The sequence below is a fragment of the Myroides sp. C6-3 genome (assembly GCF_050522425.1).
Classification (GTDB): domain Bacteria; phylum Bacteroidota; class Bacteroidia; order Flavobacteriales; family Flavobacteriaceae; genus Flavobacterium.
Genome location: NZ_JBMVQP010000021.1, coordinates 1 through 57,671, shown reverse-complemented (window position 1 = coordinate 57,671; position 57,671 = coordinate 1). Strand labels below are relative to the sequence as shown.

Below are 57,671 nucleotides of genomic sequence, written 5' to 3'. Positions count from 1 at the left end.
TTATTTTCACAATGCTTATGCGTTCATTTACAGTATAGTAGATGATGGTAGAGGGAGGATATACAAAAATGACTAGTGGCTGTAGTTTGTACTTGGTCAAGGAATAAGTACGGCTACTTGGAGTTTGAAAAGTATGTTTATCGATGTTTTACACATCCCGCTTACAAATTTAGAAAGAAGGATGTGTCATTATAAAGTTATTTTTTACAGTAATGTAGGATTAAATAAAAACTAACACTAATCAATAGTGCTGATAGTATGAAGGCAATACCTGGTAAGTATAGGGGAGCATTGTCTTGTGTGAACAAATAAAAACAATAGGTGAAAATAGGAGGGCCTATTATCGTTGTTAATCCGTTTAAGCTTCCTAATATTCCTTGTAGTTCTCCTTGATATTGTTGATCTAGTGATTTAGACAACATAGATTGAAATCCTGTCTGATGAATACTTCCTACTAAATACAGTGTAATTCCGATCCACAGTTGTTGTTCTGTTGTACAAAATCCCAATACGAGTAAGCCTGTAAAACTTAAAATTAATCCCATGTAAATCAGCTTCTGATCAGCTAGTTTTTTTGAAAGGTACTGTAGTAAATAGGCTTGTACTACAAAACCGATAATACCTATTATGGTTAGCGAAAATCCAACCTGTTGTTTGCTCCAATCAAATTGCATTATGGTAAAAAATGACCAAGTACTCTCCATACTGTGTGAAGCCGTTGATAATAAAAAGAAGGCGACAAATAAGATTGTAAGTCCTTTAAATTGTTTGCTCCTTTTCAAGGTTTGTAAAGGAGATAGGCTAGCAAAGCTAAGTTGCTTATTAATGCGGAAGGTATTTGTTTCGGGAAAGTAAAAGTATCCATAAGTAACGTTGAACAAGCCTACTATTCCTGCAAAGTAAAAAGGGTAAGTTAGGTGGTACGCTCCCAATAAACCTCCTACTAAGGGGCCTATAATAAAGCCAATATTAAAGGCAGCGTTTAAATAACCAAAGTATTTGGTTCTGTTGGCACTAGTTGTGATATCCGTAATTGCAGCTGAAGCTACAGCGAATGTAGCACCTGTAATACCGGCTATTAACCGGCTACTAAATAAGATCCAATATTCAGTAGCTATAGCCATTATCAAGCAATCTATCGAAAATCCGAGTAAAGAGAGCAGTAAGACATTTCTACGACCGTAATAGTCACTCAGAATACCCAGTATAGGGGCAAATATAAATTGCATCAAAGCATAGGCAAGGGTGAGTATTCCACCATACTTAGCAGCTGTACTTAAATCGGCATTTAGTACTTTTTCTAATAATTCGGGTAATACAGGAAAGATAATACCAAATCCGGCACTATCTAATATGATTGTGATTGTAATGAATAGTACAATACTATTTACGTTGTTTGATTTCATGATTAGGTATAATAAAATAACGGCACCCTAAAGTTGAGGTACGAGGTAAATCTACTAAGCCTCCTTTTAAAAGAGAGCTATACTTCTCTATGTTATTTTATTATTGCTGCATAATCGTGCAAAGATAAGAGGTAAAATAGTTAGAATCAACTAGAAAACAAAAAAAAGCGTCATAAGACGCCTTCATCTGCAAAAGAGCAATAACGCTGAGAGGTTAGTATTAAATGATCTAAAAGAGCAATAGCAACTACTACTTGAGTCGCTTCTTTTCTCTTTGCTGTGATTTGTCTAACCGTTGGCCTGGGGTCAGTCCAATGATCCATTTAAAAAGTGAAAGACGATCTGAAAAAGAAGGACTTTGAAGAACTTTTTTAGATCTTGTGGTACGCTTTTATTTTAGCGCTTCCATTTTTCACTGTGGTACCAATTGACTAGGTCAATAGAAGCATGGGTTTCCAAATAGTGGTTGTCATCTTCTAAGGCATCTTCATCTAAGAAATAGAGCCCTTGCTGTAAATCTCGATCAAAATCAGCAATCAAAGAAGCGGTGGAGGAAGCAACGAGAATCCCTCTTTCGTATTCATCATCTACAAAGATGATTTGACCATATTGACCTTCTTTCGCAGGAGAGAGATCCAAGTATAAGTGTGTATGTGAACCATCAAAGGCAAATTCAACCCAATGGGGGTTATAGCAATGACTTGGATCAATTCCCAAGTCTGCGTGCTCCAAAGGAATAATCTGCGTGGTGTAGTTTTCTTTCTTATCCAAATAGGAAGCGATCACTTGATCGATAGGATAGAAATCCATCCCATAAAATAGACTCCCACAGTTTTCGTCCTCGTTAAGTCCATTATGCCAAAAGTAGAGGTCTTTAAAGTCTTGAGGTAGTGTTTTGCCAACAGTCCTTTCCAACTGCTCTACTTCCTCTAATGTTGCTGGATGCTGTAGGGAAAAGTCGTGTATTTTTGCTGCATTTAGCTGTAACCATTGGTCAATATTTTCCATATTTTTCTTCATAGTGATTTAATTTAGTACGTTGCGTGTTAGGAGTTCATTCAGCGTTAGTTGTAAATTTTCGTTATAGGTTCTAACTCCATCTAAGGCAAAAACTTTAACTATCTCTCGTTTTATAGCGAGGTTGGCTACATATACCCTTGTTCGCTCGCGCTGATTTCTTTGTGTATCGTGTCACCCTCAAAGTAATACTAGTTGTTAAACAACGAAACACATTCCCAATGAGATTCAACTGATTCAAGTCCTAACTAGGTAGATTGATCATTTGAAAGTTCAAATTCTGGAGTATTCAATTTTTTTCGTATTTTTCGTAAAAATAAAGATAAAAAGGAAAGTAGTTCTATTTAAATGTAAAATAGTGACTTTAGATTTAGGGAAAATTAGGTGTAGTTTCTTAAAGTGTGTAAGTTTGTTAGGTAAAAAGAGGTTAAAAGAAGCCCCTTTCTTTTGGGAAGTTTACAACGTTTTAGAGAAGCGAAAGGTAAGCCACCGTGTAGTATATCCTGCTGAAGTTTTAGAAAGAGTTAGATAATATAGGTGACTTTTTGAACATATAAGTGTTAGCTTTCCATGTGAAAATAGTCATTTTACTAGAGAAAATAAAAAATATGAAAATAGAATTAAATGAACAAGGGATTTGGTTGGATGGACACGCGCTGACTTTTCCAACATCTGTACATTATTTAAAAACTATTTTAGGAGAACCCACTCGAGAATATTGGGAAGATAATCAATGGCGTATCGCTTGGGACGATTTAGGTATTTATACAAATTATGGTGTCATAGACCATGTTATTGATCTTTATTTTTTACAGCATCCTCAAGAAGAAGTAAAGTATCGATCGCATGGACTGTACGAAGGCGATATCTACTTCAATGGTGTATCTGTTAAAGGAACTGAAGGTTTTGATGGGAAAATAGGACCTTGGGAGTTAAGAGCTTTACGTTATCTAGGGGAAGGTGAAACCCCTATCTATAGCTATCAATTTGGGCAAAATTATAACTATGTTACACCAAAGAAAAAGAAGAATAAATACGCGATTAAAAATAAAGTAAAAGAGAGTCTTGTCTTTTCAAATTTCAATTTTAAACTAGCCGTTATAGAGGAATTAATGTATGTACAAGAGGTGTTAAAACCCAAAGTAGAGGTCTATGAATTCGCTGATTTATATGAGAAGAGGAGTATAGATGTGGAGGAAGAAGGGTACGAACCAATTCCAGAACTTGTTGCTTATTTTAAAGCGTTACCCCTTGATAAAAAATGGGCGAATTTAGTTACTGAACTCTACCAAGACGGTGGAAATGAGATTTATATGACCATTTGTCCTTTTTGGGATGGTGAAGATGATAGGTTTTCGATTGAGTCATTTTCAGATGTAGATCAATTTCCCAACTTAAAGAAAATGACGTTGTTTTCAGCGGAAGAGTCTATATTGAAAGCTTTAAAAGCAAAGGGAATTGATGTTGTAACCTAATGATGTGTACCTCATAGTGTCAGAAAAAAGGCAAAAATGGATGAGATTGAGGAAATCGAATAGGATTACGAGACTACCTTAACAGCTGGCTTGACCCCCAATTAGTTGAAAAACAAGGGATAAATACTGTCGTCTTCTCAAATAAAGACAATCGAATCTAAGACGTACTTTTTATCGAGCGCAACAATTCTAATACCATCAATTTTAATACGAATGCGTGTATAGTCTTATTCAATCTTCTAAATAATAGCCAAGAGATAGATTATCAGGAGTCTAGCCTTGAGTAAAGCACGAAAAGGAGAGGATGAAATTTAGGATACAAATGTTCCATCTTCTTTTGATTGTATAGAATTTGTAACTAACAAAAGAAGAATTCCCAAAGGAAAACCAATAGGCTATGTTTAGTTAAATGAGAAAGTTGTTTTTTTAAAATCATCAACAAAAAAGGATCTAAAAGAACAAAAAGGCTTGCAAAATTAATCAATTGGCAGGCTTTTATATTCTAATGCTTTATTGAGACATGTAATTGTAGAGAAAGCGCGTTGGTTTCTTTGATTCCCGATGGGCGAATTTAATTCGATTTGGTTAAAGCCTCGAGTATAATTTGTGTCCCTATCTACGCTATAGACACAACTCAAGGTTATGGTTTAAATCTGCATAACCTTTCAACTATTTTCATAAAAGAGCAAAAGGAAACTGTCTTAAAAACAAGACAGTTTCCAACTTTATTAAATATTTAAAGCTTGTATTGACGACAAGAGATACAAGTTAAGGAACTCGAGTAAAAGACGGTATTTTCCACGACCCATCGAGCATTTCTTTTTTAGGATAGTAAACACGTAGAGTTAGGCTAAAATTTTCATTTGGTGCTGGTAGCCAGTTTTTCTCCTTATCGGGTCCTGGATTTTCATTTTGAATGTAAATTTCTAAGGAACCATCAGGATTAAAAATAAGATCACTTCGGTCTCCAAGGGTAAATCGGTCTTCATCATTAGGGAAAAAGAAGCCACTACTATTATATAAGGTTAAAGACCAAAAAGCATGAGCTGGAGGTAATTTGTCTTTTTCAAATCGAATCACGTATTTATTAGTTCCAATCAAGGCTTTGTTTTCCGAATCTAAGAATCCCGTTGGATAAATTGCGTCTTCTGGTAGGTTAGCACCCAACCCAAAGCGGGTAACGTAAGCTCTATGAAAGTAATCCGTTCCATAATCACCCGTATTTTCCAAGATTGCCCAACCATTTCTAATTGGTAGCTCATTCTGTCTGGAGTCTAATTTTAGAGTTATAGCAGTAGGAATATTTTTTATCACCTCTTGTTCTGATGAAGTGAAGTTTTCAAGCTTAAATGTTAAATCTTCTCCAATTCCAATTTTATTGATACGTTTAATAAATGAAGCATCTTGGGCAAGAGGTGGATTTTCTTTTAAGATGCGGTTCATATAGTTAAAGAACTCTTCAATTGGCATATTTTCTACAATTGTATTTGGATCTTCTTTAGACAAGTTTGTCTCTAAAGGAGGTAATTGATATCCTTCAGGAGGTGTTAAAGTATATTGTTTAATTAGAGGATAGACAAAGTCACGACCATCTTCTTCGCTTTTTACTTCTGTACGACCAATAATCCATACCGTATTTGTCGGTGATTTAATCTGCGTCATACCACCAGGGATAGTCCCTGTCCAAGATGGTCCTGTGATTAGGAAATCTCCCCCTTTATTCCCTATGGTTCGCGTACCAGGTGAGGCAATAACATTGGTATAAGCATCCAACATAGGGAGTAGATGATACCGATCATTGTTGGTTGGTAAACTTAATTTGACAGGTCCTTGAGATAGATCTAACCAAGCATTAGAATAAAAAGTATCCGCATTAGGACGGACTACTGATGTGAAGTCAGATCCAGGGAATATTGGAAGATGAGAGAATTGATTTAAAGGAGCTTCCATTTGTCCCACAATTGGCGCAAGTGTATTGGTTGCTTGGCGTTTGGTTATATCCATAGTTACCAAAGGGATTCCATAAATATAGGCCTCTTCCGCCAATAGTATAGGAGAATCAATATCGATATCTGGTGAAGACGCAGTTCCGTCATCATGACTACATGATCCTAAGCTGTTTATTAAAAATAAAGCGAGTAAAAGGCTAAAGCACTTTCTGCTAAAAAAGGGGGTTGCATTCATAGTTTTTTCAATTTAAAGTTAGTGCCTTATACAGAAAAAAGCCCTGCATAAGTTGTGATGTAAAACTATAAGATGACACCCATTTATAGGCTAACCATTTTAGCTAGTTTTGTCCAATACGCTTATTTTTTTCATCTAAAGGATTAAGTAAGACAAGAAAAACGACCAATTATCCTATACTTTTTGGCTAGTTTATTGCCATTTTTCCTGCTTATCACTTAAAAATGGCATTTTGCGATTGTTTTGAAGTTAAGTTTTTTAGTATGTTTGAAGTAGCAAGAAATAAGGCAAATTGTATCCATGGTATTTTATTGTATGATCATCGCAATTTTTACATTATTAGTAGACAAGAAAAAAAAGTATACTAGGCTGTTTGTTCTATTATTTTCTTTGTTTACAGTCGGGATTTTTGCTCAAGAGATAAAGCCTCCATTGGAATATAAAAAATTGACTTTCAAAGAGGAATTGGCGTATGCTAAAGATGTGGCTGGAAATACCTGGATTAAAGGAATTATACCAGATTCTTTGTTGCATAAACCAATCCTTTTTCAAAATCGATCCATTCATCTCACAGACTACGATTTTTATCAATATCGAGAGGGGAGATGGTTGAAGCTTGAACCTAATAAAGATGCATATGGACAACAAATTAAAAGTCGTTATCCGATTTATTACTTTGTACCTTTAGAGAACGAGTACTACCTTAATATTAAAAAAAACAATCCAAATGAACTTAATTTATTTCTATCAGAGTTTGGTCAGTTTGGTCAGTATGCATCGCTTACCGTGCTTTATTTGAGTATGTATTACGGGTTAACTTGGATGTCGATTATCTTTAATTTTATCTTTTATTTGATTTTTAGGGATGCGCGTTTTATTACCTATGCTGCACTTCAACTCTCTATTTTTTTGACCTTTTTGTATGAAGATGGTATATTCTATTATTTTTCTAATCAAACTTATATATGGCCCTATTTCCCGTTGATTAATATTTCGATTACATGTTTACTTGCCTCTTTATTTACCTATTATTTTTTGGATTTAAAAAAACAGATGCCTTCATTTTTTAAAGCTTTTGGAATTACAGCAGTTCTATTAACCTTATTGCTCTTTTTATGTGTGATTTCGAAGCATACGGTGTATTCTACTAGTATTCAAATTATTTGGTTTGCATTGCCTGTCTTGTGTTTATATCAAGCCATTAAACTGTTTAGCACTAACGTTTATGCTCGTTTTTTACTTTTTAATTTTGGTTTACTTGTTATAGTTGGTGCTGGATATAGTCTTGCTCGATTGTATGGTTGGGGACTTTCTTCTGTTTTTTCCATTCATACTTTGCGATTTATTAGTGCTATTGAGATTATGGCGATTAGTTTTGTGCTTATTTTTAAAATTAGAACGTTAAGAGAAGAGAATGAATCGTATAAGGCAGAGCTTAGACATTATTTGTCACTTTTGAGTTTAAACAAGGAACTCGAATACGAGAAAGCAAAAGTATCTAATTCATTTACCAGTAGTAAAGAAGATTTTTCACAGGATAAAGACGAGCAGTTGATAACAGAAATCCGAATTCAATATCAATTAACGGAACGAGAAGTTGAGGTTTTGAAATTGATTTGGAGAGGGGATTCAAATCAAGAGATGGCTGATAAATTGTTTTTATCTGTACATACAATTAAATACCACGTTTCTAATTTATATACAAAGTTAGATGTGAATAGTCGCAACCAAGTGCGCTTACTAAAAGCGTATGAGTCTTATGATCAGACAAATAAGAATAAAGGCACATCGGTTCTTTAAAGGAGTTATACCTTGTATTCTGGTGTAAAAAGAGAATAAAGTTTAAAAATGGAGGGTAGAGCGCTGTTTGATGTTGCGAACTATTTGCGGACTTTGTTAGTAGGGTTCTTGATCTTGAAGAATAAGGCATGAAATAAGAGTAGTAAATTTTTCTACTGCCTTGGAATGGATGGGTTGCCCCGTATTGGGATTGCCTAAATAATTGTCTTTTAGCTGCATAAGTAAAGGTTTAAAACGCTGAGGTTAACCTTAAAGTAATCTTCCTGTATATTGAGGGTACCAAAATAGGGCAATTTAGTCCTAACGTTATTTTTTATGTTATTTTACGGTGTATTTTGCGTAAAACAAGTTACTGGATTTCCGAACGGAATTGTAAGAGGAAGTTGCGTATAAAAACTTAACTTTGAAATAAAAATAAACGCCAAGAGCCAAGCAATCAAAATACAAAAAGGATGAAAACGAGAGAAGACTTAGCCTTACAGCTATTTACAACTAGATTAATGACAAGTGATGCGGAAGTTGAACTATTTGAAGAAGCTTTACATTTCTTGTTTGTACAAGAAAAAATAGAGAATATTCCATTGTTTTTGAGTGTATTAGATGATCGAACAGAAAAGGAAGAAGTTATGTATGGAATACTACATGCCATCGAATCATATGCAAGTACTTTGGGTTTTCCGAAGTATGTTGAGACTCTCTTAGATGCTATGGACTCGTGGCAAGAACAGGCTGAAGAATGGCAAGAACTTCTTTTTCTTAGGATGATAAATAACGAGGCGTGTTTTGCTGATTTAGTGCGTATTGTCAGTCTCCAAAAGAAGGAGGAGCTAAAGAAACACTTACAGCTCATTTTTTTGAGAATCATGCAAAGGAATGAGATTAAATTTGGTCAACAATGTCGCTTGTTATTAAATGCATTAGATTAGTAAAAGGAATACTTTTCTCATAGAATCGATACAATAGATAGGGAAAAGAGTATTCCTATTAGCAATTTAATGGATAGAACTAAACTGCAGAAAGCAAAAAGAAGTAAGTATCATGAAACAAAGACTGTATTTTAACTATAAATCACGCCATAAATAAGAAGAAGATGAATGAGTTTTTTCCTTGTATTTTAGTGGAACACTCCACTAGTTTCTCCATTATTTGCACCAATTTTCATTATTTTGATGAAATAGACGGTGGCGGATATTCCGTTGAGCGATTGGCAAGAAAATTAGCCAAAGAGCATCAGTTGACTCGTGACATTACTTTTGATAGTGAAGCCGGTATGTTTAGTGCTTCAGCGTCCAATAAGGCTGTACTGCTACAATTGACCTCACTATTACGCGAAATAACTGGAGGGGAAGAACAACATAAGGCTTGCGATAGTTTAACGCTTAGTATAGATTTAAAGGAAGCAGAGGAACTTTTGTTGGCTGGTTTTGTGTTGAGCTTGGATGAGGATAAACAAGCGCAATTTAATCGACAAGTTCCCTATCCAGCAGTAACACCAGTTCAACACCAACATATACAGGCAATTCAAGGCGGAACAGCTGAAGAAAAAATAATTGCTGCAAAAAAAATAAATGCAGAAGCTCGAACAAAAACTAGAGATTGGAAGCATTATTTATCCCATCCGCAAACTATTGATTACTTCTTAACAGCCTTGGATCAAGAAACGAATCCAAAGGTCGAACAAGAACTTATTTGGGCTTTGGTGTTTATTTGTGATCGTCACTTACCCGACTTGCGTACACAAGCGTATTTTATGCGCGCATTGGCAAGTAAAAATGCAACGATGCGTTGGTTGGGAATCATGGGATTAGCAAACACCTCTTGTTTTTCTCTAGCGGTTATTAGCAGTTATTTAGATGATAAATCCAAAAAAGTCAGGGATGAGGCTCAGTTCACGTTGTTGCATCATCCCGATGGAAAGCGCACGTTCCCTTCTTGGATGTTTAGCGAAGAACGTGTAAAGCGAATCGAAGCGATGATGTAGCTCTTCATGCTAGGGTGATCTAATATAGGTAATCAGCTGATAATGAATATAAATATTGTAAGTACTATCATACTCATATTATTTTGCTATACTTGAACTATATACGAAAATGAAATTATTTAAAAACGAACAGTTACTATTTATAGGTACAGAGTCAAAATTAGGAAGAACACAAATTATAGGTATTTTAAAGGGGTGTTCTACAAATACAGCTAGTTTTGTGCATTTATATCAGATTTATGATGGGGTTAAATTCCCAAGCGGAGCAATGATGTTTAGAAACAAGTTTTATACTATTCGCAAAGGTACTTGGGATAAAATAGAAGTAGAATATTTTCTTACAATAAAAAATATAATTGAAATAAAAGAAATCAGAAAAGAAACAAACTCGGATATTTTTGAGCTCAATCAATCACATATCCCTTTTGCAGATGATGGATGTGGAAATATAATTTGGATGGAGCTGTCAACAGGAATAATAAAAGTGTTTTATCATGAATATGAGTTAGATGAGGGGTTGATAACTATAGCTCCTACCTTTGATGATTTTTGTTCCTCATTAGAAAATTGGATATTATGATACTAAATTGGTCGTTGAAGTATTATATAATCGATTAGATGAGGTAGAATTGGCAAGATTAAAATTTAAATGAGTTTTATCTTGCCATTTTGCTTTTATTAGGTATATAAAGTTTAGTAGGGAACTCAAAGTAAATGATCAAGGAAAAAGTTCGCAGCTACTCTTATTTTAAAGAAGATCCTACCATCGGGTTTGTGTTTACTTAGGTCAGTACTAATTCTTTCAAACCTATTTGTAACAAATAAAGGTTTAGTCGACTCATTAGGAGTAGAACATGATTGCATACGAAAGGTAGTACGATTAACGATTTAACATAGTAGAGTAGTTGTAAAGAAAGGATGTACTGGAATCTTAAGAGATTATTTGGCAGTGTGTTGATTTTTAATTACTTTTTAAAAAAATATGCGTTTTTAAAAATGAAGAACAAACTCTTTATAACTCTGACCTTACTATCTATTCCTATACTTGCAAACGCCTCTATAAGTTGTAAGGGAGTTAGTTGTATTAACGATAAAACATCGTATGATCAGTTAGGAAACACAAAACAACAGAAAAAACAAGAAGCTATAAAATCCTTTGAAGAGCTATGTTTAATAGTTGATCAGTATTGAAGGTTCTATAGCTGCCAAAGCTGTTCTGGAAAAAAAGATAACACTCCATGATGATATCAGAACGTATCTCAACGGAGATTATCCGAATCTACAATTTAAAGGAACTCCTATTACCATTGAGAACTTGTTGACTCATACTTTAGGGCTTAAAGACAAAGCACCTAAAAAAATAGACAAGATTTACCAAGGAGTAAGAGAAGGCGTTTATGAAAATAAAGCTTTTGATTATACCATGTCTGATCTATTAAAAGAATTAAAAACAGTTAAGCTAAATAAAAAACCAGGAACGGTTTATGAATCTAATTCAGTAGGTCCAGAGTTAATGGCTTATATTTTAGAACAAGTATATGATAAACCGTATAAAGACATCTTACAAGATTTTCTAAGTGAACTTGATTTACAAGATACTCATCTGTATGAGTATGATCAATACAAAGATCAATTAGCAATCAGTTTTGATGATAAAAGGATGGTAGCTCCATTACTTAAAAATCCGTTATTAGGAGGTTCACATGGTATGATTAGTACATTACCTGATTTAATTACATTTATGCAGTTTCAATTGGAGAGTACGAATCCTTTAATTAAGGAGTCAACGCGTTTACTATTTAAAGATGAGAAAGAAGGGGATGACAAGGGATATTTATGGGATGTAGGTTATGGTAAGAAAGAAGGTGCTTATCACGGAAAAACAGGGACTTCCAATGGTGTTCAAAGTGGTATTCTGATTTGTCCAGATTCAAGCTATGGAATGATTATCATTATGAATAATACAGCTGAAGCTGCACAAGAGGATTGGGGAGGGTTGTATAATCAAATTGAAACAGAGTTGATCCGATATCCAAAGATTAACCTGGTCTCTTTATTGTCTGCAGAATTTAAAAAGGATTTCAATGCAGCGAAACAAAAGTATAAAGAACTACAACAGGACAAAGAGCACTATTTATCAGGGTCTTTTTACCTGAATAATTTTGGATATGAATTAATCCATTTAAATCAGATAGACAAGGCTATTGAGGTATTTGAGTTAGCCCTGTCTGATGATAGTACTAATGCTAATTTGTATGCTAGTTTAGCAGAGGCTTATTATTTGAACAAGGATTATGATAAGGCTTTATTGAATTATACAAAGGCTTTAGAATTAGATCCTAAAAATGAAAACGCTAAAGCTATAATTAAGAAAATTAAGCAGTTGTAATTAAGCAGTATTACTGCCAAATACAACCTCTTAAAGTCATTAAAAGTTTAGCAATATAAGTATTTCCTATTTTGATACTAATCAAGATAAGACACTATGCAACCGACCACTAAAAACAAAGGAGGAAGAAAACTAAAATCCAACCCGATGTCGCGGATTTAACTTCGTTCAATTCGGCTAAAGCCTCGAGTGCAATTCGTGAGTTTATTTATACGGCACTGTCGCTTAAAGTGTGTAAGTATTAAACCCCAGTAAGATACTAGCTTTCGATGCTAGTTAAAAAGGGATAGAGTAGAAGGAGGTGGTAGCCAAATTAAAATGACTATTGTCAACTTTATACCAAGATAATCTACCAACAAAAAATCATGACGACCTTAAAAAAAAATGTCTAAAAAAGATTTTTTTCTAGACATTTCATTTTATATTGAGGTAACGCAAAAAAAAGAGAGTATTTTTAGAATAAAAAGTTGTTTTGCTAATTATTCAAAGTATAAAAAATCTAATAGGAGTGATAAGGTGCTTAGAAACAGGCCTATAACAATCCATGTCCTATTTTGTTTTTTTCTAAATACTAAAACTAATAATAGTAGTATCAATAAAAATTGTGGGGTATATCTTAATAAAAGGGCATTCATATTTTTACGATTTTAATTAACATTTTGGTTCCATAATGCAAGAGAGTATTTAAAAATATTTAATGAATCATAAATAATTTCTTTTTCTAAATCATCAAAATTTTTATCTTCTTTAACTTCATTAATTTTCTTATTAAAATAAGATTCAACATCAAGATCTTTGGAGTATGCTGTCTCAGTCAATATTATTTTAGAATAATTAGGAATTTTATCACTTTGATAATTCTCTTGTATAATAGAAACAAGTCCATCAATTAAAGTTTCAATATCTTGTTCATTAGATAATTTGGAGAAATGATCTAAATTGTTAATCAATTTTTTTGCATCAAAAATTTTCTCAACTTCACTTTCAGCAACTGCAAATGATTTTGATAGTTTTTGGAGTAACGGTTTATGCAAGGTATGGACGAATTCAGTTGAACTTTTAAATACCTGTAAATTATCATTAACAAATTCAACAATAAATTCATTATGCACAAAGCCAACTTGTTCATTTAAAGTATCAAACTTTTGTGTAAATTTTTCATCAGGTAATTTAATCATGCTTGGTTGATTCCAATACCATTCCCACGCACTACTTCCAACACCACCGATTACAATACCTAAAGCCGTTCCCATAGGTCCAAAATAAGATCCAGTTGCTCCCCATCCCACTGCACCAGTAAAGTCTTCTTTAGCATAATACCATCCATTTTTTTTAGCCATAATTATTTGTTTTTAGTTATAGGATTCATATGCACAAAAATTTTGCCATATACTTCTTTATTTTAATAAATTTTTCTTCTTCAATATTTTTCTTCTTCAATCATTAAAAAATGTAACATATACATTATCAGATAAAAGAGAAGAGAATTATTTAAATATCAAAGTGTGTAACCTTCTGAGTACTCAAATTCTAAAACTAGATTTGAATTAAAATAATTTAAAAATAGTAGAAGTGATGGTAGTCATAAAACTCATTTTCTCTTCCTTCTACGTGTACGATAAAACTTAGCCTACTGCCACTCGAAAGTTGCAAAGATTGAACCATAGAAAAAAAGCGAACAAGTTGAAAGAAAATTATCGCTCAATCCAATAGAGAAGACTTTTTTGATTAGCAAACAAAAAAAACGCCTTTCCAGGCGTTTCATATATCAAATTCAGCTTATTTACCGATACAATATCTTATATCTGTTGATTTAGAGAGGATTGTAAGGGGGATGTGATGTGGATGCGGTGAGATTTAAATATTAGTATCATCAAAAATATCTTTTTTTAATTTACTAAATGGTCTTTTATTTAATTGATCTTCATAATATGTTTCAAATAAAAATTCTGCTCGATTTTAACCCAAGCAGAATTTTTTATTTACACAGTTTTTAGTACAGTGTCGTCTTAAAATAGGGAAGCCTACAACATAGGTTTTATAGATTCTTCTATAAATTGAACTTCTTCTTTGGATAATTTATATTTCTCATACAATTGTAAATCAATATTACTTACATCTTTTGTCCAATCAATATCTGAATTTTCTGTAAAATCTTGAATTGGTACAAATTCATATACATTTTGTAGTACATTTTGAGATGTTTTTAAAATACCAACCATATATCTTAGAAATTTAGTTTCAATATATTTTTTTAAAGCAAATGCTTCATTTTCACTCTCAAAACATCCTATTGGTATTAAAGAATCAGTACATACTGAATATGGTTTACCTACATATGGTTTACCTAATATACTTACTTGCTTATTATCTGTTAATAACCCTGCACCCCCATTACCTTTTGATATAAATATTTTCCATTTATCAGCTATATCTATATTCTTCAGGATATACTTCTTTTCGATATATCGAATTTCTTCAAATTTACATCTTAACTCATAAAGATTTGGTAATTCTACAGGTGAAGATATATCTTTTGCATTTTTACCTAAAATCCCAAATGCATTTCTACCTTTTGTTATTTTAGTAATTGATTCGAAATCTTCATTTTTAACTTTATTTAGAATATTGTATGTAGAACCACCTGCTAAAATTATATCTAATCCTTCTTCAAATAAAGGCCTTAAAATTGTATTTATAGTATTTTTATTATAATATTCTGTAAATAAAACATTACCCTCGTACGATCTATTATAAAGGAAATAATTGACACCGCCACTAATTTCAACATTATCGAAAATACTCTTTGAATGTGGAATATTTACTATTTTTTCAATATGATTATTTTTCTTAAAAAACTCTCTCAACTTAATAAATGATTTATCTTGTGCATCACCAGTAAACCATCTTGAAGGTGTAATCAACGAGAAATATTGAGGTTTGAGATTTTCACATAAATATATAAAATCAGGAAAAATTTGTCTACTAAGTGATTTGTTTTTTGAATCGTTACTAATTGATTCCTGATAAGGAGGATTACCTACAATAGCATCAAATTTCATTGCTGTATTATTTATTTTAATTTCATTATTAATTACAATATCATCTCTTTTTAACAAATCGTATGATGAGTAATTTTTTTCTATTTTATTTATATCTAGCCCTAATAATGTATATACTTTACGTGTAAATTCATAAGCAATGTTAGATGTAGGGATAGAGTAAAAATTGTTTGCTACATCTTTACCAAATTTCTCAAAAGTAGCATAAACAAATTCTCCCTGCTTACTTGCAATATCTAATATTCTAAAATCAGTATTTACACTTGTTACAGGTATCAATTCTATTAAGGATTTAGCTACATTTTTAGGTGTGACTACTTCTGAATCGGATAATCTACTAAATTTATTTAAAGCAATTGTTGCACGTTCAAATTCAGATAGACTATCATCATTGGCTAAAGAATTTATATTATGTATTTTATAATCTAATTCTTTAAGAATAAAAGGGTTTATATTATCATTCAATAAAGTAAGAATTTTAATATTTAATCCCAAATTATTTAATATTCTTGAATTCTCTTCTCCAACAGATAAATCCACTATATCTTTTAAAGATTTTATTTTTGAATCTGTTAAAAATGAAAAGAATAATATTTTTGAATAATATGTAGCGAATTTCTTACGTAAAGAATCTTCATTTAATTCTTCATTATTTTTGCTACTACTATTTGAACTTTCATTAGGTGATTCAGTTTCACCATCTGGTATATCTAAATCATCTCCATTTTCACTATCTGTATTTTCAATTTTAAGACCTTGTTTAGACCCAATTTCACCCTGTTTTTGGATTACGTCTTTGATTAAATCAATATCTAATAAACTAAAATCTATTGGGATATCTACAGCTTCATCTAATACACTTCTTTCACTTGAATATTTCCTTACTGCATCAAGTACATCAGTAGCTTCAATTTGAATAATTTTATTGTGATTAATTGTAATTATTGGAGATATTTCTAGTTCTCTTTTTAGTCTTTCTTCTAGTTTATTATTACCATTAGCATCAGTATTAACATTATATATTTGTGCTTTTTGCTCTTGCATTATAAAAACTCTGTTTGGACTGAAGTCTACCAATAATGTTTGAGGTTTCATATTGAATTTTATAACATCGCCATCTTCATTAACAAGTTCCTTAATGTATTGATTTTGTAAACGAAATATAGCTTGATCATATTCTTGAGGTGAAGAAGTATCTTTAAGATATAACATTGTATCCCATTCTTCCACCGTTGTACCTGTCAATAATCGATTAACAGTTAAAGTAATGGTTTTTATATTATTAGATTCGCAATTTTTGATTTTACGCTTAACATCTTCAACGGAACGATAAAGCGTTTCATTTTCTACACCTGATACATTGATAATTTCATATGAATTTAAATTCTTAAATTTTGTATTATTAGTTAAAATTAAGTTTTCTAATGCATCGCAAGATGCACGATAAGGTAAAACTATAACTATATGTCTACACATATTACCTTCCTTAATCTTGTCATAATCTAAGAAGCTTAAAATATTTTCTTCTGATTTTGAACCATCAATAATTTCGAAAAGTTCTAATATTTCATTTTCATAATCGAAAAATTTATGATTATTAGAAACTGTATCTTTTAGTATTGATTTTGGCTTAAACAATGCAGAAAAGGCATATGAAATACCATTACTCCTTAATGTTTCTAATCTTTTTCTTGCTGCTTTACTTGGATTAAACGCAAATCTAATCATTTGAGGAAAGCCATAATATGGATTATCCCATTCTTTTACTTCATCACGATTTAGATTTTCATGATCCCACTCTTGTTGATCATCAGCTATATCAGAAAATTGATAAAAAGCTATAATATCTTCTTTCGTAAATTCGGATCCCATCAAAATACGGTAAGGCGTACCTGATAAATGAAGTCTTATTTTTGCATCTAAAACTTTAATTGAATCCTCTAATTGATCATAGGTTTCGTCTGAATTTTTTAATTCTTTTTTTAATTCAGCTTTAGATAAACTTAAAACTTTACCATATTCTTCTGCACGAGCTCCAAAATGAGTTTCATCTATAATTAATAAATCTATTGATGAAGTGAATAACTCTTTATGCTTATTCTTAATTGAATCGCCTTGTAAATCTTGAAGAGTTAAGAATAAAACTATCTTTTGGTTTTGTTCAATTTTAGAAGATAAGTAATTTTCAGTTTCAAGTAATTTATCAGAATCAACAAACTCATATTCTTTAAAACGAACATGACTTTCTACAGTTTTTTTCCACTCTTCTTTGACATCCTTTTTAGCAGATACAACAACAACTAATTTTGCTGAAATTTCGGTAGCACAACACATAGATGTAAAAGATTTACCAAATCTCATAACTGCATACATTAATAGATTTGTTCTTCCATTACTAACAGCATTTTTGAAATTATTAATAGCTTCTTGCTGATTAGGTCTTGGAGGAAAACTTTTATTTCTTTCGTACACAAAGGTTTCTGGAATTCTACTTTCCTCAAACTTATAAAATTGATATTTGCCTGAATTATTTTCGAAATTTAGTTTAATATCAGATATAGCTAAATTAACATCATCAATAGAAGTATCTTTAAAAAACTCTTTTGAATAATAAGGAATAGAAGGTAAAACACCTGGTAATAGACGAATTTTTTGTAAATCCTTTTCTAAATAATTATGAACAGATAAATCACGATAATATATATCATTATTTATTTTTGCTACAGTCGTATACTTTCTTTCAAGATTAGGAAAAAACTTTTTCCATTCATTTAATCTTTTATCTACTGGTCGATATGTATCACCTATTTTAAGATAATTAGGAATAGTTTCAGTTGTAAATGCATATAATTGAGGTTCAACTCTTCCGTAAATTAGATTATCAAGTAAATTTAAATTTATAGTGTTAGTTTTTGGCATGTTTGTTTATTATATAATATCAATAAATCTTATAATCTCATCTTTATTTTGTTCGGAATTTATTTTCCAATTTTTTATTAGACAATATTTTCCATTATGTAATTTAATATTATTGGATTTGCATCCCTCACATTCCTTTTCTTGTACTTCAGCATCATTAAATAAATTAAATTTTTCTTCAATAATCGTATGACAACTTTCAGGTATAACGCATTTTAATCCATCCATTTGCCATATATTCCAAGAAATTACTTGTGCTATTTCTTTGATTTTATTAAAATCAGGATACTCATTAAATTTTTCTTTATAAAAATCTATAAATGTAAATAATAGTGATTCTCTAGCTAACAATAAACTATCACCTTGCCATTCATAACCATAAATATTTTTATATGCAATTAAAGAAAATTTAAACCATTCTTCTTTGCTTTTTACATTCTCAGAAACTATTCTAAGTTTTCTATCTAAAAGACCAATTCTATTATCGATTTCAATATATTCACCTGTAGTAGTATCGTATCTACTTGTGAGATAGGGTGCTTCACCACAGGAAACTTCTAATCTTTTATCACATATATAGTCAATCCAAGTTTTACCTTCGGGAAATTCAATTTTTCTCTTTATGGTTTTCCATCGAGTAGATGAACCATCCTTTAATATCTGGTTAAATACATTTTTTTTATTAAACCATTTTTCATCAATTAAATTATTTTGAGCATTACATACCCATGAAGGTGTAAATACTTCGGCTTTGTCTTTTGATCTACTATTTCTTAATTCATTACTTTTCTGAATTCTTGGTTTGATTACATCACCATTAACACCTGTAATTAAATGAACTTTAATTGAGGATTTAAAACTATAATCCTCTCCTAATTCTATATAATTATCTGTAGCCCAAAATATATTTTTATTTGTTGTATTATCATACAGTAAAATATCTAATATTTCAGGCATTTGCTCAAGAATATCATTTTCTAAAATGTCTACACCTACAAACATTAATCTTCCTTTCTTTGTTTAGTTGAATTTAATAATTCTTTAATATCTATATTTAAAAGTATTGCTATTTGGAATAAAGTTTCCGTTGATGGCTGTACTTCATTAGTACACCATCTAGAAATAGTTACTTCACTTTTCCCTAATTGCTCAGCTAACCACCGATTGGTTTTATTTTTTTCAGCAAGAACAACTTTTAATCTGTTGATTTTCATTGTATGTTATTTGATTAACATGAGATGTTAAATATAAGGGGATTTAAGAAGATAACAAATAAAGTTACTCGTTATTTTAAAGATGTGTTTTCCTCAACTTCCCAAGTCAACTTAGCCCCCAAAGCATTCAATACTTTAAATACAGTAACAATCTTTACATTCGCGGTGCTCTTTTCTATTTTAGATATTTGCGCTTTTTGAACCCCAACCAATTCACCCAGTTGAGCTTGAGTTAACCCTTTTTGTTTGCGGAGGATTTTAATTTTGGCACCTATTAATTCAAATTGAATTTTAGATTCAAACAAGTCGCGTTTAGGTGTTCCAATAGGACCTATTTGTTCATCGATGAGTTGATCTAAAGGATATGTTTTCATAGTCTTGTGATTTAGAGTACTAAGTTAGCTGTAAGTTTCTTAAAGAGGAAACTTATTGTGGTTAATAGCAATAAAATTAATTTAGCTTGTGAAAGGAAGAGTATTTTAGGTATTGTATTCTTACATTTGCACTTGTCGTTATTAGAGTAGATCTCCCGAATAAATTAGTGTGATAAAACAAACGAGTTTGGAGTTCCAATTTTCAATAAACTTTTACTTCTATATATTATGCAATAGCTAGGTTTTTTTAGCTGTGTAATGGTATTTCAGCGCTGAAAAATTTAGTTTAATTAAATCATTAATTCAAATTTATACAACTATGATCAAAAATTTATTTGATACTTTCGGACAGTTAGAGTCTTTAAAAAGAGAATCCTTGTCCAAAGAACCCGAGGTTCCATTAAATTGTTATATTCCAAAATCATTAAGAGAGAATCTAAAGATGAAAGCTGCAAAAGAAGGTGTGCCAATGAAGAATTTAATCATCAATGCTTTAAAAGGATTTTATACTGATTTATAAGTGGATTGATCCTTTGAGGATGTTGTTATAAGCTGATTTTTTTGAGATCATCGTATTCATTCTTGCTTAATTTGATGACGAATGAAGTATTAAAACCTGTTTTTTTCTCTGCTTTATCAAGCAGGTTTTTTAGCTTGATTTTTAGGATGGCTTGAGTCTCCTTTTCTTTTTTGAGCAAGAGTTCTTTTCTTTGCAATACTTCAAAGTAATCATCGTTAATATTGGGTGAATGATTATTCTCTTTTTTTTCTTCAATAGCTTTTTCTTGTGCAATTTCCTCTCGCAATTCGTTTAGAAGTTTGTCTTTAGCAATATGTAATAGAACATCTACTTCAGAAGCAATAGTCTCATTTTGCTTCATTAATCGGTCAATTTTTTTGTGATATAAATCGCCAAACCACTTTCGAAAACTATCATCTCTATTGATGAAATCTCGATTTATTTTGTCTATACTAGATTGAATGTTTAGGTTGATATTTGACTTCGGACTTAAACCGTTTTGAATAAAAAAGTCAATCATATCTACTACACATTCGTTGATCTTTTTATATTGATATTCTCGGCAAATTTTATCTAATTTGTTCTTAGTTGAGCCTTTAATCCTAATTGAAGTGTCTTTAAAATCCTGCATGCGTATAATTTGTTGAATTTAAAATATTTATCCTGTTTTTATTCATTTAAGTATTTTTACAAAATAAATTCTTGTATACAAAATACGTATGTAAACTAATTGATTAAATGATAGTTATGCCTTTTTGTATACATAAAATAGTTTTTGTATAAATTCTTTTTAGTTGTAAGTATTTAATATACAGGTTGTTGGCTAATGTACTGCGGTTTATCGCAGTACCCTCTTGCTTATATTACCCACCCGTTAGTAATTCCTATAAATATGATTATTAAACCCTATTTTTATTGATTAAATAGTCATTCACGTCTTTGTGATTTTTGAATAGATAACGAATGTCTTTGGTGTGATTTTCATACTTTTTTTGAAAGTAAATTGTGGTTTCATTTCCTGTGTTATCATTGTCAAAACACAAATAAATTCTCTCGTAATTGCTGTCTAATTCAGGTACTGTTTCCTTTTGAGAAGTGCTGTTTAAAATAATATAATTAAATCTGTTTTCTATTTTTGGATATAGCATAAGTAGACTTAGAAAATCGATCCAACCTTCAAATAAAATAACTTGATTACAGTTGTTTTCAATTAGTGTAATACTCTTGGTGCCTAAGCAACCTTTGAAATATCTATTTCTAATTTCAATACCTTCTAACACGTTTTTAAAACCTATTCCAAAGTATTTTTTATCGTTAAGGCTATAATGAAGTTCTACACAGTATTTTCTAGCTATTTTAAGACTGATACCCCTGCTTTGTATATAATTGATAAGCTGCGTATTTGTTAGAGGCTTAATTGCTCTTATTTTGTAATTCTTTTCTTTTTTAATAGCATCGTCTTGAAAAGTAGGTTGGTGAAAAGAAAAAGATTCATCATCCAAAATCTGTAGTGCTTCTTTTACTTCACACTTATAATATCTCATTACAAAGTCTAAAACGTTTCCACCTTTTCCTTCTCCGTGATCATACCAAAGATTCTTTAAAAGGTCTACTTTGAAAGATGCTGTTGCTTCGTTTCTGAACGGACTTAGGTACCAAGCTTCCCGATTATTCTGTTTGACTTTTTTAGTTCCTATTTTTTCCAAAATAGACGCTAAACTTATCTTTTTTGCTTCATTGCATGTCATAATTCTACGTGACTTAAATTTTACTGATTTTTTGATGATTGATGACAGAGGCTCGTAACTTATTGATATTTAAATTAATAAGCTGTCATCAAATTGTCATCAATCATCAAACTGCTTTTAAAACTGTCATCAAAGTAAATTTGATGACAGTTTGATGACGGTTTTGATGACGTATAACTTGTTGATTTTAAATAAAGTATACTACCTGTCATCATTGTCATCAAAAAAATGCGATATTTTGCTCAACTCAATTTCATAATAGCGTCCCTTTCTATCTAATCTTGTTATTTCTCCATAGGATTGGTAGTCATATCCCGAGTATTTATTCGAATTACTAGATGGAGTAAAACCCCAATTCTTGAAAATAGTTCTAACATCATTTGCTTCAATATTACTTCTCTTATTTAATTTTTTTATCATGGTACATGTTTCCATTGGAGTTAGACATATTTTATCATCTTCAAATCTTTCTGTAATTTCTTGTAGCAATTTTAATACCTCGTCCTGCAACTTATTTTTGTCAGAATTCATTAGTTTTACTAAAGCCTCCGTACGTATCTGCTCAGGAGTAAACCACATACGAGTTTTCTTGGTTGTTGAGTAAGGGATAGTGTGTAAATAATTAAGAAAATCAGGAATTTCTTTAAAAAGTAAGTCTAAGAAATCGGGGTTCTTTTCTATCTGTGGTATTTTACGCACCCAAAAGCGTATTTCTTCTTTGTCTATCTTCATGAACGAATCTTCAAAATTACTTGTCATGACAAATTTGTAAAAAGATTCTACTTCTTCTTTATCTCTACCTTTTCTTTCAATCTTGTTTCTATCAGCTGTACTTAAAAACTTGATGCGTTCAGTGATTTGTTGATTATCAGTAACTACTTCATCAATGAGAACTAATAATTTACCATCTAAATCTGAGTTAAAGTTGTTTACAAAAGATTCCGCATTGATGTAAGTGGCATTAAAAGAAAAGACCTTTCGAAGGTATTTAAGCATTGTTGATTTACCTGTTTCTCTTGCTTTAGAAACTAATACAAGTACGGGTAGTACCTGAGTCGGGTATTCTAATAGAATTTTAAAATAGTCAAGTCCTAAGTTGTATTGATCTCCGAAAATGTGACGTATGAAATCTAAGGTAAATTGTAGTTTACTTTCTAAGAAAGCTAACTCATCATTGGATCTTTGTACCTGGTATTCTATAGGATGATAAATGTTGTAGAAATCGGCTATCTCTCTACTGTAGTTTATATGTTGAGGGATACAACAGAAACCATAGTATTTTTTAATATTGGAAATAAAGTCTTTTCCAAAATCATTTACAATAGTTTCCTTGTTCCAAGGAAGCATGACTTTTTCAGTTGTTTTATTGAGTGTAGGTCGTTCGATTATGGCATAATAAGCTGTCCCCACACGAATAAATTCGGCAGAATCTAAGTTCATAATAAATAGTAGATTATAATCCTTATATTTGCACTATAAGGATTTGATTAAAAAAATCGGACAATAGTAATCTGAAGCGTTCAAAGGGCAATTTTGAACGCTTTATTTTTTTTTGTTTTTGAAAGAATAGTCTAATGCTTGTTGTTGTATCTGAGATATAGATTGGCTTTTATTTTGTCGTAACCAAGTATTTATTTCTTCACGATCAAAGTATAATATTTTCCCATTTGGCTTATAATTTGGAATTTTATTGTTGTAAACAAGTTTATAAATACTTGATGTCGACATACCAATATAATCAGATAACTCTTGTACATTAAGCATTTCTTTCTGCTGAATCATATTCAGTCCTATAGCTTCTTTTAGTTCTCTTTGTTGGTGAATAATTTGGTTTTTAAATGCACTAAACTCTTCAATTGTTTGAAGTAAGATTTGTTGTAATTGAACTACATTTTCCTTTCTTACGTCTTTGCTTTCCATCGTTTTCATAAGCTTTCTTTTATATGGTTATATTGTAGCAAATGAAGGTATTAGAAGGTATTACAATCAAGTTACTTTTGAAAAAGTAATGAATTTAAAGTGTTTGGTAATTATAATTTAGCGGAAATATCATTGATTAGTTGTTGATATTTAGGTGTCTGTATTGCTGAACCATTTTTAACAGTATCATAATCATATATTTCACCTTTCTCATTTATAAAAAACGTAACAAATTTTTTTAAACTAATTTTTATTACTTCAGCTTGTTTTAACGCTTTGTGTAGATGATATAAGGAAACGTTATCCATCCGTAGCTGTATAGGATTAACCAAGAATTGTCTCTTAAAACCTTCTTGATTTATTTCGTTACCAAGTATGTTTTTTTTCTTGAACCCCATATAAATTATAGCTGAGAAATCAGGACAAATATGTTTATTATCCTCTTCAGTTAAAACAATCTTGGTCTTAGTCATTTCCAAATGAGATATAGACGGATCGTCTAAGCATGGTGTTTGAAATTTATTTAGAAAGTTCTGACTCCAAGTGAAATTTAAAAATAACATACACCATAAGAAAGCGATAAAAAGTAGGCTAGTATAAAGTGGCTCATACCAATCATGTATAACTTGAACACGAGTAAATAAGAGGAAAATAACAATTGCTAGAGGACTAAAAAACGCATAAAAGAAAACACGAAATCGCTGAGTTTTATCATCTAAAAATTTAGTCTTAGTATTTACTCTTTCTAGTTTTGTGTCGTAGAAATGGTTGAAGTAAATAACCCATAGTTTGATAATAAAATAAGTCAATAGACTTGTCATTATGATTATTAAAAAAATATATCCTAAGAGATAGTTTTTTAAAAGAATTAAAAAACTAACTATAAATAATACGGCTGTCGCGATTAGTAGATTTACACGTTTATACATATTCTTAAAAACTTAGTTCAGGAATTAAATTAGAAGCTTCTTTCATTTTCTCATCTACTATCTTAGCATAGATAGCAGTAGTGCGTATTTCACGGTGTCCTAAGCGCTTAGATACGGTATAGATATCTGCACCGTTCTCCAATAAGAGAACAGCATTCGTATGTCTTGCACTATGGAAAGTAATATGCTTTGAAATACCAGCCTTATTACACCATAGAACAATAGCGTTGTTATATACAGCAGAATACTTTAAGCCTATAAATACGCGATCCATATTGCCCTTACGTTCTCCTAATAGCTCTCGGGCTTGCTTAGAGATATAAAGATACTCAACACCATCTGTTTTTTCCTGTCTAAAGTTTACACGACTTGTGTTATCTTCATCACGTACCTCTGACCAGGTCATTGTATTGATATCTGACCAACGTAACCCTGTAAGACAGGAGAATAAGAAAGCACGCTTTAGTACCTCATACTTACATTCTGTATTGGCTAATTCTTGTAATTCATTAAACGTTAAGTATTCTCGTTGACTTTCAGCCTGTTCAAAAGATTTAGCTTTAGAGGCATAGTTTAAGGCTAAGTAGCCTTCATCAAATGCGGAACGCAAGCAAGCTTTAAACTTATTGAAGTAGGAGTATTTAGAGTTTAGAGATAAAGGAAGATCACTCTTAGTTCGCGCCTCTTTATCGAAGTAAGTACGCACCCGTTTTACAAACTTCTCATCTACGTCGTCAAAGATAGTGTTCGGGGAGATGCATCGCTTTAGATGAATTAGGGTAGCAGTCCAATTGCCGTAGTTCTTAGGGCTATCAGATTTCTCTTCCGTTTTTTCTTGAAAGTAGTCTAAAAAGGGTGTTTTACCTTTAGTAGTATTTTTTAGTTCATATCTACCTTGATAAACTTCAGCTTCTCTAATAGCTAAGATTTGCTTGGCAAGTGCCATAGTTTCTTTATTCTCTTTTCTTTCACCAGCATTCTTAGGTTCGCTGTATAAAAAGAGTTTTAAGTTTTCATAATCTCTAACGGTTTTACGTTTGCCGTTTGGTTGTAGTATTGTACCCTTATAGTATTCTATAGATAGATTGATCTTACCACTTGGTAATAGACGTTCTCTTAGTAAAACTTTCATTTATCGATGAGTCATTTTAAAAACGCATAATATGCGATGATTTAATAATGACAAATATAACAATAAAAGAACCTAAGAGCAAAGACTATCAGTGTTAATTTACTGATAGTCAAATAAAAGAAAGTATATCTTACTAAGGGAAAAGTAATTTATTTACCGATACAAAAATTAGCAAAAATATTCCCTAGCAGTTCATCATTTGTCACTTGCCCTGTAATTTCACCGAAGAAGTAGAGTGCTTGGCGGATATCGATTGCCATGAGATCCGCGGAGAGATTCGTTTGCAGTCCCCATTTCACCTTTTCGATTTCCTCCAACGCTTTAAGAAGGGAGTCGTAGTGGCGTGTATTCGTTACGATGGTTTCATTATTGCGAAGAGCCCCCGTATTCACGAAGCTGAGGAGTGTTTGTTTCAGCTCCTCGATCCCTAGGTTAGCCTTGGCAGACATCAGCATTAAGTTTTCGATTTTCATTTGGAACAAGTCGATTTGCTCTTGCGACAAAAGATCCTGTTTATTGCAGACCACGAGCAGTGGTTTCAGCGGATATTTGTTCTTTAATTTTTCCAGTTCCACGTTAATTTGGTCGATGGATTGCGTATTTAGTTTCTCCCCATCAATCAGGTAGATCACTACCTGAGCCGCTTCGATTTTCTCAAAAGTCTTTTGAATACCGATACGCTCTACCAGATCCTTAGTATCGCGAATACCAGCCGTATCAATGAAGCGGAAACCAATTCCGTCGATGACCAATTCATCCTCGATCGTATCACGAGTCGTACCCGCAATATCCGAAACGATGGCGCGTTCCTCATTGAGGAGAGCATTCAGCAACGTAGATTTTCCCACATTAGGTTCCCCAACAATAGCAACTGGAATCCCATTTTTGATTACATTACCCACAGCAAACGAGTCAATTAAGCGTTTCAGTACAAACTCAATGCGTTCCACCAGCGCTTTAAACTGCGTGCGATCAGCGAACTCCACATCCTCCTCAGAGAAGTCCAGTTCCAATTCAATAAGCGAAGCGAAGTTGAGTAGTTGTTCACGGAGCAAAGCAATCTCATTAGAAAACCCACCACGCATTTGTTGCATGGCGATTTGGTGACTCGCCTCATTATCCGAAGCAATCAAATCCGCCACCGCTTCCGCTTGAGAAAGATCAAGCTTACCATTCAAGAAAGCGCGCATGGTAAACTCACCTGGTTGCGCCATTTTGGCCCCTTTACGCAGGCAAAGTTGAATAATTTGCTGTTGAATAAACGTTGAACCGTGACAAGAAATCTCGATCGTATCTTCACCCGTATAAGAGTTAGGCCCCTTAAAAACAGAAACCAGAACCTGATCCAGCATACGTTCCCCATCCACAATATGCCCCAAGTGGAGCGTATGCGTCTTTTGTTTCGTTAAATCTTTATTTTTGATCGACTGAAAGATGCCATTCACCAGAGAAATAGCTTCTTTACCCGATACGCGTATAATAGCAATAGCACCAGCACCCGAAGGAGTAGCTAAAGCAACAATAGTATCCTGTAATATCATTTGTTTTCCTAAATAAGAACAAAGATACTATTTATTCATTTATGTTGGGGAAGAGGAAGTTGTTGTTGTCGGTACTATCTCACCAACAACGCACCAACAACAACGCACAATTTTCAAGCATTCTCGTCCAATTTATTCATTTAAAAGTGCCGTAAATACAGTGATTTTTTGAGGGTAAGAAACTCAAAAGTTAATCTTAATTCCTTATCTTTATAGAAATCTAAATTTACACTACTATGAAAAAAATACTTTTCCCAACGGACTTTTCAGAAACAGCAAACAACGCTTTACTATACGCATTAAAAATGGCAGATAGCCAAAAAGCAACGCTCTATGTACTTCATGCTTATGAGATGCCTGTAATTTCAGCAACAGCAAATCCCGTTATGGTACAAGATGTCTATAAATCAATCGAATTGAGCAATTTTGAAAACTTTAAAGACCAAGTGCCTTTCATTCGCGATATCGCTAAAGAAAATAATTTAGATCACGTACCTATGCAATTTATTTTAGAAGAAGGTTTTTTAAACACCATTCTAAAAAAGAGAGTAGAAGAAGAGGAAATTGACTTAGTAGTGATGGGAACAAATGGAAATTCCGGATGGGACAGAAAACTATTGGGATCCAATACCATTAATGCAATTAACTCTCTTAAAGCCCCTGTTTTGAGCGTACCACATGATGCAGTATTTAATGGAATACATTCGATAGCATTTTCTACTTTATTCAATGCCAATGACCAAATAGTACTAGATAAATTAGTGAAAATTGCAAAGGGATATGACGCCGTAATCAAGTGCGTACACGTGGCAGAAGATGTGAATAAAATCAAGCAAGACGTGATCGACAGTTGGTTGGAATACTACAAAGGCAACCCAATTACTTTTACCATTGTTGAAGGTAAAGACGTAGAAAAAGAAATTTTCACCTTCTTAGATAAAGAAAATATCGATATACTCGTTTCCGTAAAGAGAAATAGAAGCTTCTTAGACAAGTTATTCACTTCAAGTATGACTAAAAAATTAAGCTATCACACCCATGTGCCAATTATCGCTTTTCACGAGGAATAGACCTATAACATAGTAAAAAAGTCGTAAAGTTTGTTGCTTTACGACTTTTTTAGTTTAGGCAGATCTTACGATCAACCTTAATCTGCTTTGTTCTTATTGATTTCATCCTGAAGTTGTCTTCTGATGCGCTGCTCACGCTCCAAAGACGTTTTTCTAAACTCTTCAAATTCTTCATCTGTTTCATTTAATTTTCGAAGGGCTTCTTTTGTATGAATATGAGATGTTTTAAAACGGTAGTAAAAAACACCAACAAGCGCTAATAGAGCAACAAACAAGGCTGAAATAATCAGTTGAAAAGTATTCTTATCCGCCGCTATACCCAAGAACTCAAAGTGTTCTTCCTTAGCTAAAGACGTTTTCAATTCCTGTTCTACCGTTATGAGTTTTTCGTTAACCGAATCAAACTCCTGTTTCTGTTTCTCAAGTAACACCTTGCTCTCTGCTAAATTGTTTTTATAACCGCGAATCGAATCCTCTACATTATGTTGTAGATCTAATAGACTTTGTTTGTCAACAATTTTATAATTTTGATAATTCGAAGATTTAGTAAATATAGAAGAGAATTGATTAGTGATTGTTTTTATGTTGCCTTGTGCAAAAACTGTACTTGTCAGTGCTAGGGTGGCAACGAGTAAAATACGTTTTTTTCTTTTCATTTAATAATTTTTAAGTCTTTTAGTTTTATAGAGCTCTAATATAAGTTATTTATTATAATAAAATATGCTAGGTAAGTGTATTTTTTAAGAAATATTTATTTATATTTTTAGTGCTATTGGTAAAATACATGTTTTTAATTTAAAAAAATAGTTGAATAGTGAAGGTTAATGAAATAATATATTTGTTTTCCCTATGTTTTAATACCATTTTTACGTTAGAAACGTTTCTTTTTGATAATAAATAGGTTGAAATGGTAGAAAAGTTTTTTTTAAAATTCAAAGGTATCGCTGTTGTTTTGCTTTTTTTGATTGTAGGTTCAACAAAGGTCTCTGCTCAGTCGCTTCGTCAAGATGAGGTTACCGCGGTGAAAATGTGGCTAGACGAAGATGGTGACACGAGTTTATTCATTAAGGTAAGTGCAGCTTGTAACAATTACGATAGCAAGCGCGCATTTGAATTTATTGGATTGCCCTCAACGATTACATTAAAATTAAAGAATGACCATATTGAGGAATCCTTTGTATATGAACATCCGCGTTATGATTCTTCGATGCTAATGTTTTACAGTGAGGCGGTTTGGTTTGCTGCCGACGAATGGAAACAAGCCGTGTTTATTCCTTTGTTTTACTGTAGTCAAAAACACGGGGCGACCATGCCGTTAACGTATGTAATACTATATGAGCAAAAGATGCAGGTGGTACAGCTTACTTTTCAGTGTAAACCACAAGTATGGGGGAGTTGTTCTCCGACCTTTCAAAAGCGGGCCTTAAAAAGACAAGTAGCCCAACTGCCACCAGCTTTGCAAACGACGTTTATTGACTATGTGGAAAAAACGTACACAACCAGAGAGGATTTATTCCCGAACCACATGACCTTTAAACAAAAGAAGTATAAAGATTGGAATTTAGCTTCTGTGGTTTCTATTGTTGAAGCAAGTTATCCCCATGAACTTTTAGCGCGTTTGCACACTTTTATTGAAGATGAAAAATGGGAATTAGCCACCGCTTATTTAAGTGAGTTCGAGTATTTATATGTAGATGAAGAGGGAATTGTTGTCATATCAGGTTTTCGCTCTAAGAAAAAAAATGAGCAAGAGCGAGCAAAACGATCGGTTAGAGCTGTAAATGCAACGAAAGAACGTAGTTTAGAACAAGCTTTTCAATATAGGGAACAGGGCGAATTTCAACAAGCTTATGATGGGTATAAGGCTATTGTGGAAGAATTTAGACCGCAATCTTTTTAGTAGATCATATTTAATACTTACCTTTTAGCTAAATTAAAAAAATTGCCTCATGCAAAAAGCCATTCAAGATTTATATCCAGAAAATTTAGCCCATTGTTACGGTTGTGGTAAACTAAATCCCAACGGACATCAATTGAAAACGTATGTGGAAGGAAAGGAGCAAACTATCGCCCATTTTACTCCCAAACCCGAATACACGGCCTTGCCAGAAAGTGTATACGGTGGATTGATTGCTTCTTTATTGGATTGTCACGGTACAGGTTCTGCTGCCGCATTTATTTGTTTAGCAGAAGACCTGCCTTTAGAAGCTCCTCTGGCAGCACGTTGTGTCACAGCGTCCTTAAAGGTCGACTTTAAAGCGATGACGCCTATGGGAGTGCCTTTAGTACTCAAGGGAAAACTCAGAAGTATTGAAGGAAGAAAGGTATGGGTAGATATGACCTTATCAGCCAATGAGATCCTCTGTGCTACAGGAGAGATCCTCGCGATTCGTTTGAAAGATTAATACTAAAAGGAGCGACTCATTCGAATCGCTCCTTTTCTTTAACTATGGAAATCTACTATTTAGTAGGAAGTGTTCTTGTTAACCAACCTCTTCGATTGGCTGTTGCAATAGCATATGGCGTAATCCAGAATAACGTAAACGTGTAGAAGATGCTGTAGGTATAGGCCCAAAAAGAATCTTTAATCGTGTATTTATTCGCGTAGAAAATGACTTGAATAGAAGAGAAAATTAAGATTCCCGCTAAGGCACTAGTCACAAACATAATCGGATAACTCAAAACCAAATACAGCATCAAAAGAAGCATAGGATAAGCTAAAATAACCTTGAGCCATTGGTTGAGCAATAGAATACGCGGGCCTACTGTTGATCCTACTCTAAACTTGGTAAAGGCAAACTTACTCATCATAATATTCTCGCGTACATTACTGCGTTCCCAGCGAATAAACATTTTGTATAATCCTTTAAATCGCTCTGGTGTATTGGTTAATACGTAAGCGTTCTTTTGAAATAAAACGTGGTACCCTTGTTTTAAAATCATATTAGTCATGGCGCGATCTTCTCCAATATCAGAAGGTGTACCCATAAATGTCTGATTGATCCATGCCTCTAAACAGTTCATAACAGCTTCCCTGCGGTAAGCAGCAAGTGCTCCAGGTGTACATAACACACTGTTTAACGCACTTTGAGCAGAACGTATAAATTCAAAGCTAAAAACAAAACTTACATTGAGCATTTTGGGAATGATGCCGTTTTGTGTATTGAGTACCGCTACATTTCCACCTACAGCACCACATAATGCATTGTTTACAAAGGGACTAACAAGTTGGCGTAACGTGTCTTCTTTTACAATCGAATCACTGTCTACCGTTACAAAAACCGCTCCTTTACCCAAGTTAAACCCTCGGTATAAAGCATGTCTTTTTCCCATATTCTTGGGCTGCTGATAGATGGATAAACGGGATCCCAATACCGCTTTAGCGCGTTGCATCCACTCCCATGTGTCATCTTTACTCCCGTCATCAAAAGAGAGAATCTCTAATTTCTCCGCAGGGAAGTCACTTTGAGCCAAGCTTATTAACGTATCATATACTAATCGACCTTCATTGTAAGCGGGAACAATAACCGTACACGTAGGTAATTGATCGTCAGCAACCGGAGCAACGGGCTTGTATTTAAAGTACTGATAAAAAATATAAAATAAGAATAAGACCTGTATAGCTAGTAAGAATAGACTAACCCCAAAAAAGAGCTGTCCACTAAAACCTTCTAAACGCTTGAGCTGTATCTTTGCAAAATAGGGCTGAAAGTGATATAACGCAATCACACTGCTAAATAAAAGCGCAAAAGTAAGCGCTAAGACAAAGTAATCGGTTAAACTAAATCGCTTTGGTTTATTTACTATGTGCGATGATCCGAGATCATTTCGAACAGAATTGGGGACTTGGTTTGTTTTCATAATAGTGAGTTTTGAGGAAAATGAACTAACTTTTGAGTGTAAAGAAGGGGAAAAACCCGCTATTTCAGTATTACACTATATCCATTTCCACTGTGTATAGTGCAAGATGCATGCCAAGCGAATTTACTGGCGGGAACAGCTGTTTTTTTTGGGAAACTTCCCCACTTTGTTGAATTGGACAACACTTTGATTGAGTAAACGCGAATTTTAAGTGGATTGTTTGTCGTTCGTTGTTTAAGGAACAGAGTACCTTATTTTAGATAATCTACTGATACCTCATAACCGATCACAGATAAGCTGATCGACAATAAATATTGCCCTACAAATAAAAAAAACAAGTACCTTTGGAAATAGTATAATTAATATGATCAGATGAAGATAGTAGTGACAGGTGGACTAGGGTTTATAGGTTCTCACACAGTAGTAGCATTGCAACAAAAGGGATATGAAGTGATTGTGATCGACAATTTATCTAATGCTTCTATTGAGGTTTTAGATGGGATCGAAAAGATTACAGGAATCAGACCTACATTTCACGAAATAGACCTGTGTGATAAACAAATTGTTTTTCGCTTTTTTGAAACGCACACTGACCTCGCAGGAGTGATTCACTTTGCTGCGTCAAAAGCGGTAGGGGAAAGTATGCAAAAACCCATGCTCTATTACGAGAATAACTTTTTCTCTTTGATTAATGTCTTGTCTGCGTTGCAGCAATTTAACGTAACAAAATTCTTGTTTAGCTCTTCTTGTACCGTTTATGGACAAGGAGAAACGATGCCTATAACAGAAGAAGAAACGATAAAATCCGCCTTATCTCCTTATGGAAATACAAAGCAAGTAGGGGAGGAAATCATTGTTGATTTAGCAAAAGTATACCCTTTACAAGCGGTTTTATTGCGTTATTTTAACCCGATTGGGGCTCATGAATCGGGCTATATTGGTGAATCTCCACTTGGTGTTCCCTATAACTTAATTCCCTACATTACCCAAACAGCCGTGGGTATACGTGAGTACCTTTCTATTTACGGACAAGATTATGATACGCCTGATGGTACTTGTGTACGTGATTATATTCACGTTACTGACTTAGCTGATGCACACGTGAGAGCAATGGAATACCTTATTCAAGAAAAGAATACTGCACAAGTAGAAGCTTTTAATGTAGGTAATGGACAAGGATATTCGGTTTTAGAGTTGGTGCACTCCTTTGAACGAGTTAGTGGCATAAAAATTAACTATAAAATTGTTGAACGCCGTCCGGGAGATATCGATAAAGCTTGGGCTAATACGGATAAAATCCAAAGAATACTCGGATGGAAACCCACTAAAACACTAGACGATATGTTGGCAAGTGCTTGGAAATGGGAACAAAACTCCAGAGGGATTTAAACAATACTTGTTCTAAAAGAAAAACCAATGAAAAAAATTAGCATTGAAATTAAGTGGGGTATTATTTTTTCACTTGTCGGCTTGTTGTGGATGTTATTGGAACGCCTAACGGGCTTACACAGCACGTATATTGATTACCACATGTATCTAACCAACTTGTTCGCTATTCCTGCTCTTGTTGTTATGGTACTTGCGCTACGCGATAAAAAGAAAAACTTTTACGGTGGGGATATGACTTATAGCGAAGGGATGCTAGCGGGTTTTGTGATTTCTTTGGTTATCGCACTTTTAAGCCCTTTAACTCAAGCGGTGACCACGTTTGTAATTACCCCTGCATTTTTCCCTACTGTCATTAAGCGATCCGTTGAGTTGGGATACTATGCCTCAGAAGCGGATGCTGCTACGTATTTTAATTATTCTAATTATGCAAAACAAGGGTTTCTACTCGCTCTGATGATGGGGGTTGCAACTACTGCAATTTGTATGATTTTTATTCGATCAAAAACAAAATAATACTTAATTCTATACCCCCCCCCCCAACAACTTGCGAAACAAGTTGTTGGGGCTTCTTTTTATGAGGCTAATCGCTTTATCAGTGAACTGGCAAAGGTTAAAAAACAACGCTTCGTTTACCCTCGTTTTTCTGTCGAAGATACGGGCTTGTAAACAATTGTCGTAGTGCTTGGAGAATCAGCGCGAAAAGAACTGGACGCAATAAACAACCAATCTCCACGACGAACCTATACAATATAGTTAGCGATTTAGTAGGGGTTCACGGTCTGGAAGAGAAAGATCGAAATACCGAATTAAAAGCGCTTTCTCCTTCGTTTGAAGTAGTACCCTATGAAGTGGTAGAACGCGATTAAAAATTCCCTATTGAAGTGAAATTAGAATGTAATTCTTTTTTTTTATAGAAAAAGTGCGAATGGTTAAAAATAGTTTCACATCCTGTAATAAAGTTGTACCTTTAAAAGAAAAGAAAATATGAGCAGTATTATTTTTAATCGTATCAAGCAAAATATCAAACATTGGTATCTTCCTGTTATTTTAGGTGTTGTATTTATTATTGCAGGAATCTTTATTATGATGACGCCTGTTGCGTCTTACCTCTCTTTAGCGCTGTTGTTTAGCTGGCTTTTCTTCTTTTCCGGAATTGCGGAAGTTGCATTTGCCTTGAGTAACAGAAAAGAATTAGATGGTTGGGGATGGATATTATTCTCAGGTATTGTCGATGTAGTGCTAGGACTCATCTTACTTAGTAAACCAGCGATTACACTTCAAGTTTTACCGATTTATGTAGGATGTATCTTGCTTTTCCGCTCAGTGCGCAGTTTGAGTATGGCGGTCGAATTAAATCGATATGGAGTGAAGGGAATCTCGGCTATGGTGCTCTTTGGTATTCTAGGTTTGCTATTTGCAATCTTCATGATGACCAATCTAGAAGCAGGGGCATTTACAATTGTGTATTGGACGGCCTTCTCTATCATGACGTTAGGCTTGTTTAGCGTTATCTACGGATTAAAGCTGAAAAAACTAAAAAATAGAGGTAGTAAGATCAGTGCAGAACTAACCAAGAAATGGGAAGCTGTGCAAGAAGAAATTAGAAAAGCAATGGATAAAGAATAAGGATATAAAAAAAGGGTGTCTAAGGATCACCCTTTTTTTTATACTTCTTTACTTGCTTTTTCGTATGCATCAAAAATCAGCTCCTGTATCGCTTGAGCAATTCGCTCTTTCCCTTCTTCCGTATTGATATCTATACCACAAAATTTACTTCCGTTGTTTTTGGCGTGTAAAGTGAGGTAGTAAATCCCACTGATCACAAGGGCTAATCGCGCTCGGATGTCTACAGAGGAATGCTCAAAGAACGGAATCGTTTTAGAGAATAAAAGCTCGCCAAGGTCTTCCCTCGAATCGGCAATCTTTCTCAAGATTTCGTTGTATTCGCCAATTTCCCAATGAATAATGCGCTGTAGAGCGCGATCTTTGAGTAAAGTGTCAAACTGACTTTGGAGTAATTCGTTGATATCGTGTTGCGTTAATTTATCAGGATGTGTAAGTAAATGCTCGACGTTGTTATTGGCTTTGCTCTTGAAGAAATCTTTTTGATTGATGTATTCCTCTACTAAATTATCCACACCACCGAAGTAGGCCCAAACAAGCTTCTTGTCTACACCAGCAACTTTAGCTATATTCGGAGCAGTCAACGCCGGATAACCATTTTTTTGTAAAACCTTGCCAACTGCAGCAATCATTTTTTTCATCGTACGAGATTTATCTCGGATTGGTCCGGAAGAAACTTTTCGCACCTTTGCTTTGGTCTCTTCTTTCTTTTTATTGGGAGTGGTTTCTTGTTTGCGCATTTTATTTTCGAATTAAAACTAGCTCATGCAAGCTGTAACTTTTTTGTGAAATAGTCAAGATCTAACTAGATTAATAGTCCTTCCTCTTGCTGTAGAAAAAATAGCTTCTCCTTTACTTTGTCCTTGTTTATCTAGAAAAGTAGAATCTAAGGTAAATATACTTAAAAAAAAACCGATAGGCTTTGCATTTTCAATAAATTACAACCTAGAAACGAAAAAATAAAAAAAAGGTGGTAGAAGGGTGATAAATGTTAAATTTAGTGTAAAAATTAAACTTTAGTATGCTATTTGTATGGGTTTTTGAAAGTACAATAGATGATGTGTTTAAAAAAGAGAATAAGTATACTTTTTAATTGGGTATGTATCGGATGTTTCTTGCTGTGGATGGTCTTTTCTTGCTTGGTTCAACCTGAACCAGCTACTACTGAATTTTTTATCGGAAACTACCTCGGTATAGCGGTGTTTGAAGAGGAAGCCTACACGGTTCAACGGGATACAACGACAATTAGAGCAATCAAAATTGGGGATAAAATGAGTTTTATATTTTCAGATTCTATCCCAACTATTGCAAAAGTGGTGGTCAAAAAAAATAAGGAAGGGGATCTCATCAACCTCCATGCAAATGAAACCAACTACATCCGATTGCATAGCCGTAAATTGGAAATCTTATTCACTGACGGCAATCGAAGTTGGTTCGTTTATGCAGATCGATTATAATCCACTTCCTATCGAATCTCCTCTACGCAATAAAAGTGTGATTATCGATCGAAATCGCCTGAATTTTTGGCGTTAAATCCAAAACATTGCGCTGTTTGATCAAATGGGAAAAGGATGCCGCAATCGCGTGTTGTCGACCTTCTATCAATTGTTTGTGGGTTACCTTTTTTAAGAGTACTATTTTTTGATTTTCCTTCTTTAACTCAATGAGCAAATAGTTAATCGACGGCAAACCTTTATTGTCTAAGAGGTGATCCTCTGTAATAAAGGTGTCTTTGTTGAAGTACAATTGTTCGATTGAACCAACTGAAGCAGCCATTTTATTTTTGTTCTTATCCAAGAGTTTGACCAACTGTTTGGAGTATAAGCTGCTTAAATGCAGTGTTTCATCTCGAGTGAGAAATAACGGAGATAGGGTGGTATTGTTTTTGTAAATGGCGAACACTTGCATAACAATGGGATCTTGTTGTTGGAGAAACAACTCAATCGATGGGGTTAATTCGGTCTCTTTCATAGCTTGGGTTTTTAGTTTTACTTAAATATACACATTTTTTAGTGAATATATAGGATATAAAACGGGGGAAAAGGATTGCTTATTGTTTGTTTAGTGGTTAAATAGGTGTGAAAATCGCATAAACGATAGGGGATATCCGCTCGCTATAAGGAAGAAAAGCAACGGATATAGCCTAAAAATAGGAAGGTTAAAAAGTCAAACGAGCGCAAAAAAAATAAAGAAATAAAAGGTTGAAAATCACGATATTGATGAGTTGCTGCTTTGTTGTATGGCGCAATTCGTAAAGGGTGTTTCTTTACTTTAACGAAGGATTGTTAAATATTTGTAAAAGTAAATACTGCAGGTATTTTATTGTTAGTAAAATAACAAAATTATGAGTAAGAATAAGAACACGGTGAGAATAGTAGTAATAAATACTGTATTGTATATATGATCCGGTCCCCATTTTGATTTTGTGTTACTATATTTGTGTTTGATATTCAGCCTATGTTTTTACATAGGCTTTTTTGAGTTGCTTTAGCGCTATCACTTTTGAATGGAAAAGATAGAAAGACGCTTAAAGTGGCAAATGTTGCTAGCTGTAAATTCCGTTTTAATTAATAGAAGCATACCCGTTTGAATTTGCTTCAAAATTGCGATTTGATGAACTTTAGAATACTATTTTGTATGCTGATTACGAATATTGGCTATCCCCAAAATAATGCGTTTGATAGCCTCTATCAACACACCACACAAGTGATCCTAACTTCAACTCCACAAAATGTTTTTAAACATATCCATGATTTAAAAAAGAAAACCACCACGGAAGCAGAACAAATAGAAGTTTATTTACTCAAAGCATCACTACTACGACAATATGGGGTTCGAGATCAAGCTATCGCGACGTTGAAAAAGGCTGATAGCCTAGCTACAAATACAAAAAATGCTACTTTACAAGCGAGAATCCAGGGATCTTTATCTACACTTTATCGGGAGAATGGAATTGAAAGCCTAGGGAAAATCGCCTTAAATAAAGCGAAAAACTGGAGTAAACAGATAAGTGATCCTGTAGAATTAACCATCTTCGAGGGAAATTTACAACAAGAACAAGCCTATTATCACATGAAAGGCTTGCGTTTTTCTGATGCGCTTTTAGCCTTGGATACAGGGAGAAAAGTGTTTGAAAAAATAGAGCTGCCAGAAAGGAGATCGTTCTACCTCGCAAGTACGGATCAATTAATTGGGGAGAATTACATCAAAATGCGTGAGTATGTATTGGCAATTCGAACGCTTGAGCTTGCACAACGGGAATTAGCGGTTTCTGATCAACCTGAAAGTCCATTGAAAGGGTTTATTTACAATAACTTAGGTATGGCTCATTTGCTGAACCAAGATTATGAAACAGCGGTTCTTTTCCTTCATAAGGCACAACAAGTAGCAGAACAGTCGGATTTCTTAGCCCTAAAAAAGCAGGTCTTTGCTTCGCTGTCTACGTATGCCAAAAAAATTGGGGATGCCGAAAATTTTGTATTGTACAACGAAAAATACGTCAAACTTGTCGAACAAGAATTAAGTGTTCAAGCAAAGATTTCCAATTATCTAGTAGAATCCTACTATGAAAAAGAAGATGAGCTCAGTAAAGCGTATCAAAAATACGTCGGGTACAGTCTGTCAATTGGTGGGGGTATTCTGTTGTTCTTGTCTTTTGCTTTTTACTATAGAAGAAAGCAAATGAAACAGGAAGCTGTCCGTGTACAAGGTGATGTTGCTCCGCTTTTGCCTTCGGTCGAAGAACGTGGGGTCGAAGAAAATAAAAGCGAAGGTACAGTTGATCACAACTATATTTCTAAGGAAATGGAGGATCTCATCTTAACGGGAATCCAGCATTTCGAAAGGCAACAGGGGTTTTTAAAACACGAGATATCCCTGAGTAAACTCGCTAGTCAGATTGGTGTCAATCACCGCTATGTATCTTATGTGATTAAACATCATAAGCACCAAGACTTCTCGAGCTATATTAACACCCTGCGCATTAATTATATCGTGGAATTACTTCAAGCCAATCCAGAAATGCTCAAGTATAAAATTAGCTACTTGGCAGACTTGTGTGGATTTGCTTCTCACAGTCGGTTTACCATCACTTTTAAACGTATTAAGGGCATTTCGCCCTCTGCTTTCATTGAGCAGATTAAAAAAAAAACATAAACTATAGTTGAATTCCTTTATTACGGACGTGTTATCAAATGGTTATCATACGGATTAACCGTTGATCCTATTGTTTTTTTGATGAAATTTAGTTGATCAAAAAAGTGAAATATGGAACAGTATTATACACATGCTTTTTTTGTAGATGTAGGAGTTAATCTTTCTATTGGCAAAGAAGTCAATAAGTTGCAAACGCGTTTTGGCTTTTCAGAAGAAATGAGAAAATTACTCCTGGTGCAAAGCCAAGGAAAAGGTACACTAACACTAGATTCTCCCACTGTAGGGGTTGCCAATTTCTCTACGGTCATGCAGTGGTACACCCTCAATGGCTTAGACGATTCTTTAGATGTCATTGAGCGAAATGAAGATTCTATACTCGCGGATTTTTTGTTTGTATTTGCACAGGATCACGAGGGAAATCAATACGCAGAAATTACCAAAGGTCGATGGAAAGGATATATCGTATGGCTCAATGCCTGTTATTATGCGGATGTCGATAGTTTAGAAGAACTCCTTGAAGAATATAGTGAACAAAGCGAATTAACAGCAGTAAGGGTAGATGACGAACTTGTTTTTCATTTGCTCTATACCAGTAGTCAACTCGTTTCGGTAAAGGCACAATCGCTAGAACTGTTTCTTTGCTAGCGAATAAAAATAAGATTACTTATTCCAGTGAATAAGGATTGATGCGTTTTTTTAGTTTGTCAAGCCTGTATAATTTTTTATACAGGCTCTTTTTTAAACGCAAAATGGGGAAATCACTATGATTTCCCCATTGTATGTCAAAGTGAACCTATCGGTTCTTATTGGGCTGGTTTTGCTAAGTGATCAAAAAAGTATTGTGCAATTTTAGTGTTTAAATGCACGCGATCTAGTCCTCTTACGTTGTGTTCGTGACTTGGATATAAGAAATAATCGACTTGCTTATTGGCTTTAATACACGCCTCTACGAAAAGCATCGAATGCTGTTGTACAACCACAGGATCTTGTGCGCCGTGAATAATCAAAAGCTTGTTGCTTAGCTGTTGGGCTTTGTTCAACAAACTTGTGCGCTCGTAACCTTCTGGGTTCTCAGCAGGCGTGTCCATGTAGCGTTCGCCATACATAATTTCGTACATCTTCCAGTCCATAACAGGTCCACCGGCCACACCTACTTTAAAAATAGAAGGGTAATTAACCGATAGTGTCGTCGTCATAAAACCTCCGAAACTCCAGCCGTAAACACCGATTTTCTCTTGATCAACGAATGGTAAGCTTTGTAAGTATTGAACGCCTTGCATTTGATCTGCCATTTCTTGCTGTCCTAATTGACGGTGAATAATATGTTCAAAATCTCGTCCTCTATTGAAGCTACCTCTGTTGTCTACCGTGAAAACAAGATAACCTTGTTGTGCCATATAGTGAAAGAACAGGGATGAGCCCTCTAACCAAGTATTGGTAATTAACTGCGCATGGGGGCCTCCATATACATAAACCATAACAGGGTAACGTTTACTTGCATCAAAGTTTGCCGGGTAAATGATACGCGCGTTTAACGGTGTTGTGCCATCCGCTGCGGTTAAGGTGAATACTTCCGTTTTGGGAAGGTTAATCACACCGTCATACGGATTTTTAGCCGTTAATAGAATAGTCTCCTTTTGGTTGGATGTCGATACAACAGAGACTTGATTGGGAACGTCATAGCTGTTGAACCGGTCTAAGAACAGACTCTTATCTTGGTTAAACAAGATGTCATGGGTTCCTGAAACAGTGGTCACTTGTTCTGTTTTTCCTTTTTTAATATTTACCTTAAACAACTGACGATCTAATCCTTGATTTGTAACCCCCGTATAGTAAATGTTTTTTCCTTCAGGATCAAATCCAAAGAAATGCTCTACAATCACCGATTCATGACCTAGCGATTTGATCAGCTTCCCTTCGGTAGAATAGAGGTACATCTGACGATATCCTTCTTTTTCTGAGAAATGAATAAACGTTTTGCTGTCTGTTGGATTAAATACTATGCCTTGGGACGGCTCTGTATAGGTTGATGACTTTTCTTCGAATAGGGTTCCTTCGAATCCTCCCGTTGCTGCATTGTACTTGTTGAGCTTCAAGTGGTTTTGCTCGCGGTTTAAAACACCTACATAAACATAATTACCCGAAGGATCCCAAGTAACCATCGTTAAAAACTGATCGTGATCTCCCGTTTGTAAGGTTACTTTAGCTTGGGTGTACACATCGTAAACAACAAGGCTAACACGCTCATTCGTCATACCCGCCATCGGATACTTAATATCCTTGTTCTCAGCTACTCTAGAATTCCATTGTACTAAGGGGTAATTCGTTACTTGTGATTGATCATTTCTATAGTAAAGCAATTGTTCTTGTTTCGGACTCCACCACATCCCTTTGTTAATTCCAAATTCATTGCGGTGGGTATTCGAACTTCCGTTTACAATGGCTGGATCTGTATCCTGTGTTACGGCTTTCACTTGCCCCTTTTTGTCGGAAATTTCAATATTATTGCCGTTTAACCACGCTACATACTCCTTGTTTCGCGATAAAATAGATTCTTCTCCTGTACGAGGTACTTTTTGAATAAGCGCTACTTTTTGATCGGCAGGTGTATAGTGGAACAACCACTTGTACTTTTTATCTGAATCAAGTACCGAGAACGTTGCTGTTGTTGCGTTTTTCCATGTGAGATCCGAAGGAAGAGACCTCAGGTTAAACTTAGCCTCTGTGATAGACTGTGCTAAGGCTTGATTTAAATCTGTGGCACTGAATAAAAAAGTAGGTGTCCAATTGGCTACCTGCGTGCGAACAAATAAACTATCGCGTTTGGTGTTTAAATGGGAAAAAGCATTGATATCTTTCCAACTCGGTTGTGTTAAGTTCTCCGGAGCGAAAGAAGTGTACTGTCCTAAGGTCGCCTCCTGCATGGTAAGATTGCGTTGTGCAAATAGTAGCTGACCAGTTAGGAAGGCTAGGGCAAGTAATTGTATTTTTTTCATGCTGTGATGAGATTAATTTTAATGCGCACTAAGGTAGGGCTTTTATGTTTTGTGACCAATATTCTTGAGCTGTCTTTAGTTAAAGAATAGGCTAAAAAAAATGAGGAGGGTGGAAAGCAAAACACAGAATAGGGGAAAGGTAAAATCATTTTTTTTAGAAGATTTACTTCTAAATGCACGGTTTTGTAAAAAATGGATACGACCAAAAAGTTCTTAAAATGCGAACATTCAAAGGGAATAACTACATATTCTTTTGTTAAATTGACGATGTCTTAGCAATTAGAAGGTGTTTTTTTTTTAAAGATGATGATACGATAATTTCTAAAATACGTTTAAATTAATATATTTGGCACAATAGTTTCCTTACTAACGTTATGTTATATATATATATTTAAGTTAAAATGAATCACAAATTATTACTTGATTTTATGCATCTTCTTTTCGAATTTGAAAAGGAAACGAAAGATGAGTTATTTGCGATATATACTCCTAATATAACGGGATTTAAGCAATGGGTTTACGATAAACACAACCTACAGGAAGAAGGGGAAGAAGTGGAAGAATTTGGGGATTTAATGATCACACCAGAACAAGATATTACTCTTTCGTTCTTTAAACTTGCGAATTATGCTAAAATGTATTGGCGCTCTCATTTGATAGAAAGCCCTTTTTTTATGCATGATAACTTGATCTTCTTAATAAATTTATGGGTGCATGGTGGCATGACGAAGATGGAGTTAATCCGAAAGAGTACGCAAGAAAAACCGACCGGAATGCAAATTATTAAACGTTTAATTGAACTAGGCTTTGTTGTACAAAAAGATTCTGAAACGGATAAACGCAGTAAAATTGTTGAAATTACAGACTTAGGGCAACTTGAGTTGGTGCGCAATAAGCGTCAAATACAACAAATTGCGCAAATGATAAACGCAAACCTCAGTACCAATGAAAAAAGGAAACTGCTGCAGCTGTTGAGCAAATTAAACCTGTTTCACGAAGGTGTTTTTAACGAGGCTAAAAGCAAAGAAGACTTGGTTTTTCTCATTGTCAATCACAAAAAATAGGAGAGAATAGCTCTTCTTCCTCCCCGTATCAATGCGTGTTTTTCTAGCGCGTAAAAGGCAGGGAAACGATGCCTTTTCATTCTACAAAAAGGAAAAGGCCAGCTATACAAGGGAGAAACTACTTCGTCAAATCGACGTCTTTCAACGGAATTACCTTGGTTTTAAACTTCAATTTATGATAGAAATAGAAGAATAAAAAGAAGGGAATTCCCATATACGTGATGAGTATTCTTTGCCAATCGACCACCCCTTCAAACAGCATTTGACTATCCTGACCGATGATCACAAACAAACAAAGCACAAAGGCGAAGATGGGACCAAAAGGGAAAAGTTTAGCTTTGTAGACTAAGCGATTGGTGTCGTTTCCTTGAACAACATAGGCTCTTCGGAAACGGTAGTGACTGATTGCAATGCCCAACCAAGCGATAAATCCCGTAAGTCCTGAAGCTGCGAGAATAAAGTCCACCGCTTGTGGTGTTATAGATTGCACAATAAAGATGAGCAATACAACAAGCGCTGTCGCTACTAAGGCAATGATGGGTACGCCTTGTTTATTTGTTCTTCCAAATGAGCGATGGGCCATCCCGTCTTTCCCCATAGCGTATAGCATACGCGTTGACGCATACATACCCGAATTTCCTGCGGATAAGATAGACGTTAAAATAACTGCATTCATCAAGGCGGCTGCAAAGGCCCAATGCGCTTTCTCAAAGACTAAAGTAAAGGGCGATTTTGCAATTTCTGTGATATCCGCACCTAGAAGCGCCGGACTTGTATAAGGAATGAGTAATCCAATGACGAAAATAGAGAGAATATAGAAAATTAAAATTCTCCAAAATACTTGCTTAATTGCCTTTGGAATGTTCTTTTCTGGATTTTCAGACTCTCCTGCCGTAATGCCAATTAACTCTGTTCCCTGAAAAGAGAAGCCCGCAATTAAAAATACTCCTAAAACGGTGAGAAACTTACCGGAAAATCCATCCCCAAGGAAAGGAGCATCGCCAATCGTAAAATTCGTAAAACCAACGTATTCTCCCCCCATAATACCAAAAATAGTCAATAGACCTACGAGTAAAAAGATAACAACCGTAACAACTTTGATAAAGGCAAACCAATACTCTGATTCTCCATAAGCCTTAACGGAAAGGGTATTGAGTCCAACAATAATAAGGAAAAAGCCCAAACTCCACGCCCAAGGCGGTAAGAAATTCATTGGCTCCCAATACGAAATAACCAACGCCGCTATGGAAACGTCAACAGCAACAGTAATCACCCAATTAAACCAGTAGTTCCACCCCAAGGCATAACCTAAAGAAGGGTCAACAAAACGAGAGGCATAGGTGCTAAATGAACCGGAAACTGGTAGATAGGTAGCCATTTCTCCCAAAGAGGTCATTAAGAAATACACCATGATACCAATGGCAAGATAGGCAAGTACAGCACCACCTGGTCCTGCTTGTTGAATGGCTTCTCCACTAGCCATAAATAATCCCGTGCCAATACAGCCTCCAATGGCTATCATAGTTAAGTGACGGGCTTTTAGTTTGCGGTGTACGTTTGAATGATCCTTATTCTGTTCTGTCATCTCTTTTTATCATTTCAAACAAAAGTAACTATTAATCCTATTTTATACCCTTGTTAAGGATGGAATGTTAGAAAAAAATAAGCCTTTGGGTGTTTTAGTTTGATTATTTTATGGTTTTTTCCTCCATTATGTGGAGAAAAAGGTGTAAATGGAAAGCTATGTTGTGTTAAATAATAACTTTATTTTAGCTATATGAGATTTGGCTTATTGTGTTTTTTTGGGTTTTATGATAACGTTGTTCTGTTTTTCTGTTTATTTGTATAATAATGTTGAGGGTATTTTATTTTAGGGTTGGTGTTTTTGTTTTCTGATGTCGGAAATGGATATACCCTTGACCCCAATGATCCCGCTTTTGGTGAAGATAGCAAATCAACGTTGTTTAATGCCGGTATTGGGGCGTATTACTATACAGATACCTATTTTATTGGCTTAGGTGTGCCCAACTTGATTAAAGAATACTACCTCAATTACGATGGTAAAGACTTTGGGCAACGCGAAATCCATATGTACTTAAATGGGGGATATGTGTTTGACTTAGATCGCGATTGGAAGTTGAAACCTTCTACCATGATCAAGTATGCGATGAACTCCCCGGTGTCTTTTGATGTGAACGTGAATGTAATGTACCAAAATAAAATCGAAGCGGGTATGAGCTACCGCTTAGAAGATGCTGTAGGTGGAATGATCAACTATCGCGTTACCCCTCAACTTCGCGTGGGTTACGCTTATGATTATATTACTTCGGATATCAATAAAGCAGCTAAAGGATCTCGTGAATTTATGGTCTTATACGACATTTTCTTGTCTAAAAAGGTATCGAGCTCTTCTCGTTATTTTTAAGTCTAGCCGAAAGATAAAATACCAAAAGCTTGCGTCTGATCTAGACGCAAGCTTTTGTTGTTTTACGGAATAGTCCTAAGGCTTAAAAATCGCAAAATGTCGACTTTTAGGGTCTGTAAGTAGTTGATGGGTAGGGGGATAGTCCTATTGATGAAGGGGGCGTAAATTTGTAGGTGTTAAATATGGATTCTTCTTCTTTCGTTTATCTTTTAATTTATTGAATTAGTTTCATTTATATGTTTTTTATCGATAATTCTTTATGATTTGTTTATTTAAGTTAAAATAGTGTGTTTTTTGTACTTTTTCTTTTACTTATTTTTGCTATAACGAAATATTAATCCTAAGGAATACTTTATGTTAAATAAAAGAATAAGTTGGATAGGTATTGTACTTGTGGTCTTACCAGTTCTTGCATTTGCTTCTACTTCTTTGTCTTGGTGGATACCAGAGCAAGGGAATAAGCAAGTGGTTCAAAGCAACACGGCACTTGCATATGATCAAACACTTCGAAGTCTTCTTGTTTTTGAAGATAATTTTGAAAATAATGCTGCGGGTTGGAGCTTTTCTAATTCAACTGTTAATCAATGGTTCTCGGGCTTTCCTGAGGATTTTTTGGCTGAAGGGGAAGAAAGCGTGGGTTTGTATGTAAGCAAGGGGGCTGATACCTTTGCGTATGTGAATGATGAAGCAGCAGTTTCTCATGCTTATAAAAGTTTTCAATTACCCAGTGGCATTGATAAGGTTAGAGTACACTTCGATTGGGTAAGTGGTGGGTATAGTATTTTTGATGAAGAACGGGGTGAATTGATAGGAAGGGATTACCTTCAGGTTTGGCTTGTACCTCAAGCGTTCGTTCCCACTGCAAATGTACCTATTACGGCTGAAAATAGTCAAGGAATGAAGATCAGCCCTTTTGCTTATTTTGAAAATAGTTGGATGGTTCAACGTGAAAATGCTTTGGTCGAATTGGGACCTTTAGCTGGTACGCCAGTCAAAATTGTATTGGAATGGGTAAATCAAGGTGAGGGATTGGGTACTGTTCCTGCGGCTGTTCGCGCGTTGTCAATCGCAGCGATCGATTGTGGGGTGATAGATCAACTGCCTTTTGTTGAGGATTTTTCTTTTGAATCGTTAAGCCGAGACTGCTGGACGAGGGTAGCGAATAATGAAGGGAATGCAACATGGGAGTTTTCTGAACTTATGGTAGAGGGTGGACTTCAACCTGATTATTTTATGCCAGTTGCTATGATTGATCGCAGTGGTAGTGGGGGTGTAAATGACGATTGGTTGATTACGCCTACAGTGAAGCTAACGGGAAATCAACAGCTAGTCTATTCGTATAAAGCGGGTGCTGTTATTGAAGGAGATCCTTTTAGGATTCTGTATTCGAATACTGGAGCTGCTGTTACTCAATTTACGCATACTTTAGTGCCTGTAGCTAACTATAATTCGCTGGTGTTTACAGAAGAAGTTGTGCCTCTAGTAGATGAGGAAGGGAATCCTCTTATTGGGGATATTACGCTGGCTTGGCATATCCCTTCTGGGGGAAATCAAGGGGGATTAGTATCGATCGCCAACGTGCGAATTGAAGATATACCTGCGTGCGAATTGCCACGTAATCTTGTGGTTCGCGAGGTGGATGCGGATTCGGCAACAATTGCATGGACGGCAAGTGAATCATCGCTGCAATGGGAGGTGGCTGTTCTGCCTGTGGGGAGTGATGTGCCTGAAGATGGAGTGGCGGTGGAACGCCCTGAATTTGTTGCTGAAGGGTTAGAAAATGATGCGATTTACGAGGTTTATGTACGTACGAAATGTACCACGGCCACGGGGGATGTCTTTTCAAGTTGGGCAGGTCCTGTGTCTTTTAGAACGACTCTAGTTCCGGTAGCCTTACCCTATGTGGAAGATTTTGAGGATGAACCTCTATTTGGATGGAGTAATGATGCAATTAATACTTGGATCATCGGGGAAGCTGTGAACAACGGCGGAACGCATGCTTTATATATTACGGATGATGGGGGGCTAAGTAACCACTATGATCGCTATCAAAGACAGGTATCTCATGTGTTTAAAGATCTCATTATCCCAGAGGGAGCGAGTGATCTAGCTGTAGCATTGGATTGGAGGAATAGGGGTGAGGCGAATACGGATCAATTTAAGATCTGGCTTGTTCCCATTTCTTATGTTCCTGTTGCAGGTCGTGAGCTAAGAGGTGATGATCGCCATATTCAATTGGGACAAGAGCTGAGTTTTACTGATTCGAACGTATTTGTATCTTCAGAGGTTCGAGCGGATATCCGCACTTTTGCTGGACAACAGGCGCGTTTGATTTTCGAATGGATCAATTTGGGTTTTAGTGGAAATCAACCGCCTGCTGTGGTGGATAATCTTGTAGTGAAAACGGCTAATTGTCCGCAGCCCTTTGGTACTTCCGCAACGGAAATAACGCAAAATGGCGCTGAAATTAGTTGGGACCCAGCTGATGGGGTAACCAACTACGATGTCTATGTCGCTACTACTGCTGTTCCTCCTTTAGATACGACAACGCCAACCCATGCGAATGTTACAAGTTCATTGGCCTTAACTGATTTACAGGCAAATACTCGCTATTATGTTTGGGTACGCGCTCGCTGTGGGGATGGAACTACTGGTTTTTGGATTGAGCCTATTCACTTTATTACAAAGCAGGTTCCCGCGGATCTGCCTTTTACGGATGGTTTTGAGGATGGGATGGACTGGAGTGTAGATGTAGGGCAAATCAATGCTTGGACCAGAGGGGGGGCAATTGCCAATCAAGGAACTCAAGCGGTCTATATCTCTGAAAATCAAGGACAAAATTATGCGTACAATGTTCAAGAAGCTTCTGTTTCTCATGTATATCGAGATATTGTAGTGCCTGTTGATGCTGAGGAACTCACGCTAACATTCGACTGGATGGCAGAAGGGGAAATTAGTAGAAATAATCCCAAAGATTATTTTAGAGTACTCAAAGTGCCAAACTCAACTGTTCCGACTGGTGGGGAGGTATTGCCAGTAAATGAAACTCATGTGCTCGTCGGGCAACCTTATTATGGGGCCTCTTTTGACTGGAAAACAGCCGCTGCGGTTATTGATGTGAGAGAGAATCAAGGGGAAGTCATTCGCGTTGTTTTTGAGTGGATAAATCAGGAAGAAGGAGGACTGCAACCGCCTGCTGCTATTGACAATGTTAGGGTGTCGGTCTCTACTTGTCTCAGTGTGAAAAATCCAATAGCGGAACGAGTGAGTCATACTAATGCAATGCGTTTGTCTTGGACGCCTCAAGGAAATGAAACGAAATGGGAAGTGTTTACTACGCTGCAAGGGAATCCTGCTCCTGATGCTGCAACGCCTGGTATTGTGGTGGAAGGGGATCCACATTTAGTGCTCGAGGATGTTGAAGAAGGACAGTATTTTGTGTACTATGTTCGTGCTATTTGTGAGGCCATAGAAGGGGACGATAAAGCAATCTGGGTCGGACCAACGCTGTATTCTTATTTTATTCCTCCTGTTTGTATTGATTTAGAGGGTGGAATAGAAGGAACGCCTACTAATGAAAGCAATACGTATGTAATCTGTGAGCAAGGGCCTGTAACAAAAAAACTAAATGTCAGCTATTTCAATAGCAAAAGAACAAATATGTATAAGGTAGAAGCCATTGAATACAATCCGCCTTTCCCTTTTATTGGAGGTGATATGGTCGATCTAACCATCGATGATGAATGGTCAAAACGCATTGCGCTTGGGTTTGATTTTTGCTTTTTTGATCAGTCATACAACAGTGTATTGATTTCTACGAATGGAGCTATTACTTTTAGTATAGCCGACGAAGTCGAAGGGGGAAGGTATCAACCGGAATCGTTTAGTTCTTGGTTTTTTGATCAACCGATTCCGTTTGCTTCTGAAGAGGAGAATGCTCCTTTCCTCAATGCTATCTTTGGAGTAATGCAAGATTTAGATCCTTCTGCTTCTCCTGACGATTTTTCTATAAACTATCAAATTTTAGGGACCTATCCTTGTAGGGCATTGGTCTTTAATATCTATCATATGGGATTGTACGATCGTTATTATGATATAAATGATATTGAAGGCAGTACACAAACCTCACAAATTGTCCTGTATGAAGGAACAAATAGTATCGATGTCTATGTCAAAAATAGACCTACAGTGCCTGTACCTGTCAATCCTGAGGCAAACCCTAGACACAATAATGGCAATGGTTTGATTGGTATTCAAAATGGCGAGGGTACGCTAGCTTATACTCCGGAGAATCGAAATACTGGCGATTGGACAGCTTCAAATGAAGCGTGGCGATTTACACCGGATGGGGAATCTACTGTGGATTTTAAATGGTATAAAGACAATGTTTTCTATTCAGCGGATGCGGAAATAGAGGTTGAGGTAACGGAATCTACTACGTATACTGCGCGAGCAACTTATGCTATGTGTGAGGGAGATGACCTCGTTGTAGAACGCGTGTTCAAATTTGTAAAAGAAGATTTCCCAGCTATTGAACTGCCTGATGTGTACGCTTGTGGAAGTACTTCTGATCCGGATAATAAAGTTCAGATTGAACTCACTGAGCAAAGAGAACTACTGGGAGCGTTATTAGGGGAACAAAGTGAAGCTAAGTTTGAGGTGCGATTTTTTGAAAACGCCGATCTTACTGGAGAAATTCAAGGCCCTCTTACAGTTGAAACACGTCAAACGGTCTATGTGGAGCTTTTGAATAAATTGACGCATTGCACGCAAATACTCACCTTTGACGCAGTGCGTATTGCGCCTATTGTAGTTACGCAACTACCTGCGATAACGGCATGTGAAAGTTATGTATTGCCTACTCTGGCAGAAGGCGAACGCTATTTTTCTCAACCTACAGGAAAGGGAATCGCTTATGAGGCTGGAGATCTGTATGAGGTACTAGGAACGTCAACCCTCTACATTTACAAAAGTGAGGATGGCTCCTCTTGTTATGGTGAAAGTGTGGTTCACTTGACGATTTATGAAGCTGCGGTAGCGGATCAAATAGACAATCAAAATATCCAATGTGAGCGCTTTTTCTTGCCAGAATTGTCAGCCAATAATAGCTATCACACGGCCCCAAGGGGGGGAGGTGAAGTCTTACAAGCAGGTGAGGAAATTATACAGCCAACTACAATCTACATCTATGCGCAAAATGGACCTAATGCTGTAAATTGTTGGGATGAAAGTAGCTTTGTAATCAACTTTGAAGCCTGTCCAATTCCCAAAGGATTTTCTCCTAATGGCGATGGTATCAATGATACTTTTGACTTAAGTAATCACGGAATCTCTAAGATTCAGATCTTTAACCGCAATGGAAGGGAAGTGTATGCACATGGCGAAAATTATACCAACCAATTCGAAGGGAAAGATAAGAACGGCAATCAATTGCCCGCTGCAACGTATTACTATATTGTCATTTCACACGGAAAACAACGCACGGGATGGGTGCAGATTAATTATTAGTGAACAGTTAACACAGTTAACGGTTTTACTTGCTCTAAAAACGAAAAAAGTACAGAAACAAAAAAAAACAATCCTTTAATTAGGATTGTTTTTTTTGTTTTTATTCTTTAGACGAAAATTTTCTCCTTTCATCCTCTCACCGAACAAACCTATCCTAAAAACGCCTTAAAATCGGCGAAGTTTAGTGGATGAACACCGTGGCCAACGGGATATTCTTTGTATTGATGTTGAACGCGAAGTGCCTCTAAAATAGGGGAAGTTTTTCTGGCCCACTCCACCGGAATGACCTGATCTACTGTACCATGTGAGGCAAAAAAGCGCAAGTTGCTAAAGTCATTTTGTTCAAACCCTTCTTTAATAATAGCTGCATTAAAATATCCGCTTAGTGCAACTACTTTATTGATTTTTTCAGGATAAGAAAGTGCAATGGCATAGCTTAAAATAGCGCCTTGACTAAACCCTACCAAGTTAATGTTAGCGCTGTCAATAGGATATGTCTGAACTAACTCATCGATAAATTGAACAATTAAATCACGAGATTCAATCGCTTGTTGATCATCAGAAAATTTGTTGGCATCTGCGTCAAAGTGAATCGCATACCAAGCATAGCCATAAGGCGGAACAGGGTAAGGCGCTTGTGCGGATACAATATAATACTCCTCAGAGAGTTCGCTTGCAAAAGAAAATAAATCCTCTTCATTACTACCATAACCGTGTAGTAAGACGATCAACGGATTTTTATCTTTTTTTACTTTAGGTTCTTGAATCAAGTAATTGATTGATAATGCTGTTTCCATAGTTATGCCGATAATTTGTCAAACCATTTTTGAAAGTAACTACCAACGCCTGGTAATGCGCGAACATCACCTTGAAGTGCGCCCAGGAAGCTGTAGAACCACAAAACTACAAAACAAAGATAGAAGGGAACCGTTGCCAATAGAGAATCCACATTCGATACAAAATACCCGAATACATAGAACATCAAATGCAAACCAAAGGTTTGTTTGATGTAGAATCCAGTGTATCTATTTTTGGGTTCAATATTCATAAAGATAACAATCATACAACCTAGAATAGTTAGGTGAGAGGCGATTGCCATATTTTTTCCGCTTTCAATTTCTTTGGCAGTAAATGTTTTGATCATAGTACTTGAAAATATAAATTGTTTTTAGTTGAACTAAAAATTAAATGTTTGTTTGTCTTGGCGGATAACGCCATATACCTTCCCTTTCATTGCTTCGCCTAAAAAAGCTGAGTTTTTCGATTTAGAGCGAATATCCTCTTTGGTAAACGTCCAGCTGCCCGCAGGAGTAAACAAGCTTAAGTTGACTGCTTGTCCTTCTTCAATTCTGGCTTCTGCCTGACCAAAGATACGACGTCCTGCAGTTAGCTTGTCTACAATTACCTCAATCGGCAAACAAGTATTTAGCGCTCCAAAAGCAGATTCCAATCCGATCGTTCCCGATGTAGCTAAGTCAAATTCCAATTTCTTGTGTTCGATATCCAAAGGCGTGTGATCGGTGGTAATACAGTCAATCGTATGGTCGAGAACAGCAGCAAGTAGCGCTTGTCTCGTTTGTTCATCTCTCAACGGAGGCGATACCTTATGGCGGCTGTCGAATTCCGTTAATTTCGAATCTGTCAAGATCAATTGATGTACAGCCACACTACACGTTACTTGCAAACCTTTTGCTTTAGCCTCGCGAATGAGTTCAACTGATTTAGCCGATGAGATCGTGGGAATATGCATTTTTCCCCCTGTATATTCCAGTAAGAATAAATTGCGAGCCACCTGTAACTCTTCAGCTAAAGGAGGAATGCCCTTTAAGCCCAACGTCGTACTTGTAATACCTTCGTGAACAACACCTTTGCCCTTGATGCTTTTATCTTGAGCAAAAGCCACTACTAATCCATCAAAATCCTGTACATATTGCAGTGCGATTTTTAAGACATTGGCGTTGTCAATTGCTTTTTTGTAATCCCCAAAAGCAACAGCACCTGCATTTTTCATGTCGTATAATTCGGCTAAGTCGGTTCCTTCGCTTTTTACCGTAAGGGCTCCAATAGGAAGCGCTTCCGTTGTTTGACCCATCGCTTTTTGTCTAATGAAGCTAACAACACTTTGGTTATCAGTAATGGGATTGTTATTTGATTCAATCGCTACTTGAGTAAATCCACTTCGCGCTGCTACGTCTAATCCGTGAAGTAGCGTTTCTCTTTCCTCATAACCCGGTTCACCAAAAGAAACAGAGGTATCAAACCACCCTGGAGAAATGCACAATTGATCCAATTGAATCACTTGTGCCTCTTCTACAACAAGAGAATTCGCTATTTTTTCAATTTTTCCATTCTTAAGGTGTAAATCTACAGTTTGATTGTGGAAAGAACTGCTAGGATCTACAATTTTGGCAGATTTTAAAATGATATTCATTTTAGTGCGAGAATTAAATTAGTTATGTGTAGTTATTGCCTACAAAAATACTTTTTATTTTTTGCTTTTGCGAGTAAGTTCAAGAAGAAAACCACAAAAAAAATACACCCCTTACTTGGATGTATTTGCTTGTTTTCTGACCAATATTTTTGAGTTTTCAAAACACTCATTCAGGGCTTGATAAATCTGAAAATCAGTACCCGTATAAATAAAGCGATCGGTTTGATTGCAGTTTTTAAGCGTTTTGATGATATCTTCTTGTGTAATACCCAACAAACCACAAACGATCTCTCGATCATAACGCGTTTGCATTAGAGCAATCATGTTTTGATCTTCCTTGATGCTTTCGATTTTTTTGAGCTCTTTGGTTTTTCCTTTGAAGAGGTTATACACCGCATCAACGGGACTAAAGTAACTACCAACGGCGATATTATACGTAGGCATACTCTGATGTCTGTAAAAGTCAACCTGAAGCTTATCGTTGAGTTCGATGAGCTTGGTATCTACCTCAAGAATACCCGTTAAGTCGTATTTCTTAATGAAGATTTCGGCCAATTCGATCGATTGTTCCGTCAAGTACAATTTTAAGTTTTCGTTGTTTAACCAGTCATTCGTCACCTTTAGTTTGATAGGCAAATAACCCGGAAAAGAGAAGTGAATAGAATCATTGAGGTTGGCATCGATAACGAAAGAGCCATCGCGTTTACTAACGGTACCTTTCACTTGCGTAGTGTTAATCACATTAACATCATCAGCGGGCAAAAGAGATTTGTCGTTGTAGATTGTACCTTTTACTTGTGATCCTTGTTGACTCCAAGCGGCAAAGGAGAGTAGGCATGTAAATAAAAAAACTGTAAAATTTCTCATCATTTTTATAATTGCTTAAAAATAGTGGATATTTTACAGTTTTATATCTTATTTGAAAAAAATTAACAGATTAACTTCTTCTAGGACGTCTTGGTGCGCTGTTGTCACCACTTCTTCTAGAAGAACTGCGTTCATTTCTTGGCGCTCGGTCTGTTCTATTTCCTCTGTCGTTGCGATCAGATGAAGAACGAGAACCGCGATCTGAACGGTTGCTCGAAGAGCGATCATTGCGTCTGTCGCTTCTTTCTCCGCGATCTCTGCGCTCAGAACGGAAACCACCGCCGCCACGTCTGTTGTGATCTCTTCTGCCCGAATTTCTTCCGCCGTCGTTATTTGAGATTTCAACATTCACACGACGCTCTTTGTACGTCTCGTTGTTTAAGATAGACATGATCTTATCTGCGTGTTCTGCATCCGTATTAAAGAAAGAGAATCCCTCTTTTACGTCTACTTTGAATAGATCATCGCGACCTAATTCTAACGTATCACGCAAATAATCCTTCAAACTCATCCAATCGAAACCGTCTTTTGCCCCTAAGTTTAAGAAGAAGCGAACCGCTCCATCCGTAGGAACTTCTTTAGAAGATCTTCCAGCTGAACCAACATTCGTCAAGCTGTTAGACGATTTTTGGTAGTATTCTAACAAGTGGTTAAACTCAACAGAAACTACTTTTTTGATTAATTCTTCCGTCGTTAAATCCTGTAATAACTCCGTAATAGAAGGTAAAAAGGTTTCAATCTCAGGGTTTACCTCTACCTTTTTGATGCGGTTAGCAATGTGATACAACTGAATTTCGCAGATTTCCAATCCAGAAGGAATTGGTTTTTCTTCGAATTTCGTTTTCATGATGCGTTCGATTTGAGAAATCTTACGAGCCTCGCTTTTGGTGATGATTACCATAGAAACCCCCGATTTTCCAGCACGTCCTGTACGACCACTACGGTGTGTGTACGTTTCGATTTCATCCGGAAGCTGGTAGTTTACAACGTGCGTAATATCATCAACGTCAATACCACGTGCAGCAACGTCAGTAGCAACTAACATTTGAATTTGCTTCCCTCTAAAAGCTTTCATTACCGCATCGCGTTGTGCTTGCGATAAATCTCCGTGTAAAGCAGCTGCGTTATAACCGTCTTCAATTAATTTTTCAGCAATCGCTTGTGTATCTCTCTTCGTTCTACAGAAGATAACAGAGAAGATATCTGGATTGGCATCTGCTAAGCGTTTTAACGCTAAGTAGCGGTCTCTAGCAGAAACTAAATAATACTCGTGACTAACATTTGTAGAACCTTGGTTTTTGTGTCCAACTGTGATTTCAGCAGGGTTAGACATAAACTCTCTAGCGATGCTTGCTACTTCAGCAGGCATTGTTGCAGAGAATAACCAGGTACTTTTGTCTTCTGGTGTGTCAGCTAAAATAGAGGTGATGTCCTCATAAAACCCCATATTCAACATTTCATCTGCCTCATCTAACACACAATATTCAATATGTTTGATGTCAACCATACCGCGGTTAATCATATCTTGCATTCTACCTGGAGTAGCTACAATGATGTGTGCACCACGTTTGATTTCTCTTGCTTGCTCTGTAATACTCGCCCCACCGTATACAGCCACTGTATGAAGTCCTTTTACGTACTTAGAGTATTGTTTGATTTCATTTGCAATTTGCAAGCATAACTCACGCGTTGGTGATAAGATCAACGCTTGAGTGTGTTTTTTAGACAGGTCAATTTTCTGAATAAGCGGAAAACCAAATGCTGCGGTTTTCCCAGTCCCTGTTTGGGCTAACGCAACAATATCGGTATTTTTTTCTAATAATAAAGGAATTGCTTTTTCTTGGATCTCTGAAGGATTCTCAAATCCTAAATCATTAATTGCAGATAGTAGCAATTCATTTAGACCTAATAGTTCGAAATTGTTCATATAAATAATAAAATAGGCGCAAAGGTACTACTATTCTTTTATTAATTTTTATTTTTAGCGTTTTTGTTTTGTTTTTTTGTTGGTTGCTCGTGGTTTGTTGATTTTCGTGTAAAGAAAATACACGCTATTGTAGCAAAATCTACCGCTAACTGTTCACCGTTAACCGTTCACCGTTAACTGTTCACCGTTCATAGATCATCCCCAATAAAAAACCCCTTCGAGAGCATAGCGAAGTTTGAGGCTATCGAAGGGGTTGTGTTTTTTAAGAATTTCAGTATAATATATTTAGTCCCCACTAATATTTTTATGATATCTTAAAATAAGTATACACAAGTAAGTACTGTGTATTTTTTTCAAACCTCACACACAAAAGTACAAGTACTTTTGTAAAAACAAAATACATGTTTGCTTTTTTTTTGCATTATATCCTAGTATTTGTCCCTTATCAGAGAAATATTGTTGTGATTTTATCAGAGTAATTGCTTTAAAAACAAAGGGAAGAAGGTGTTGGTTAGGAGGTTACAGTAAACAGTTATCAGGTATCAGTGAACAGATAACGGTAGATTTTTCTGAAATAACGTCAATCACACCCGTCAATCACACCCGTCAATCACACCCGTCAATCACCCCCGTCAATCACACCCGTCAATCACACCCGTCAATCACCCCCGTCAATCACACCCGTCAATCACACCCGTCAATCACCCCCGTCAATCACACCCGTCAATCACACCCGTCAATCAC

47 protein-coding genes are annotated in these 57,671 nt (G+C 35.4%); 19 read left to right on the top strand and 28 right to left on the bottom strand.

Annotated elements, in window-relative coordinates; all coding sequences use genetic code 11:
- Positions 1-197: 197 nt before the first annotated feature.
- The 3 genes from ACPDG9_RS10140 to ACPDG9_RS10130 form a co-directional block, all read right to left on the bottom strand.
- On the bottom strand, positions 198-1,406 hold the full coding sequence (locus ACPDG9_RS10140) for a TCR/Tet family MFS transporter (RefSeq protein ID WP_430527644.1): 1,209 nt from the start codon (positions 1,404-1,406) through the stop codon (positions 198-200).
- A gap of 170 nt (positions 1,407-1,576) precedes the next feature.
- The gene (locus ACPDG9_RS10135; protein ID WP_430527643.1) at positions 1,577-1,729 is read right to left on the bottom strand and encodes a JAB domain-containing protein; all 153 of its coding nucleotides are present in this window, start codon (positions 1,727-1,729) and stop codon (positions 1,577-1,579) included.
- A gap of 73 nt (positions 1,730-1,802) precedes the next feature.
- On the bottom strand, positions 1,803-2,426 hold the full coding sequence (locus ACPDG9_RS10130; protein WP_430527642.1) for an SMI1/KNR4 family protein: 624 nt from the start codon (positions 2,424-2,426) through the stop codon (positions 1,803-1,805).
- A gap of 605 nt (positions 2,427-3,031) precedes the next feature.
- Between ACPDG9_RS10130 and ACPDG9_RS10125 the strand changes: the two genes are divergently transcribed.
- Complete coding sequence (locus tag ACPDG9_RS10125; protein ID WP_430527641.1) at positions 3,032-3,898, top strand: DUF6892 domain-containing protein; 867 nt, start codon at positions 3,032-3,034, stop codon at positions 3,896-3,898.
- A 768-nt stretch (positions 3,899-4,666) separates the two neighbouring features.
- Here the strand turns inward: ACPDG9_RS10125 and ACPDG9_RS10120 are convergent.
- Positions 4,667-6,082, bottom strand: a complete 1,416-nt coding sequence (locus tag ACPDG9_RS10120) for a DUF1254 domain-containing protein (protein WP_430527640.1) — start codon at positions 6,080-6,082, stop codon at positions 4,667-4,669.
- A 447-nt stretch (positions 6,083-6,529) separates the two neighbouring features.
- Here ACPDG9_RS10120 and ACPDG9_RS10115 point away from each other — a divergent pair, with 447 nt between their 5' ends.
- A complete protein-coding gene (locus tag ACPDG9_RS10115) occupies positions 6,530-7,882 on the top strand; it encodes a LuxR C-terminal-related transcriptional regulator (RefSeq protein WP_430527639.1) in 1,353 nt (450 codons plus the stop codon).
- 96 nt (positions 7,883-7,978) lie between these two features.
- Here the strand turns inward: ACPDG9_RS10115 and ACPDG9_RS10110 are convergent, their stop codons facing one another.
- Positions 7,979-8,101 carry a hypothetical protein gene (locus ACPDG9_RS10110; protein ID WP_430527638.1) on the bottom strand — a complete coding sequence of 41 codons (123 nt, stop codon included), beginning with the start codon at positions 8,099-8,101 and terminating at the stop codon, positions 7,979-7,981.
- Between the two features lie 233 nt (positions 8,102-8,334).
- Here ACPDG9_RS10110 and ACPDG9_RS10105 point away from each other — a divergent pair, with 233 nt between their 5' ends.
- The 4 genes from ACPDG9_RS10105 (at position 8,335) to ACPDG9_RS10090 (ending at position 12,252) form a co-directional block, all read left to right on the top strand.
- On the top strand, positions 8,335-8,808 hold the full coding sequence (locus ACPDG9_RS10105; protein WP_430527637.1) for an Imm30 family immunity protein: 474 nt from the start codon (positions 8,335-8,337) through the stop codon (positions 8,806-8,808).
- 164 nt (positions 8,809-8,972) lie between these two features.
- Positions 8,973-9,863, top strand: coding sequence for an Imm51 family immunity protein (locus ACPDG9_RS10100; RefSeq protein ID WP_430527636.1), 891 nt, complete (start codon positions 8,973-8,975; stop codon positions 9,861-9,863).
- A 109-nt stretch (positions 9,864-9,972) separates the two neighbouring features.
- Complete coding sequence (locus tag ACPDG9_RS10095; protein WP_430527635.1) at positions 9,973-10,443, top strand: SMI1/KNR4 family protein; 471 nt, start codon at positions 9,973-9,975, stop codon at positions 10,441-10,443.
- A gap of 597 nt (positions 10,444-11,040) precedes the next feature.
- Positions 11,041-12,252 (top strand): serine hydrolase, encoded by a 1,212-nt coding sequence (locus tag ACPDG9_RS10090; protein ID WP_430527634.1) that lies wholly within the window; start codon positions 11,041-11,043, stop codon positions 12,250-12,252.
- 647 nt (positions 12,253-12,899) lie between these two features.
- Here ACPDG9_RS10090 and ACPDG9_RS10085 read toward each other — a convergent pair.
- From ACPDG9_RS10085 to ACPDG9_RS10065, 5 genes are all read right to left on the bottom strand, one after another.
- Positions 12,900-13,592, bottom strand: coding sequence for a hypothetical protein (locus ACPDG9_RS10085; protein WP_430527633.1), 693 nt, complete (start codon positions 13,590-13,592; stop codon positions 12,900-12,902).
- 684 nt (positions 13,593-14,276) lie between these two features.
- Positions 14,277-18,233, bottom strand: a complete 3,957-nt coding sequence (locus ACPDG9_RS10080) for an Eco57I restriction-modification methylase domain-containing protein (RefSeq protein WP_430527632.1) — start codon at positions 18,231-18,233, stop codon at positions 14,277-14,279.
- Between the two features lie 9 nt (positions 18,234-18,242).
- Positions 18,243-19,235: a restriction endonuclease subunit M gene (locus tag ACPDG9_RS10075; protein WP_078720713.1), complete on the bottom strand. Its 993-nt coding sequence runs from the start codon at positions 19,233-19,235 to the stop codon at positions 18,243-18,245.
- A complete protein-coding gene (locus tag ACPDG9_RS10070) occupies positions 19,235-19,447 on the bottom strand; it encodes a helix-turn-helix transcriptional regulator (protein ID WP_430527631.1) in 213 nt (70 codons plus the stop codon). Before ACPDG9_RS10070 ends, ACPDG9_RS10075 begins: the two co-directional genes overlap by 1 nt.
- A 71-nt stretch (positions 19,448-19,518) precedes the next feature.
- Positions 19,519-19,821 (bottom strand): helix-turn-helix domain-containing protein, encoded by a 303-nt coding sequence (locus ACPDG9_RS10065; protein WP_430527630.1) that lies wholly within the window; start codon positions 19,819-19,821, stop codon positions 19,519-19,521.
- Positions 19,822-20,140: 319 nt separating this feature from the next.
- Between ACPDG9_RS10065 and ACPDG9_RS10060 the strand changes: the two genes are divergently transcribed.
- Positions 20,141-20,341: a hypothetical protein gene (locus ACPDG9_RS10060; protein ID WP_430527629.1), complete on the top strand. Its 201-nt coding sequence runs from the start codon at positions 20,141-20,143 to the stop codon at positions 20,339-20,341.
- Between the two features lie 25 nt (positions 20,342-20,366).
- On the opposite strand, the gene ACPDG9_RS10055 is transcribed toward ACPDG9_RS10060, so the two are convergent.
- The 7 genes from ACPDG9_RS10055 to mnmE form a co-directional block, all read right to left on the bottom strand.
- Entirely contained in the window at positions 20,367-20,972 is a 606-nt protein-coding gene (locus ACPDG9_RS10055; RefSeq protein ID WP_430527628.1) for a BfmA/BtgA family mobilization protein, read from the bottom strand.
- Positions 20,973-21,240: 268 nt separating this feature from the next.
- Positions 21,241-22,047, bottom strand: a complete 807-nt coding sequence (locus ACPDG9_RS10050; protein WP_430527627.1) for a toprim domain-containing protein — start codon at positions 22,045-22,047, stop codon at positions 21,241-21,243.
- 243 nt (positions 22,048-22,290) lie between these two features.
- A complete protein-coding gene (locus ACPDG9_RS10045) occupies positions 22,291-23,529 on the bottom strand; it encodes a primase-helicase family protein (RefSeq protein ID WP_225581896.1) in 1,239 nt (412 codons plus the stop codon).
- Between the two features lie 102 nt (positions 23,530-23,631).
- Complete coding sequence (locus ACPDG9_RS10040; RefSeq protein WP_430527626.1) at positions 23,632-24,018, bottom strand: helix-turn-helix transcriptional regulator; 387 nt, start codon at positions 24,016-24,018, stop codon at positions 23,632-23,634.
- A gap of 101 nt (positions 24,019-24,119) precedes the next feature.
- Entirely contained in the window at positions 24,120-24,938 is an 819-nt protein-coding gene (locus ACPDG9_RS10035; protein WP_430527625.1) for a hypothetical protein, read from the bottom strand.
- Between the two features lie 4 nt (positions 24,939-24,942).
- Positions 24,943-26,070, bottom strand: coding sequence for a tyrosine-type recombinase/integrase (locus ACPDG9_RS10030; protein WP_430527624.1), 1,128 nt, complete (start codon positions 26,068-26,070; stop codon positions 24,943-24,945).
- Positions 26,071-26,219: 149 nt separating this feature from the next.
- The gene (gene mnmE, locus ACPDG9_RS10025) at positions 26,220-27,611 is read right to left on the bottom strand and encodes a tRNA uridine-5-carboxymethylaminomethyl(34) synthesis GTPase MnmE (protein ID WP_430527623.1); all 1,392 of its coding nucleotides are present in this window, start codon (positions 27,609-27,611) and stop codon (positions 26,220-26,222) included.
- A 236-nt stretch (positions 27,612-27,847) separates the two neighbouring features.
- Here mnmE and ACPDG9_RS10020 point away from each other — a divergent pair, with 236 nt between their 5' ends.
- Positions 27,848-28,681 carry a universal stress protein gene (locus ACPDG9_RS10020; RefSeq protein WP_430527622.1) on the top strand — a complete coding sequence of 278 codons (834 nt, stop codon included), beginning with the start codon at positions 27,848-27,850 and terminating at the stop codon, positions 28,679-28,681.
- A gap of 77 nt (positions 28,682-28,758) precedes the next feature.
- Here the strand turns inward: ACPDG9_RS10020 and ACPDG9_RS10015 are convergent, their stop codons facing one another.
- Complete coding sequence (locus ACPDG9_RS10015) at positions 28,759-29,337, bottom strand: hypothetical protein (protein ID WP_430527621.1); 579 nt, start codon at positions 29,335-29,337, stop codon at positions 28,759-28,761.
- 251 nt (positions 29,338-29,588) lie between these two features.
- On the opposite strand from ACPDG9_RS10015, the gene ACPDG9_RS10010 reads away from it, so the two are divergent.
- Both ACPDG9_RS10010 and ACPDG9_RS10005 read left to right on the top strand, forming a co-directional pair.
- Entirely contained in the window at positions 29,589-30,581 is a 993-nt protein-coding gene (locus ACPDG9_RS10010) for a hypothetical protein (RefSeq protein ID WP_430527620.1), read from the top strand.
- 49 nt (positions 30,582-30,630) lie between these two features.
- Entirely contained in the window at positions 30,631-31,086 is a 456-nt protein-coding gene (locus ACPDG9_RS10005) for a PaaI family thioesterase (protein ID WP_430527619.1), read from the top strand.
- Positions 31,087-31,141: 55 nt separating this feature from the next.
- On the opposite strand, the gene ACPDG9_RS10000 is transcribed toward ACPDG9_RS10005, so the two are convergent.
- Positions 31,142-32,542, bottom strand: a complete 1,401-nt coding sequence (locus ACPDG9_RS10000; RefSeq protein ID WP_430527618.1) for a glycosyltransferase — start codon at positions 32,540-32,542, stop codon at positions 31,142-31,144.
- 372 nt (positions 32,543-32,914) lie between these two features.
- Here ACPDG9_RS10000 and galE point away from each other — a divergent pair, with 372 nt between their 5' ends.
- From galE to ACPDG9_RS09985, 3 genes are all read left to right on the top strand, one after another.
- On the top strand, positions 32,915-33,931 hold the full coding sequence (gene galE / locus ACPDG9_RS09995) for a UDP-glucose 4-epimerase GalE (RefSeq protein WP_430527617.1): 1,017 nt from the start codon (positions 32,915-32,917) through the stop codon (positions 33,929-33,931).
- A 27-nt stretch (positions 33,932-33,958) separates the two neighbouring features.
- On the top strand, positions 33,959-34,444 hold the full coding sequence (locus ACPDG9_RS09990) for a DUF4199 domain-containing protein (protein WP_430527616.1): 486 nt from the start codon (positions 33,959-33,961) through the stop codon (positions 34,442-34,444).
- Between the two features lie 471 nt (positions 34,445-34,915).
- Positions 34,916-35,557 carry an HdeD family acid-resistance protein gene (locus tag ACPDG9_RS09985; RefSeq protein ID WP_430527615.1) on the top strand — a complete coding sequence of 214 codons (642 nt, stop codon included), beginning with the start codon at positions 34,916-34,918 and terminating at the stop codon, positions 35,555-35,557.
- Between the two features lie 38 nt (positions 35,558-35,595).
- Here the strand turns inward: ACPDG9_RS09985 and ACPDG9_RS09980 are convergent, their stop codons facing one another.
- Entirely contained in the window at positions 35,596-36,294 is a 699-nt protein-coding gene (locus ACPDG9_RS09980) for a TetR/AcrR family transcriptional regulator (RefSeq protein WP_430527614.1), read from the bottom strand.
- Between the two features lie 315 nt (positions 36,295-36,609).
- Between ACPDG9_RS09980 and ACPDG9_RS09975 the strand changes: the two genes are divergently transcribed.
- The gene (locus ACPDG9_RS09975; protein ID WP_430527613.1) at positions 36,610-37,011 is read left to right on the top strand and encodes a hypothetical protein; all 402 of its coding nucleotides are present in this window, start codon (positions 36,610-36,612) and stop codon (positions 37,009-37,011) included.
- A gap of 22 nt (positions 37,012-37,033) precedes the next feature.
- Here ACPDG9_RS09975 and ACPDG9_RS09970 read toward each other — a convergent pair whose 3' ends face one another.
- Positions 37,034-37,525, bottom strand: coding sequence for a hypothetical protein (locus ACPDG9_RS09970; protein WP_430527612.1), 492 nt, complete (start codon positions 37,523-37,525; stop codon positions 37,034-37,036).
- 642 nt (positions 37,526-38,167) lie between these two features.
- Here ACPDG9_RS09970 and ACPDG9_RS09965 point away from each other — a divergent pair.
- Together ACPDG9_RS09965 and ACPDG9_RS09960 are read left to right on the top strand one after the other, a co-directional pair.
- Positions 38,168-39,709: a helix-turn-helix domain-containing protein gene (locus ACPDG9_RS09965; RefSeq protein ID WP_430527611.1), complete on the top strand. Its 1,542-nt coding sequence runs from the start codon at positions 38,168-38,170 to the stop codon at positions 39,707-39,709.
- A gap of 111 nt (positions 39,710-39,820) precedes the next feature.
- Entirely contained in the window at positions 39,821-40,354 is a 534-nt protein-coding gene (locus ACPDG9_RS09960) for a hypothetical protein (RefSeq protein ID WP_430527610.1), read from the top strand.
- Positions 40,355-40,512: 158 nt separating this feature from the next.
- On the opposite strand, the gene ACPDG9_RS09955 is transcribed toward ACPDG9_RS09960, so the two are convergent.
- A complete protein-coding gene (locus tag ACPDG9_RS09955; RefSeq protein ID WP_430527609.1) occupies positions 40,513-42,705 on the bottom strand; it encodes a DPP IV N-terminal domain-containing protein in 2,193 nt (730 codons plus the stop codon).
- Positions 42,706-43,106: 401 nt separating this feature from the next.
- Here ACPDG9_RS09955 and ACPDG9_RS09950 point away from each other — a divergent pair, with 401 nt between their 5' ends.
- Positions 43,107-43,769, top strand: coding sequence for a MarR family winged helix-turn-helix transcriptional regulator (locus ACPDG9_RS09950; RefSeq protein WP_430527608.1), 663 nt, complete (start codon positions 43,107-43,109; stop codon positions 43,767-43,769).
- A gap of 118 nt (positions 43,770-43,887) precedes the next feature.
- On the opposite strand, the gene ACPDG9_RS09945 is transcribed toward ACPDG9_RS09950, so the two are convergent.
- Entirely contained in the window at positions 43,888-45,354 is a 1,467-nt protein-coding gene (locus tag ACPDG9_RS09945; RefSeq protein ID WP_430527607.1) for an amino acid permease, read from the bottom strand.
- A 294-nt stretch (positions 45,355-45,648) separates the two neighbouring features.
- On the opposite strand from ACPDG9_RS09945, the gene ACPDG9_RS09940 reads away from it, so the two are divergent.
- Both ACPDG9_RS09940 and ACPDG9_RS09935 read left to right on the top strand, forming a co-directional pair.
- Positions 45,649-46,194: a PorP/SprF family type IX secretion system membrane protein gene (locus ACPDG9_RS09940; protein WP_430527606.1), complete on the top strand. Its 546-nt coding sequence runs from the start codon at positions 45,649-45,651 to the stop codon at positions 46,192-46,194.
- A gap of 354 nt (positions 46,195-46,548) precedes the next feature.
- Positions 46,549-51,702 (top strand): gliding motility-associated C-terminal domain-containing protein, encoded by a 5,154-nt coding sequence (locus tag ACPDG9_RS09935; protein ID WP_430527605.1) that lies wholly within the window; start codon positions 46,549-46,551, stop codon positions 51,700-51,702.
- Between the two features lie 149 nt (positions 51,703-51,851).
- Here the strand turns inward: ACPDG9_RS09935 and ACPDG9_RS09930 are convergent, their stop codons facing one another.
- From ACPDG9_RS09930 to ACPDG9_RS09910, 5 genes are all read right to left on the bottom strand, one after another.
- The gene (locus ACPDG9_RS09930) at positions 51,852-52,499 is read right to left on the bottom strand and encodes an alpha/beta hydrolase (RefSeq protein WP_430527604.1); all 648 of its coding nucleotides are present in this window, start codon (positions 52,497-52,499) and stop codon (positions 51,852-51,854) included.
- 2 nt (positions 52,500-52,501) lie between these two features.
- On the bottom strand, positions 52,502-52,846 hold the full coding sequence (locus tag ACPDG9_RS09925; protein ID WP_430527603.1) for a hypothetical protein: 345 nt from the start codon (positions 52,844-52,846) through the stop codon (positions 52,502-52,504).
- Between the two features lie 33 nt (positions 52,847-52,879).
- A complete protein-coding gene (locus tag ACPDG9_RS09920; protein WP_430527602.1) occupies positions 52,880-54,133 on the bottom strand; it encodes a dihydroorotase in 1,254 nt (417 codons plus the stop codon).
- Between the two features lie 111 nt (positions 54,134-54,244).
- Positions 54,245-55,003, bottom strand: a complete 759-nt coding sequence (locus ACPDG9_RS09915; RefSeq protein WP_430527601.1) for a carboxypeptidase-like regulatory domain-containing protein — start codon at positions 55,001-55,003, stop codon at positions 54,245-54,247.
- A gap of 67 nt (positions 55,004-55,070) precedes the next feature.
- A complete protein-coding gene (locus tag ACPDG9_RS09910) occupies positions 55,071-56,927 on the bottom strand; it encodes a DEAD/DEAH box helicase (RefSeq protein WP_430527600.1) in 1,857 nt (618 codons plus the stop codon).
- Positions 56,928-57,671: the final 744 nt, after the last annotated feature.

Bases quoted from the DNA above. Each gene is read 5' to 3' on its own strand.
- ACPDG9_RS10140 (WP_430527644.1), bottom strand. From the start codon at position 1,406: ATGAAATCAAACAACGTAAATAGTATTGTACTATTCATTACAATCACA.
- ACPDG9_RS10135 (WP_430527643.1), bottom strand. From the start codon at position 1,729: ATGGATCATTGGACTGACCCCAGGCCAACGGTTAGACAAATCACAGCA.
- ACPDG9_RS10130 (WP_430527642.1), bottom strand. From the start codon at position 2,426: ATGAAGAAAAATATGGAAAATATTGACCAATGGTTACAGCTAAATGCA.
- ACPDG9_RS10125 (WP_430527641.1), top strand. From the start codon at position 3,032: ATGAAAATAGAATTAAATGAACAAGGGATTTGGTTGGATGGACACGCG.
- ACPDG9_RS10120 (WP_430527640.1), bottom strand. From the start codon at position 6,082: ATGAATGCAACCCCCTTTTTTAGCAGAAAGTGCTTTAGCCTTTTACTC.
- ACPDG9_RS10110 (WP_430527638.1), bottom strand. From the start codon at position 8,101: ATGCAGCTAAAAGACAATTATTTAGGCAATCCCAATACGGGGCAACCC.
- ACPDG9_RS10105 (WP_430527637.1), top strand. From the start codon at position 8,335: ATGAAAACGAGAGAAGACTTAGCCTTACAGCTATTTACAACTAGATTA.
- ACPDG9_RS10100 (WP_430527636.1), top strand. From the start codon at position 8,973: ATGAATGAGTTTTTTCCTTGTATTTTAGTGGAACACTCCACTAGTTTC.
- ACPDG9_RS10095 (WP_430527635.1), top strand. From the start codon at position 9,973: ATGAAATTATTTAAAAACGAACAGTTACTATTTATAGGTACAGAGTCA.
- ACPDG9_RS10085 (WP_430527633.1), bottom strand. From the start codon at position 13,592: ATGGCTAAAAAAAATGGATGGTATTATGCTAAAGAAGACTTTACTGGT.
- ACPDG9_RS10080 (WP_430527632.1), bottom strand. From the start codon at position 18,233: ATGCCAAAAACTAACACTATAAATTTAAATTTACTTGATAATCTAATT.
- ACPDG9_RS10075 (WP_078720713.1), bottom strand. From the start codon at position 19,235: ATGTTTGTAGGTGTAGACATTTTAGAAAATGATATTCTTGAGCAAATG.
- ACPDG9_RS10070 (WP_430527631.1), bottom strand. From the start codon at position 19,447: ATGAAAATCAACAGATTAAAAGTTGTTCTTGCTGAAAAAAATAAAACC.
- ACPDG9_RS10065 (WP_430527630.1), bottom strand. From the start codon at position 19,821: ATGAAAACATATCCTTTAGATCAACTCATCGATGAACAAATAGGTCCT.
- ACPDG9_RS10060 (WP_430527629.1), top strand. From the start codon at position 20,141: ATGATCAAAAATTTATTTGATACTTTCGGACAGTTAGAGTCTTTAAAA.
- ACPDG9_RS10055 (WP_430527628.1), bottom strand. From the start codon at position 20,972: ATGCAGGATTTTAAAGACACTTCAATTAGGATTAAAGGCTCAACTAAG.
- ACPDG9_RS10045 (WP_225581896.1), bottom strand. From the start codon at position 23,529: ATGAACTTAGATTCTGCCGAATTTATTCGTGTGGGGACAGCTTATTAT.
- ACPDG9_RS10040 (WP_430527626.1), bottom strand. From the start codon at position 24,018: ATGAAAACGATGGAAAGCAAAGACGTAAGAAAGGAAAATGTAGTTCAA.
- ACPDG9_RS10035 (WP_430527625.1), bottom strand. From the start codon at position 24,938: ATGTATAAACGTGTAAATCTACTAATCGCGACAGCCGTATTATTTATA.
- ACPDG9_RS10030 (WP_430527624.1), bottom strand. From the start codon at position 26,070: ATGAAAGTTTTACTAAGAGAACGTCTATTACCAAGTGGTAAGATCAAT.
- mnmE (WP_430527623.1), bottom strand. From the start codon at position 27,611: ATGATATTACAGGATACTATTGTTGCTTTAGCTACTCCTTCGGGTGCT.
- ACPDG9_RS10020 (WP_430527622.1), top strand. From the start codon at position 27,848: ATGAAAAAAATACTTTTCCCAACGGACTTTTCAGAAACAGCAAACAAC.
- ACPDG9_RS10015 (WP_430527621.1), bottom strand. From the start codon at position 29,337: ATGAAAAGAAAAAAACGTATTTTACTCGTTGCCACCCTAGCACTGACA.
- ACPDG9_RS10010 (WP_430527620.1), top strand. From the start codon at position 29,589: ATGGTAGAAAAGTTTTTTTTAAAATTCAAAGGTATCGCTGTTGTTTTG.
- ACPDG9_RS10005 (WP_430527619.1), top strand. From the start codon at position 30,631: ATGCAAAAAGCCATTCAAGATTTATATCCAGAAAATTTAGCCCATTGT.
- ACPDG9_RS10000 (WP_430527618.1), bottom strand. From the start codon at position 32,542: ATGAAAACAAACCAAGTCCCCAATTCTGTTCGAAATGATCTCGGATCA.
- galE (WP_430527617.1), top strand. From the start codon at position 32,915: ATGAAGATAGTAGTGACAGGTGGACTAGGGTTTATAGGTTCTCACACA.
- ACPDG9_RS09990 (WP_430527616.1), top strand. From the start codon at position 33,959: ATGAAAAAAATTAGCATTGAAATTAAGTGGGGTATTATTTTTTCACTT.
- ACPDG9_RS09985 (WP_430527615.1), top strand. From the start codon at position 34,916: ATGAGCAGTATTATTTTTAATCGTATCAAGCAAAATATCAAACATTGG.
- ACPDG9_RS09980 (WP_430527614.1), bottom strand. From the start codon at position 36,294: ATGCGCAAACAAGAAACCACTCCCAATAAAAAGAAAGAAGAGACCAAA.
- ACPDG9_RS09975 (WP_430527613.1), top strand. From the start codon at position 36,610: ATGATGTGTTTAAAAAAGAGAATAAGTATACTTTTTAATTGGGTATGT.
- ACPDG9_RS09970 (WP_430527612.1), bottom strand. From the start codon at position 37,525: ATGAAAGAGACCGAATTAACCCCATCGATTGAGTTGTTTCTCCAACAA.
- ACPDG9_RS09965 (WP_430527611.1), top strand. From the start codon at position 38,168: ATGAACTTTAGAATACTATTTTGTATGCTGATTACGAATATTGGCTAT.
- ACPDG9_RS09960 (WP_430527610.1), top strand. From the start codon at position 39,821: ATGGAACAGTATTATACACATGCTTTTTTTGTAGATGTAGGAGTTAAT.
- ACPDG9_RS09955 (WP_430527609.1), bottom strand. From the start codon at position 42,705: ATGAAAAAAATACAATTACTTGCCCTAGCCTTCCTAACTGGTCAGCTA.
- ACPDG9_RS09950 (WP_430527608.1), top strand. From the start codon at position 43,107: ATGAATCACAAATTATTACTTGATTTTATGCATCTTCTTTTCGAATTT.
- ACPDG9_RS09945 (WP_430527607.1), bottom strand. From the start codon at position 45,354: ATGACAGAACAGAATAAGGATCATTCAAACGTACACCGCAAACTAAAA.
- ACPDG9_RS09935 (WP_430527605.1), top strand. From the start codon at position 46,549: ATGTTAAATAAAAGAATAAGTTGGATAGGTATTGTACTTGTGGTCTTA.
- ACPDG9_RS09930 (WP_430527604.1), bottom strand. From the start codon at position 52,499: ATGGAAACAGCATTATCAATCAATTACTTGATTCAAGAACCTAAAGTA.
- ACPDG9_RS09925 (WP_430527603.1), bottom strand. From the start codon at position 52,846: ATGATCAAAACATTTACTGCCAAAGAAATTGAAAGCGGAAAAAATATG.
- ACPDG9_RS09920 (WP_430527602.1), bottom strand. From the start codon at position 54,133: ATGAATATCATTTTAAAATCTGCCAAAATTGTAGATCCTAGCAGTTCT.
- ACPDG9_RS09915 (WP_430527601.1), bottom strand. From the start codon at position 55,003: ATGATGAGAAATTTTACAGTTTTTTTATTTACATGCCTACTCTCCTTT.
- ACPDG9_RS09910 (WP_430527600.1), bottom strand. From the start codon at position 56,927: ATGAACAATTTCGAACTATTAGGTCTAAATGAATTGCTACTATCTGCA.